Source organism: Sporosarcina sp. FA15 (genome assembly GCF_051550195.1).
Lineage (GTDB): Bacteria > Bacillota > Bacilli > Bacillales_A > Planococcaceae > Sporosarcina > Sporosarcina psychrophila.
Map to the genome: position 1 here is coordinate 2,712,549 of NZ_CP188818.1, position 57,671 is coordinate 2,770,219.

Consider the following 57,671-nt stretch of genomic DNA (forward strand, 5'->3'; position numbering starts at 1 on the left):
TGAAAAAATCTGCAACCTGGAGTGCGTCTTTCCTAAATATAGTTAGTATCACATAATAATCACCTTACAATCTCGCCATATACATCTCAAATTCACATTTCTCTCGATAATGAACACTCTAGCGCAGGCGCGACAAAGGGGTCGCCGAAGCTGTAAGACTGGATGCGAAGCGCTAATCCAGGCTTATGGCGAAAGGCATCCCAAAGCGCCAAGCGTTCTACAATCCACAACGAATTACAATTCTCTCCTTATTAAGCGCTACCGTAGATCCAATGGGATTCTTTAATTCAGCATATATATAGCTGTAAGTCCTACCAATTATGTATATGCGAGTAAAGGGAGTGATACGTATTGAATTTAAGAAAAGCACTGGAGTCTAGACAATGAAAAAAACGCAATACGCTTTGAAGTCTGCGCATTGCGTTTTATTTTTCAGTGTTGTTAAATCACATGAAAGTTTCTCCACTGTCGTAATTAAATTGCCAAATAATCCCGAACTTGTCCGTTAATTGGCCGTAGGATTTGCTCCAGGGTGTCTCTTGGAGTTCCATAACTACTTTGCCGCCTTCTTTCAGTTTACTAAATGCAGATGTAATCTCTTCTAAATCCTTACTAACGATTGCGAGGCTAATGTTATTGCCTTCAATAAATGGCATTCCAGGAAATACATCTGAAAACATAACATTGCTTCCGCTAATATTCAGACGGGAGTGCATAACAAGATCTTTCGCTTCTTCTGGAAGTGGATATTCCGGATTAGGTGGCATTTCTCCGAATGTCATTATTTTCGGGTTTTCTATTCCAAATACCTCTGCATAGAAATTCACTACTTCACGACAATTCCCATTAAAATTAAGATAAACATCAACAGCCATTTCCATCACTCCTTCGATTTATAACTAATCTTTATTGTTAAGTGTCTTGTCCCAATAGTGTAACACTTCTTTTGTTTCGGTGTCATGCGAGGTACTTTCACTCGGTCAAATCGAAAACCGCTCCGACAACTTGATTACCGAATAGTGTCACTATATATGTTTACCCAATGAATACGGCGTACGTGCTTTACAAGGGCTTTTGGGCGGCCGCTGAAAAAATCCCGATACTTGGAACGAATTAGGATTCCCACGAAATCGCGCCTGCGCTGGATGGTCTTATTTGAAAAAGCGCATTTCATTATCTGTGATGGAATCTGCAACCTAGAGTGCGGATTTCTTGAATATAATTTTATATGTTGAATCCGGTATATATACTGAGCGAAGGCGCCTTAACAGGGGTAGCCAACCGAACAACGAAGAGTTCGGTTTGTATAATTTCTGCGTTCTTTGCAGAAATTATACAGTTAATGCCAAGAGGTTATTCCAGATAGGTTAAAGAATACCTCATCTGGCTTATGGCGAGAGGCATCCCCTAGCGCCGTAGCGGTTCAATGGAATTCTTTATTTCAATTTATATAGTATCAACTAGTTGATTGTAGTGAAGAGCGGCGACTCCAGCGGGAACAGCGCGAGCTGAAGACCCCGCAGGAACGCAGTGACGAGGAGGCTGAAGCCGTGCCCGCGGAAAGCGTCCGCTCGGAACGGACATCAACGGGATTGAAGGAAATCGTACTTTTTCAGTGCCCTCCGAATTATAACTCTCTCCTTATTAAGCGCTACAGTAGATTCAATGGGATTCTTTAATTCAACATATATGGTTTTTTCTTTTTTTAATAAAGAAGTGTCACTTTCAATAAGACATCACATGAATTAGGTCCATAATCTTTACTAAAAGTATGAAAGGAACGCATTATACAACTTGCAAGAGTGCCCGAAATTGCATCTTCGGGCACTTACACACTACATAGAATGTCATCTATTTTTTCTTCCAAAACTACTGCATTTTTCACTTGAATAGTTAGCCGAAAATAGTCCAGTGAAAATCAAGGTCATCAAGCCCTTCTCACCAGAATTTTATGCAAATAAATGTTTAATCAACAGACCGGAATGAAACATTAAAAAGCAGCATCCCCGAACCTATAACTAGTTCTGAGATGCTACTTTTTATCCGTTCATCATTCACAGTTTGCCTACCATCCACCCATTCAACACATCAACAATTAAAGAACCTTCTAAAAGAAAAAGGTAGATCGAAAAAGCAATTCCAAAAATGACAATATAGGCGAGGACGCAGTACAGCGGATCAATCCCCTCTTCTGCTTTGGTCAGTAATTTTATCAGAATATACAGCGGTATGATAAAAAATGCAAATAGGAGTGCAAACGATAGAAGAAAGTTACTGTAGGTGTACGCTTTTAATAGGAGCAAAATAAAGGATATCAATACGAGGAATGTGGATGGGATAAGATGCGTTCCGTAAATGCCAGCGATACTTTTGAATGAGTGTTCAGAACCGAGAAACTTAATCGTTAGGAACAATGATGCGATAATAATTGCTGTGCTGATAAACACAAATAATAAAGAACTACCAATCACTGAGGTAAATGACAGTTCGTGCGAAGCTTCAAGAAATGACGATGCAACACGTTTCATGGAGGTAAATAAAAATAAACCAATAATAAATGCCATAGTTACTATATTTATTATGCCATTCAAAAACTCCTTTTCACCTTGTTTAAGCGCCAGAGAAGGTTGCCTCAAATAGTTCAGGAAATAGTTCCAGTACATTTTAGATGCATTTTTAACCTTTTCGATGTATTCATTTGATTGTTGGTTATATCTTGCAGATGACCGATTTCTTGTTTGCTCCCCTTCAATCAGAATGTCGCCCAAAACCACGCCACAAACCGCACAGAATTTACCTTCACTTTGTTCATGTCCGCAATTTATGCAGTGCAATCCATGCCCTCCCATTCTTAGTCATTAATAAAATTCACTTTTCACTAATTACCACACAGCAACTTGATTATTCTACTCTATTCCTTCAACCCGTACTTATATTCTTAAAAACCTATTTTTAATGCAATTACCGAAATAACTTAAAGGGATTCGCCTAATCAGGACAGATAGAATGCATATTACTCAAATATTCATGTTTATTCTGTTTGTTTTAGAATAGACATAATAACTATTTCACACCAAAATTCATCAGAAATCCAAAAAAATGTTTCGACAAAATCTGCGTTTTTAACATCTGTGGATAAAGTTGCTAACGTTATACCCACCACTCCCTATGTATCCGTAGCCATTACAAACATATTAACCACAGCTTATCCACCGTCAACTGTGGATAAAGGAACAGTTGTTCTTAATCCGAATCTTTGGTAGATTAAGAGTACAACCTTGTTACATATCATCTTATGCATACACATTTCAATATAGTACACATAATCTATAATCTATACGATTGGAGGTGGAACCCCAGATGAGTAAATTACCTGATGACTTGTTGATTGAATCCTATTTCAAGGCAAAAGACATCAAACTATGCCCTCACTTTATTCAATTGTTAGAAGCGGAAATTCGTCGACGCTCTTTACACTATGAAGTTCAAATTTCTTCTTGATTTTATAAATTTCTTAAAATGAATTTCATATTCCAAGAAAAAAAGCACCAGGTTTCACCCAACTTTATATTTCTTAAAGTCGACGAAAACCCGGTGCTTATTTATTTAGCCGATACTTCTAAGTATACGCCTTGTTTCATCGGTTTATTTTGCGTATTTTTATAAAGCGGATGAATCACAAGTACATATCTACTTCCCGCTATCAATGGTTTATTCGGAACAACAGTAACTGTAGTTGCATTCACAACCTTTATAGAAGCCCCGATCTCTTGTCCTCCCAATTGGATAAGTTGAACCGTTTTTTTATCGATGTTTTTCCAATTCATTGTTGTATTCATTTCAACCGTAAACTTCTTGCTGACGGGGACATTCACAAGTTCAGGAAGCTGTTTGTATCCCTTCAGCTTTTTAAGTAACTGATCATGATGGGACACTTCGAGCTCAGCCTCTTTTTTGGTTATGACATCCGGCTTAACACCCACTTTATCTACTGATTGCCCGCCCGGCGAATAAAATCTTGCAGTCGTCATTTTCAACACACTGCCATCATCAAATCCATACATCGCTTGCATCGTACCTTTACCGTAGCTCGTTTGACCGTATAAAGTAGCCGTCTTTTGCTCTTTCACTGTCGCAGAGACCATTTCCGAAGCACTCGCACTGTATTCATTAATCAAAACATGCGTTGGTCCGTTAAACTTTCTTGGTTGAATAGTCGACGGATAAGTCATCGGCTTACTGTTCTTTTCCCTTAATTGAAACGCGTTGACTGTATTTGGAAAGAATCCCGCAATGTCCTGTGCAGCTGTTATGTAACCTCCGCCGTTGTTACGCAAATCAACAATCCATCCATCTGCTCCGTTTAAAGATTGAATTGCTTTGTTCATTTCTCTCGAGGATTCCATTGCAAAACTGTTCAGTCGAATGTAGGCAATATTGCCGCCAAGCATTTCATATTCAACATTCGGCAGCGTAATCTCTTCCCGCGTAATTTTTTTGGTGATAGGGTCTCGTTGGCCAATCCGGTTAATCGTTACCGTAACCACTGTTTTTTCTTCTCCGCTAATTAACGATATCGCAGTCTGAATTGACTTCCCTACGATGCTTTTCCCATTTACATGTGTAATCACATCACCCGGTTGTATTTCCGCTCTCGCTGCAGGCCCTTCCGGAATAACCGAAATGACTTTAACACCTTTCAAATCCTCTTCTAGCACAACACCAATTCCAACTATCCGCTGCTCAATCCCATTAACGAATCCTTGGTACTCCTTCGCACTCATATAGACGGAATGGGGATCGAGATGCTTTGTAATCTCCTTAACTGTGCCCTTAGACAACACCGATTCCGGCACGTCATCGACATAGAAATCACGCACCAATTGCCGGATTTCATCAAGCGGCTCTGCTGACGCGGAAGTTACCTGTGGAAGTAATACGAATAGCATGGCAAATAACAACACAAATGATTTCAGGTTTATCTTCACGCTGATTAATCCCTCCTATTAATTTCAACTTTCTTCTATTATACGCTTTTCGTCGATGGGCTCCAAGTTAGATTAAAAGTATTCGGATAACTATACGAGTAATGTTCGAATTGAATCATATATGTTGAAATAAAGATACCCTTCAAATCCTCTACGGCGCTAGGGGATGCCTCCCGCCATAAACCCAGCAGCTTCGGTTATCCCTTATAAGGCGCCTTCGCTTGGGTTATACAGGTAATCATTTGTTCAACATATTTAGCAACACAAATAAACCCATAGAAAATTCCATGAGTTTATACTAATTCTGTGTAAAATCTACAACGATCTCCCCGCACAATCGAAATACAAAATTCTACTGGTTGCCCATTCGTATCATATGCTGTTCTTTCCAAAAGCAAAGCAGGTTTTCCAACGTCCGTCTCGAGAAGGTCACTTTCCTCTTCCCTTATTAAAACGGGTTCAAAGGTTTCTTTCGCACGGACAACTATCACGCCATAACGTTCATCCAACAAATCGTACAATGATGAGGTTCCGACTTCATACAAAACAGCCATATCTTGAATAACTGATTTCGGCATAAATGATGATTCAAGAATAATCGGTTCTCCATCCGCACAGCGTAGCCTTTTCATTTCAATTACATTTTCACCCGCTGGAAGCTGCAATCCCGCTCTCACAGTTGCAGAAGGGGCAACTTCCTTTACTTCAAGTACACGGTCAGTAGGATGCAGTCCCTTTTCACGTAAAACACGGCTAAAGCTATAAAATCCAGTTAATGATTGTTCAAATTTAGGTCTAGAAACAAAGGTGCCTTTTCCTTGTATCCGATAAAGTACGCCCTCCTGGACCAATTCTTCAATCGCTTTCTTCGCTGTATTCCGACTCACATGAAATATGTCCATCAAGATATTTTCCGAATCAATTTTATCGCCTGGCTTCCATTCCCCTGCTCGGATGCGTGTATCTAATCTTTGTTTCAATTGATGATATAATGGAATGATACTTCCTTGATCTAATGGTTTCATCACACTTCATCCTTTTTCATAGTTCTTACTCTTCAATCTACCATCATTTCAACAAGACTCGCAACAATTGAACACGCCATTATGCTAATCAGGAATAGAACCCTTACAAATTGTCCATTTCATGCCTGTGAAGGGTTGAAATATAGATTTTCTTCAAATCCGCTCCGGCGCTCGGGGATGCCTCCCGTCCTAAATATGACCACTGTGCTATCTGGCACCCAGTTACTGGTATCAAATGGCGCCTTCGCTCAGTTTATTATTGGTATTCATTTAACTTCTTCCACTTGAAATGAACCATCCGATTCACCTTTCAAACGGAAAATTTGCGAGGACATCCATGTTAAAAATAGAATCGATACACTGATTCCGAAAAACGGAAGCAACCCCGGAATAATCAGGAATCCTCGGTAAAACACATAAAGTCCCATAACAGATCCAATCACTTGAATCGGGTAGGAAATACTTAGTAACAGCGATGCAGAGAAATATCGTAAAAGTGGCAGTTCGTAGTTAGCAAACACTTGAAAAATATTCATCACCATCACAGCATAAAGAATCGAAATCATGACCATCAACGTTATCATCAACAATCCAAAGGTCCCATTAATCGTCAGCACAATACGCAAATTAAGAACGAGAAAATAGCCAATGACAATCAAAATAATACCAATCTTATTCGAATTAATGAACTCAGCTTTATACGTCGCCCAATAATTGCTTGTTAGCGATCGTAAACTGTCTTGACCTTGTAATCTTTTTCGCATGACAACGAATAACCCTACAGTAGCCGGTGATATGCCCAAAACTACTAGGCCAAGTAGTGTCAACCCAATCCACATGAGTTGCAACACCGCGAGCATTGTTACAACTTCCACGAACCAATAAAGTTTACCTTTCCATCCGTTTGCGCTCATGTAATGACCTCCATTAAAAGGTAAAACTCATATGAAGGTAACTCTTCATATGAGTTTTGATTTTTATTTTATTGTTCTTTTTGCATACGCTCGTATGCCTCTTGAGCAACTTCAAGATACGATTGTAATCCCATCTTATTAAGTGTTTTCTTGTATTCATCCCACTTGCTAAAGTCCTGTTTCCCCGTAATAAAGGCAGCAGTCATTTCATCCACATATGTTTGAACATCTGTCATAACTGCACTGACTTTATCATTCTCTTCTAGTGTATAGTTGAGTCCAGGAATAATATCTTCATCTTTTATGCGATAGGGTTTTGTTTGCGCAGCATTTGCAGCAGTAGCTTCTTTTCCTTCTGCTCCTTGGAAGTATTGCTGTCTAACGATTCCAGGATAATAGCCCCCTGGCCAAGTCAAGTATTCGCTAATCGCTTGGTCCATATTTAGGCCATTCGGATTGTCCGTGATTTCAGGTAGATACTTGAAGTTTCCTTCTGCATCTTCCTCATACGTCACACCCTCGAAGCCCATGAAGAACATTTTATTGCCTTCTTCCCCATAGAAGTGATCCATCCAGCGAACCATTGCTTCTGGATTTTTTGCTTTATCCGTCAAAACGAACATGCCAAGATTTCCAAGTCCAGTGGAAACTGTGTTATAAGCACGTTCCCCCGTAGGACCTTCAAGAACCGGTACACCAACATAACCGTCGAGTTTTAGTAATTCTTTCGGGTCAACCTCACTCAACATACCATAATTCCCTTTAGATGCTTCTGCAGAAAACGTCTGTGGTTCAGTCGTAAACACATCCTGGTTAACTAAACCTTCCTTATATAGCTTGTTCAAGAATGTTAGCATTTCCTTGTATTCATCTGTGGCCGGAACAAAACGGAACTCCTCCGTACCTTCTTTAAAGTCGAGGTTGATGTTCATAGACCCTTGTTTGTTCAAGCCATAGGTTCCGCGTAAATAGCTAGTGAATTCAGCAACGCCATAGCCGCTCCCCCATCCAAGCTCATCCGCTTTACCATTACCATTCGGATCTTGTTCTTTGAACGCTTTCAATACTACATACAATTCATCCGGTGTTTCAGGTGCTTTGAGTTCCAATTTTTCAAGCCAATCTTTATTTATCCACGGTGTACCTGCACGTAAAGCTTCGAATTCCGGGTCATAAATTGCAGGGAAACCATAAATATTTCCATCCGCCATCGTAACACCTTGTTTCACCGAAGGGTACTTATCAAGTAGCTGTTTGAAATTCGGTGCGTATTCATCTATATAGTCATTTAACGATATAAATACACCTTGTTCTCCGTATTTGATCAAATCTGTTTTGGATAAAGCTGAAGCGAAGTAAAAATCGGGATAATCCCCAGCTGCAAGCATCAAGTTGCGTTTCTCTGCTAATCCCTCAATTTGTACGGTTGTCCAATTCACTTCAACATTCGACATTTTCTCATACTCTTCCCAAAGCATAAGGCTGTCCCAGTCTTGTGAAGAGAAGAATTTCGCTGCAAATCCATCGACTTGAATCTTTTCTTCAACAATTGGCATACCCGTTGCGTTTACATTACCAGCATTTTCGCCTTTTTCAGCAGGTTCATCGTCTTTTGAACAAGCCCCCAAAATCCCCGCTGTTAACAATAAAGTTACTGCTACGCTTGAAAAATACCTTCTCTTCAAACCATTCTCCCCCTTATTAGCCTTTTAGTGAACCTATCATAACGCCTTTCACGAAGTACCTTTGTAAAAATGGATACAGCATGAGCATCGGTAAGTTGGCAACAATCAGTACTGCATATTTTAGCCCTTCAACACTGAGTTGTTGCGCTAAAAAGCTTTCCGACGTTGCTTGAATCATGTCATCAGTCTGACCTTGAATCAGAATTTGCCTAAGTATCAATTGCAGTGGAAACTTATTTTCATCCTGTAAATAAATCAATGCCTGGAAGTATGAATTCCAATGGCCGACTGAATAGAATAGCACCATGACGGCAATAACCGGAAATGATAATGGCAACACAATACTCCAAAGAATTCTGAAATTCCCACTGCCATCCATTTTGGCTGACTCTTCCAACTCTTGAGGAATAGCCTGGAAAAACGTTCTCATAATAATGATATTCCAAACCGCAACGGCATTCGGAATAATCATGACCCAAAAAGTATCTAGCATTCCAAGATCACGAATAAGTAGATATGTCGGGATAAGTCCCCCACTGAAAAATATCGTAAAGATGATAAACGCCATAATAACACCACGTCCCTTTAAATCTCTTCGTGACAATGGATACGCTGCTAAAATAGTCATAATGACATTCAAAATCGTTCCAAATACTGTATACTTCAACGTGTTGACAAACCCATTAATTATAGCCTGGTTTTTGAAGACCTTTTCATATGCCTCTAGCGTAAATTCCTTCGGCCATAACCACATCTCACCCGATATCACATATTGTGGGTTACTTAGAGATGCACTGACCACGAAAACTAATGGATAGATGACAAGTAAGGCAACAATGGTAAGGAACACATAGTTAAATATAGTAAACGTACGATCTGTTTTCGTCTCTCTCACTGCACCCACCCCCTACCATAGACTTGTCTCATTCACTTTTTTCGCAATCTGATTGACCATTATCAGCATACAGAAGTTAATGAGCGAGTTGAATAGTCCTACTGCTGCAGAGAAGCTATATTGCGCTTCCAATATTCCGCTTCGATACACAAATGTCGAGATGACATCTGATGTCACCATATTCAAGTCATTTTGCATAAGGTATACTTTTTCAAATCCAACAGCCATAACAGACCCTGCATTCAAAATGAAGAGAATGACGATTGTAGGCATGATCGCAGGAATATTAATGTTAATAATCCGTTGGAACCTTGATGCACCATCAATCATTGCTGCTTCATGTTGAGAAGGATCTACTGCAGCTAATGCCGCAATGTAAATAATTGAACTCCAACCCATCGTTTGCCAGACGTCTGACAATACATACAAACTTTTAAACCAAGCTGGCTCCGTTATAAAATCGATTGGTGTCCCACCGAAAATTCGAACCACCTGATTGACTAGCCCCTCTGTTTTCAAGAACAGTAGCATCATTCCCACAACAACGACTGTTGAAAGGAAATGCGGTGCGTAGATAACTGTCTGTACGAATTTTTTATAACGTAAACTTTTCACTTCATTTAATAGGAGCGCCAATATAATCGGAACTGGGAATGATACCAATAAAGTGAAAATACCAATTCCGACTGTATTTTTAATAAGTCTCCAGAAATAGTAACTATCAAAGAATCGCTCAAAGTGCTTAAATCCTACCCAAGGGCTGCCCGTAACCCCTTTATTCGCAATGAAATCTTTAAATGCAATTTGCAAACCGTAGAGCGGGAAGTAATGGAACACAAGAAAGTATAGAATGACTGGTGTTAGTAATACATAAAGTTCCCAGTTTTTCCGGATTTCCTTTTTCCATCCAATTCCCTTTTTTCTTTTCCTCGCGTTCTCGGGACCCTGATTATTTTGAGGACTTTTAAACATCCTCTTTCCCTCACTTAAGCCATTCTTCTCTGCAGACCCTACCCTCTCACTAATATTCGTCATGATCAGACCCCTTTTCCTCCAAACACATTCAGCTGTGTACGATGCTAGATTCTTGTGAAACCCTGACGACTTTACCACCTGCACGAATTGACTCTGTTGCTGCACATCCAACCGCTACACTCATTCTTCCAGCGAAAGGCGTAGTAAGAGGCTCTTTACCATGAAGGATTAAATCAATAAAGTCTTGCGTTATTTTCGGATCTGCCCCACCATGGCTACCTTCTTCTTGTTTCAAATCGTATGTGACATCACTTAGCTCTTTCCATGTGTTTGTTTTACGCGTTTTCAAGTGTATTTTTCCGTTAACATCATCATTCTCTATACGTCCTTCTGTTCCAATGAATGTGTAGTTACGATTATAATCTGGTGTGAAGTGACATTGAAGATACGATGCCTTAATGCCGCCCTCAAGTTCCATAATAAGCATGTTATTGTCTTCCACATCGATTTCTTCTCGGAATGCACATTGCGTAAATGTATGTGCTACATACTCAGGGCACGTATTCTTTAACTCACACTCGGGACATGTTAAGTCGTTCGGCATATCCCCTCCGTAGTAATCAAGGCTCCCAAATGCAGAAACCTTTGTCGTATACTTGCCTGAAATCCAATGGATAACGTCAAGGTCATGTGAACCTTTCTGTAACAGAAGTGACGTTGTATTTTCTGATTTCCCGTGCCAATCGTGGTAGTAGAAATAACCGCCAAAGCCGACGAAGTGACGAACCCAAATTGCTTTTAATTCCCCAATTGCACCTGAGTCAATTAATTCCTTCATCGTCTGGTACATGCTCATATAACGCATATTGAAACCGACCATCAAGTGCTTGCCTGATTTCTCCCACGCTTCAATAATTCGGTCACATCCCTCGACCGTAATAGCAAGTGGTTTTTCAGAATAGACATGTTTACCTGCTTCAAGAGCCGCGATAACATGTTCTTCATGCAAATAATCCGGCGACAATACGGCAACCGCATCGATATCATTACGCTTTAACAGTTCTTTATAGTCATTTGTTTGATATAACGGTGTCTCATATTTCTCTTGGAACTTGGCAATGCGTTCATTAGAAATATCTGCAATTGCAACAACTTCAGATTCCCCTTCCGACTTATGCCAGTAGTGTGCAAGTCCACCGCGTAAACCCGCTCCTATAATTCCCATTCTTACTTTCTTCATGTCCCCACCCCATCTATATCCAAATTTTTTCACTTTGGGTACTTATCCCCCGATTTCAGGAAAACGTTTTCCTTATGTACCTAATGAAATTAATTACCTGTTTTCATGTCGATTGACGTACTACTAATTTAAATGGTAATAACGTTTTTAAATCAATGTTCGGATGGTCTTCAATTTGGTTAATTAGCGTTTTTGCCGCGATTACACCCATTTCATATTGTGGAATCGATATTGTTGTCAATGAAGGATGGACATATTGAGCCATTTCATTATTATCGATCCCAATAAACCCGATATCATCAGGTATAGTAAGTCCAAGTTCATGTGCTGCCCGCATCGCCGCAATCGCCAACAAATCCCCCGCGCATAATAGAGCAGTTGGACGATTAGTTGATGGTTGACTCAATAAATCCATCGCCGACTTATAACTTTGCTCCAAACACCAACCTGTATTAATCACCCAACTTTTATCAATAGTCAATCCGAATTCATTCATCGCTTTTTTAAAGCCCTTGAAACGTTTTTCGCTGGCCATATCGGCTCCTATCTCACCGCCCATGAATCCAATACGCTGATGCCCTTTTGACACTAGATGTTCTACAGCCTTCCACGCTGCATCCTCCCGATCATAATCTACAGTTGAAATCGCATGATCACTGTAGTTAAAATCAACACCCACAACAGGAAGTAAATCTTTAATCTCAAGAAGAACTTTTTCATCCACTTTATCAATTAGTAATATCCCTTCAACTTCCTTTTCACGAATCATCTGATGGAAAAGTGCCTCATCTTCCAAATCCTCATTACTTAGCAGCAGCAACGTGTATCCAGCGCTATTCAATGTTTCGCTGATACCAGAATAGATTTTAGAAAAATACGGATTTGTTTCTGCAAGGCGTGGACTAGCTAGCCACGCAATTCTCTTCGTTCTTTTTTTCTGTTGCCTAGAAGATGCAACAAGATGCCGCGCATACTCATTTGGCGTATATCCTAACTCTTTTACTGCCTGCCAAACTTTTTTCTTTGTTTCAGGATTCACATTTCGAGAAGAATCATTTTTAATCACACGGGAAACAGTTGTAACTGAAACACCCACATACTCTGCAATATCTTTTAATCTCACCATTTTATTTACCTCTTTCTTTTGCAACCGTTTTCTTTTACATTATTGTACTACAAATTTCCATGTAGTTTAGTACAATAGTAAACTCACAGCAGTTCGTGGATGGGTTGTAGGTACAACTTTAGGTAAAAAATATGTGAGGTACTTCCCTATAGTTGGAAAATTGTTATTACAAATAATATATAGTCTATTTTTACGGGTGTCAACATGTTTTTTAAATAGTCTATCAAATAAGATTACTAACTCTAAGTTACATCACAATACAACTGTGTTACGCATCCCCTTATATTAATTGATGGTCCCTGGCATATAAAAGTTGGGACTTCAATTCGATACTGACCGTATATCTCCCGTCTTCTCATTATTAGTAAACCGTAGTATGCAAAAGTATCTTATATTCCCTATCAGCACTTTCCCACTCAATTTTCATCTTTTGCAAGCTTAAGCTCCGTCAAAAGTTTCGATTACATCAATAAACGGACAAGCAACTAATGCTCACCCTATCGATAAATCTCTTCACTTATTACCCCTCAGTATTTAAAAAGCCTTCCCCTGATTTTCTTCCAAGACGTCCGGTCCTTTCATCTGATTCTCTCCTTTTGAACGTCTTTTAGTTATCTGACTATTTAAACTTTACATCATTCTAGCAATCAGAAAATTAATTTGCAAGTCTTTTTTGAACACCGTTAAAATTTTAAACACGAGTTCAAACGTCAATTTTGATATTCTATGTTCAAAAGTTCTTCTTTAGAGCAATTAAACAAAACTCGTTCAAATATTATGTTTCATTTACTTTCAGGTCAACCACAATTTTTTGCTCGTTAGATATCGTGAACTATGTTTCCTTCAATACCAAAGACATATTATCTTGGTCCAATATAATTAAAAAACACCCAAGACGCATTAATAAATGCAGTTCGGATGTTTCATTGTAAAACAATCAACTTTCAGTGAATTAACGATTGAATCTTGTCGTTCTTTAGCGCATTAAAACCTTTTATGATGTCTTTTATCTTAAACTGTAAGTAATAACTTCTGTCTTTAAAAGCAAATGAATTTATTGTTTTTCGGATTACTTTATATTTAACTTTTCACAACTTCCAAAGTGTTCAATTTACCTATTGGTTTATCAAACACTACTTAGACAACTTAGAACTAGCCCACACTTATCTACCATGTAATTGTCATGTATCTCCTGTATAGTTGAATGCACAACAACCCAATAAATGGAGGTACCAATATGCAAAAGTGGATACCACGAACAGCCATCCTGCTTCTCGCAATCATTATAACGGGATGCAGCCCCGACAAAGATCAGAATCCCAGTGGCAAAACTGATCCAGTAGAAAATCCGACACCTACTAACGAAACCGTCTCCGAAAGCCCTTGGAATGGAGAATGGTTTTTCCTAAGTGACAACATACTTGGCACGCTGCACATTACGGAGAACGATGAATCTGAATTCGACTACAAATTAAGCGGCTTACAGCCAACTACTGAAGACTCTTCTCCGAAGTCACTTACCTTTGAAGGGAACGGAACAATTGATGGCCATCAAGCCGAAGCTACTTGCGAGGCTACCGCAAACTGCAAAATGATCATCAAGATGGACGGCTCAGCGCTTCAGCTCACCATCAATGATGAAATTACTGACGGATCTGAGTTGATACTCAGCGGTGAATACAAAAAATCTACTTCAATAGAAGAAACGCCTATGTTCCGTATGAAAAATGATCAATTCCTAATCTACGGCGTTCTACAAGGCGACAAACCGTCGGCAGTGAAAGCAAAGCTTGGCAATCCAGAATCTGAAGGCCCTGATGAAATGATACAAAATTACTGGATTCAACAATACCCTGCGAAAGAATTACTCGTAACGTATTACGACGATTGGGTAGAAACAATTTCTTTCACAACAACAAAAGAAGCTCTTGAGGCGGAAATTGCAGAGCACTTTGAAGGCGAACGATATCGCAATAAAGACGGTACCGACTATTTACTAGTACCGCAAAATCAAGATCTTTTACTGTATCGTCCAATCGAAGAGGACCCCTCCACAATCAATGTTCTCGTTACAGTAGCTGACGAAAACTTTTATTATAGTTTGGAGCACGGTGAAATTTCCGTGGTGGAGTAAACAACAAAAAAGTCAGCCAACTTTGAGAGTTGGCTGACTTTTTTTCATTTCAATTGATTGGATTTATTCCCTAAATTCGAGATCCACGATGACAATTGATTTTTTCAATTAAGATACTAATTTCCTTCTTCGCCAAGACTTCGATACATACTAAATCTACCTAGATGCAATGGTATTCATTCTTATTGAATACAACAAAGTTTTCAAATTCAATTCTAATTCGTGTGATTGCGAGGCATTATTATTGAATCTTTTCTTGTTTTTTCAATTTAACTGAAGACATATCGAAGCAACTTGCCCGACTATCGGGTGTCCCATATATCGGACCGGATATTGTGGTAACGTCACTCGTCACAATCTATGATGTATTGCTTACATTGAAGATGCAGTAATTTTAAAAAACAAACGCCGGTGCCTGTGTATGAAATTAGTTTCCGCCATCTTTCTAATGATGTCTAATCGCCTGATCTGAGGATATAACATTAACCTCCATTAGAATACGCCAATACTTGGTATACAAATAAGGAGCTGTTTGTCACACAGCCCCTTGTTTATTATTTCAAATGATATATTAACGGTATCCAGCTAATGATGGTAAGAATGATGAAAACCATGGGAAATAGGTTACCAGCATAAGAACAACAAAAATCGCTCCATAAAACCTTAAAAGATGTGGCATAACTTTTTCCAGTTTCCTATCGGCCACTTTAATACCGGCAAAAAGAATATTCCCTACTGGCGGGGTAATCGTTCCAATACAGAGATTAAACGTAAGCATAATTCCAAAATGTAAAGGTGTCATTCCTAATGCCAAGCAAACAGGAAGTAAAATAGGTGTGAAAATTAAAATCGCAGGTGTAAGATCCAAAAATGTACCTACAAATAGTAATAAAAGATTTATCGCCAACAAGATAATGATAGGATTATCAGAAATCCCCAATATGACATCAGCCATCATGTTAGGTATTCCAGTAAACGACATGACCCAGCCCATAATATTAGAAGCGCCGATTAAGAACATAATAATCGCTGACAACTTCGCGCTATCAACTAGAATTGTATATAATTCTTTAATTTTTAATGTTTTATAAAATATAGTGGATAAAAGCAAGGTGTAGACTACTGCGAATGCAGCACTTTCTGTAGCAGTGAATATACCACCAACAATCCCACCAATAACTATAATAATCAAAAACAGGCTGGGGATTGCATCTAGTGTAACTTTAATAAATTCCTTAAATGATATTGGTTTTGTATCGATATATCCTTTCTTCTTTGTATAAAAATAAGCCACAACCATACAACTTAAACCCCATAATATACCTGGAAGTATGCCTCCAAGAAAAAGAGCTGCAACTGAAGTTCCACCACTCACCAACGCGTAGGTTATTAAAGCAGTACTGGGTGGAATTAACAGTCCAGTAGGTGCGGTTGCGATGTTAATTGCTGCTGTAAAATCCTCATCATAGCCCTTCTCTTTTTGAATAGGACTCATGATTGTTCCCATTGCAGATACAGCCGCTGTTCCCGAGCCAGATACTGATCCAAATAGCATATTAGCTACTACATTAGTATGAGCTAATGAGCCCGGAATCCTCCCTGTCATTGCAGTTGCTAGATTGATTAAACGAAGGGCAATGCCCCCCTTATTCATTATATTTCCCGCCAGAATAAAGAAAGGTATTGCTAATAGTGTAAAGATATTAATCCCCTGAAACATTTTTAATGCAGAGGAAGGAACCGCTGCCGAAAAACCCAACGATTGTGTAATAGCTAATATTGATGCAACAATCAATGTGATGCCAATTGGAATACCAAGTAGTAGTAGAACAACAATCGTCACAAGGATCAATAAAGCTGCTGATACCGCTACGCTCATTGTAATTCCTCCTTTTCGCGATCGTTAAATTTCTGGATAGATTGAATGATATTTAATAAATTGTAGATTATTATCAAAATACCACTGAGTGGAAGAATTGCATAAACAAAGTCCATAGTAATATTTAAAGTAGGTGAAGTCTGTAGTGCACCTACTCCGACAAAATCTATTCCTCCGACTAAAAAGACAATTACTGCAATCGCTATAATCAGCAATTCAGTAAAAATTGATAAGACAAGCCCAGCTGATCCTTTAAATTTATCTGAAAGTAGGGACAGTCTCATATGGTCTTTTTGTCCAAAGACGAGTGCAGCGCCTAGCAAGGAAACCCAAACAAATGAATAACTCAGCATATCTTCTGACATTGTACTCGGAGCTTTGAAGACGTACCGCGTAATTACCTGGTACGTCGCAAGTAAAGTCATAAAAGCTAATAATAGTGCACATATCGCAGCAAGGACTTTATCCATAATGCTTCTTATATTTTCCATTATCATCCTCTCCTTTCATTTAGTTCTGGATGTTTTGGACTATGTCATACAGGGTTTGCAATTCCGGATTTCCATTCAATAACTTTTCTTTTACCGGCTTTTGTAGTTCTTCAAATGGTTCTTTATCCACTGTAATAAACTCTACTCCCATCAGTGTTGCCTCCTGGATTGCTTCTGTAATCTGATTGTCCCATTCTCCATTTGCAACTTCGGTACTCAATTTAAAAGCATTTTGGAAAACTTCTTCTTCTTCATCCGTCAATGAATCCAAAAACTTTGTACTTGCCACAAACATATCTGTAAAAATCTGATGTTCTGTCCGAGAATAGTATTTTGCAACCTCTCCATGCTTCATATTAACTAGTGCCATCTCAGGATTCACTCCAGCATCAATCACCTTATTTTGTAATGCAGTATAGACTTCACCGTATGCTAAAACAACTGCCGCTGCATCAAAGCCTTGTACCATCTTTACGTTCGCCTCACTTGACTGCACACGAACCTTCAAGCCTTTCAGGTCTTTCGGTGTTTCAATTTTCTTCGATGAATAGAAATTATTAACACCATTAGCAAACCAAGTGACTCCCTGAATTCCCTTATCAGCTGTAGACTCGTAAATCTTGTCTATAAATTCTTCTTCGTCCATAACTTTGCGAAAACTTGCTTCATCTTTAAATAAATAAGGTAAACTGAAAATCTTATATTCATCAGCAAATGCTTCTAAATTGCTTCCACTTGTAACAACCATGTCCAAGGATCCCATCTGTAGTAATTCAAGCGCCTCTGAATTTCCACCAATTACACCATTGGTAAATATTTTTATTTCAATTCTGTCGCCCAGTTTTTCCTCTACATACTCTTTAAATGCATTTAAACCTAGAACGATGGAATGGTTTTCCGGCTGAACTGTAGCTATGCTGATAATTCGTTTTCTGCCTATTTCTTCACCACTAACCGAAGAAGAACATCCAGCTACTACTAGCATCAAAAACAAGCATAGAATGACAGCTGTAAATTTTTTAATCTTTTTCATATAATCATCCTCCTATACAATATTTCGTTACCTCTCACTATTCTTCCTTTACAACAAGAGAGCTTAATAGATTAAATAAGAAGTAGTTGCTAAATGTTTCATCTTAGCCACACATTGTAAGCGCTTACTTTATATGACGGTTTATTATTCTGTGTAGACATTTTTGTAATTTAAGTGCTTTCACAAGTTACAAACCATATAGAAACCTCTTGGTACATAGAGTTGTTCTTTTCGCCATCAAACGGGAACAACTTATGATATCAAGAGGTTTTTTATTAATATTTCTTTGTGAATGATTTACCTAGTTATACTAGCAATTCGCCATCTTTCATAATGAAGCGATCGTCAATCTCGCAGGTCACGGTCTTAATTACCAAATCCAAATGCAATGGGGAGTTTACATGACCACCAAAGTTCAAATTCTTTCCAATACCAATATGGATATTTCCAAAAGAACCTTCATCCGGCGCCATATGCCCACAGAGGAAATTCTCTTTATTTAATCCGAGACCGAGTTCTGCAATATTATAAACTGTCGGATCATTGAAATCAGCTAAGAGTTTACGTAATATATCTGCTTCACGCCCACCCAATATTTCTGTAATAAACCCGTCCTTCACAATACATTTGACTGGCTCATCAATTAAGTTTAATAAAGGATGTGGAATACTTCCGTCAAATACTAATACACCATTAGCTGTCCCTTCAACCGGTCCCAACGCAACTTCTGCATTCGGAGGAAATGAAGCAGCTCCAGGCACAATTGCCGTTCCATGATCCAAAACAGGCTCACGTCCTTCTATACTACAAACCATATTGGTTCCACCAGGTGCAGTAAGTGTAAACGTTTTCCCTTTATAAAAAGGAGCCACACGATTAACTACCCTTGTAACCTCGTCAAAATCCGCCGTTAATCCTCCTGACTCAAACATATGAAGGGCATAATCCTGAAGTCCAATCCAGCGTAATCGTCCATTTTTACTTGCATCTAAACGGGCTTTTGAATGATATAGAGACATCGTGGTTGCACCAAACGCAACATCGCAATTATTTAATGCTGCTGTGACAGCTTCCGTAGGTTCAGCACCGTGCCCTTCCCTTGGCGTCATTACAATCATAGTTGTTTCAAAAAACATTTTAGCATATTTATATACGAACTCACCGATTTCTTTTTTATTATCATCAGTGATGACAAGTACCTTTTCTCCTTCTTTTAAATGTGTAATACTAGTAAACAATTGTCTGATACCCAATGGCACTTCTTTTAGCATTTCTTTCATAGCTCTTTTCTCCTTTTGGTGTCAATTTTTAATTTACGACTTCATCATTTTACTTCAACAACAATTTCAACTTCTACAGGTGTTCCTCCTGGAAGTGAAGCTGTTCCCATAGAAACCCTACTGTGTTTCCCCGCTTCACCAAATACTTCATTCACCAAAGCAGACACTGCATCCATAACTTCCGGCTGCTCAATGAAATCTGCTGTACTTGCCACATAACCTTTTATATTGACAATTTTCTTAATACCATCAAGGCTTCCCATCATATTCCTTACTGTTGCTAAACAGTTTACGAAGGCAATCTTAGCTGCGTCTTGGGCCTCTTCAATAGCAATTGTGTCACCAACAATTCCTTGATACTTCAAAATGCCATCCACCTTCGCAGCATTTCCTGATACAAAAATCAAATTACCTGTTCTAACTCCGCCCTCAAATAATCGCTTATTTTGTTTTACTTGTTCAGGAAGTTTATATCCTTCGTTCTCTAATCTTTCTTCATAACCCATAATTATTTCTCCCTTCCACCCAATAACAATAAGAATACTCCGAGTAATTTTCTTTTGAACCAATCTGCTTTCTGCTGTGATATTGCATTATTTCGAGCGCTGTACAGCATCGTAAGCCTCGTATTATACTAAGATATTCTTTTATTAATTCATCCGCGGGTTTCAACATTATCGTATCTTCCCTTCTTCATTTATAATACTACGAATTATCACATAACTACCAATACTTATTTCTACCTGAATACATAGCTTTTATCTATGGTTGTTGGTATAGTTTTAGAAATCATTCGAAAGTAAAGACAATAAAACTGACTTTTTCTTTCGTAAATGACATTTCATTTTTTCATCAATTTTAGAAGATGGAAAAATCGCAATAAGCAGTTGATTGCTACCTAGCGAGGAATAAAACATTTTAGGCTTAAAAACATGAGGAGGACAGATAGACATGAACTTTAATAATCTTTACTATTTTAAGATAATGGCAGAATTCCAGCATTATACACAAGCGGCCAAATTCCTTTGCATTACGCAGCCTAGTTTAAGTCGTGCCATGTCAATACTGGAAGAAGATTTAGGGGTTGCGCTGTTTGAAAAAGAGGGCCGCAATGTTCGTCTGACAAAGTATGGTAGATTGTTAAGCTCTTATGTTTCAAAGGGATTTCATGAAATTGAACTCGGTTATGATTTGCTACATCAATTTAAGAAAAAGGATTCTGGGATCATCGATTTTAGTTTCTTATTTGTACTGGGATATCATTTTGTACCTATACTAATTAAAAACTTTCTTGCCGATATAAATCACAAAAATATCACAATAAATTTCCATCAATGCGATACCGCGACCAGTATAAAAAAGATAAAAGACGGTTCCGTGGATCTTGGATTTTGCACCTATATGCCTAATGAACCCGATATAAATTTCACACCCGTTCTCAAGCAAAATTTGGTTTGTATCACATCTTTAAATCATCCATTGGCAAATCAAACTTCATTATCTATGGAAGAATTATTGCCTTACCCAATTATCAGTTATACTGAGTCAGCGGGAGAAATTCAAAGTTTCATCAATCGACTTTTTTCCGGTTGTTCTAAAAAACCTAATCATTTTTGTACTATGGCGGAAGAAATCACTATGGCTGGATTAGTTTCTACTAATCATAATAATTGTATTGCAATCGTACCCGATCTGGATGTTCTTGATAGTTTCTCCATTAAAAAGATTCCTATTGATCACCCTAATGCATTTAGAAATATTTATCTCGCTACTTCTAAAATTCATCCCACGTTACCATGCATAGAGGTTTTTTTCAATTTCATTCTCCAGTACGCAAATTTCTTAAATGAAAAACATGAAGATCTTTCACTCTGAAGGAAATTTAATGGGTAACGGTAAACCCATTCATTTGAATTTGGTATGAACATAAATAAACGTCAACTAATGCCCATCTAAACTTGCAGGCATTAGTTGACGTTTACTATTAGTATAATTACTTCTTTTCGTAATCCTTCAAAATTTTATTTCTCACATAGCTAAGATGCTTATACATTTGTGTAAAGGATTCAAAAGGATCTCTTCTTTTTAATGCTTCATAGATTGCGATATGATGCTCAATTGTAATTTCCGGTTCCCGATAGCTAATTAAGCTATCCGTTTTTTCATGTGTTACAAGCAGGGAATCAATCATTCCCTCAACCACAGGATTATCTGCACTTTGTGCAATAATCCTGTGGAACTCTTTATCTAAACGACCATAATCACCGTCCGCATTCTCTTGTATGGAATCAATGGTCTCCCTTAACCTTTCAAGTTGGTCATCCGTTATTTTTTCAGCTGCAATCGTGACCAAACCCAATTCCAAGGCCATACGCGCTTCGATGATGGCAGGTACATTATTAATAGATAATGCAAGCATAACATTGAATGGATTACTGCCGACCTTGTTATTTATAAATGTACCTCCACGTGGTCTCCTCGTAATGATCTCCAATGTCTCCAATGAACTCAGTGCTTCGCGTAATACAGGTCGGCTTACATCAAACTGCTTCATTAATGACATTTCTGCCGGCAACTTATCCCCCGGTTTCAATTGTCCACTCATCAACAGGTGTACAATTTGTTCTAGCACCTGTTGTGACAATGTACTTCTACGGATAGTATCCATTTTATATTCCTGCATACCACCCCTCCTCTCAAAACTATCCTATTCTTTCTTCATGTTTTCATTATTACCACATTGGACTAAACTTCTCAATTCGGGAACCATGTTCTCATTATAGCCAAATGTTTTTGACTGGATCATTTCAGCGCATTCAGAAATTGCAGCATGCGAATCGACAAATAAATAATCCGCCTCATTAATAATTGTATCAGGAAATCCCTGCATAAATGACTTAAAGGAACCTGAAGCTGCGAAATGCTTTCCAGTTAAATCAATCTGCCCGTCAAAGGGGATAACAGGCTCCACGGAAGTCGTTGTTGTAATAATCAATTGAGCCTCTTTCAAAATTGTTTCGGGTTCAGCAACTTCAAATTGGACGGATGGAAATTCACCCTTGGCTTCCTCTAAAAAAGAATCTAGTCATTCCTTACTACGATTATACACTAAGCGCGCTGTATCGGCCGAACTACACAAGCGGTCTGCAAATGGCTAAACCCCTGATCTCATGTGCCAATGACGCCAATTGTATCAGTTTAATCGGAGGCCAAGTATTTCATACCTAAACCACTTACAGCGTCGGTTCGCATTGCTGTAATCGCTCTGGTATCCATAAGAACAAGTGGTTTCATCGTTTCTATGTCACTTAATAGAAAAATCCCCCTCAATCTAGCTTCATTATCAGAGGTGATTTCAATTAGTTTTGTCCATTATAGTTCTCATAAAATGAAGGCATTTACAAAGCCGAATTTTTACCTTCATTTATAAATAATCGCTCTGGGAGCAATGAACGTTTTTCCCCTTCCTGTAAGTAATACGCTTAGATTGTTTCAATAATGCCGCTCACCGAAATGAGTCTCCTAATTTCTTGGTCATTAATGTAATGCACGTTATCCCTTCTCATCATTACTCGAGACCATACATCCACTTCAGCAAAAAATCAAACGACTAAAAAAAGGCATGTAAAAATGAGGAGTTAGCTTTTCATCGCATAACTCCTCTGCTTGGATCTTATTTAATAAATACAGTTTTAATAGAAGTGAAAAATTCAATTGCAGCTCTACCCTGTTCCCGGGAATGAGAACTGGATTGCTTCATACCACCGAACGGAGCTTGTAATTCAACGCCCGCACTTTCTGCATTGATCCGCACTAAGCCAGCATCCATTTCGTTAATGAAGGACAACATATTCCCTATGTTTGTTGTAAAAATAGAAGCACTTAGTCCATATTCCGAGTCATTTGCCAGTTCCAGAGCTTCCTCCAGTGTATCCACTTTCAAGAGTGCAAGAACGGGACCGAAGATTTCTTCTCTGACAATCGTCAAATCGGGCGAAGTACTTTCAAAAACGGTAGGTTCCACGTAATATCCTTTATTTTCAAGTACTCGATTTCCACCGAATAACAATGTCGCCCCTTCTTCTTTTCCTTTTTCAATATAGGAAAGAACGGTATTCAACTGGCCTTCGCTGGCACAAGGTCCCATCCACGTACCTGATTCAAGACCGTCTCCGACATTAATTTCCGCCACTTTTTCAAGCAACTTTTCTTTAAATCTATCGTATACCTCTTTTTGAACGATAACACGGCTTGTTGCTGTACATTTTTGGCCAGTAGATTTTAGTCCACCACTGATTGTAGCATCGACTGCCAAATCCAAATCCGCATCACTTGCAACAATAACTGGGTTTTTTCCACCCATCTCAAGTTGATATTTAATTCCCCTTGTAACAGCGCTATGGGCCAGTTGTTTACCGACTGTGTTCGACCCTGTAAACGTAATGGCATCGATTTCACGATGATTTACCATCTCTGTACCAATTTTAGCACCTGAGCCTGTCACCATGTTGATAACACCCGCCGGAAAACCTGCATCGTGCAGGCAGTTAATCACTTTAGCACATGTAATGGCCGTTTCACTTGCAGGTTTAATAACAACTGTATTCCCATAAATAAGTGCTGGGGCCATTTTCCAGAGTGGAATAGCGACCGGGAAATTCCACGGCGTAATAACTCCAACAACCCCTACAGGAACGCGTGTTGTAAACAAAAGTGCTTCGCTATCTGTTGAAGGGATGACGTCCCCGATCGACCGCATTCCCTCGCCAGCATAATATCGTAGGATAGCTACACCACGTGCAGTTTCTCCCTTCGCCTCAGCAAATGTTTTCCCCATTTCTCGGGTCATTGTAGCCGCAATGTCATCGATACGCTCCTCTAATATAGAAGCAGCTTTCAATAAATAATCTCCGCGAACACTTCCTGCTAGTTTACGCCAAGCTTTTTGCGCTATTCGAGCAGAGGTTGCCGCATCATTAAAATCATTGCTTGAGGATAGTTGATACGAACCGACCACTTCACCTTTTATTGCAGGATTTTTACTGACCTCCGTCTGACCTGTATCGGAAGCCACCCATTCGCCGTTAATATAATTTAAGAATGTCGTAGTTTTAGATTCAGTTGTTGTATTCATAATTACCTCCTAGTTTATAGCCTTGGCATGAGTAGGGTATTTCGCCAATGCATTATTAATAATCGATTTTAACTCCTCATAATGCCCCTCTTCCACAGGGGCGATAGGCGCTCGGACATTTGTAGTGACAGGAAGGCCTACGATTTGCATCCCCGCTTTAATAAGTGAAACAGCATACCCTTTTTTCTGTTTCCGAATACGATGAATTGGAAAGATTACTTCTTCATACAATTCATGAACTACTTCGTCATTTCCTTTTAGCAGTGCATCATAATACTTCGCGGAAATGTGAGGGATATAGTTGGAAATAGCCGATGAATAAGAAGTGAATCCAAGGTTTACATACGACGCCATCGTCACTTCTGCTAACGGCATTCCATTGATCCACTCCAGGCGGTCACCAATCAAATGAGTGAGCTCAACATTTAGCTCCATATCACCTAATCCATCTTTATAGCCTACGAGCTGTGGTATTTCACATAGTTTTTGCAAGGTTTTAGGTTCTAAAACACAGTTATCACGTTGATAAACAATTGCATTCAAATTTGTACTTTCTATGATCTTACTCAAGTAATTATAGATTCCGTCTTGAGAAGGATCTATCAAATACGGAGGTAAGATCAGGTAACCTTCAGCCCCAAGTTCTTTAGATATTTGAGCTTGTTCAAGAGCATAAGTAATGTTCCCACCAACACCCGTATAGAGTTGTACTTTCCCCTTAGTCTTTTCTGCTGCAACTTCAACCATTGCTCTATATTCTTCATTGCTTATTGCATGTAATTCCCCTGCACCACACGCGACAAAAACCGATTTCAACCCATTATCAATTAAAAACTCAATGTTTTCACCTAACGCATGTAAATCCAATTTACCTTCTGCATCCATTGGAGCAACTGGGAACCCTAAAATTCCTTTTGGTGCTCTCCTACTAAATGTACTCATGTTAATTCCACCCCTCAAAATTGTATTTATTCTATATGTCATATTGTAAGACAATAATAATTATCTGTCAACTCTTTTAAAAATACGCTTGAAAAAAAGCTCCACATTTAAATTGTTATACCAAACGTATAAGTAGAATTCGGACTGAATTATGTAGTTTTACTATCATTAGTGATACAGTGATTTTGGGCTAAGGTTGTTTCATGTACATCTGGCTGAGAATAGAATCCTGTTTCCTGTAATCCACCAATCTATAAATGCATTCCCAATGTATCGCGTGAATCATGCTCAGCAACACATTGTCGCATTGTAAAACATAAAATAAAGTGTGATTATGGAATTGATAACACCATATGTCTAGCATACGAAGCTGGCCAACTGGAACTGAATGTCATGGAACCTTTACTCGTTTTTAACCTACCGTAGTCCATTAACATCATGAATAATGGATTCCTGATATTTACCGGTTATTATGTTTTAGGAATAAAAGCAAATGAAACACTATGTTTAAAAGAGTGGGGCAGTTATTACAGCCATTACTTCTCATATTGGCTATGAAGCTGCTGCAAAATAGTACGTGAAGCTATTGTAGAGAATAAATTCATCTGTGAACTTTGTAATCAGTACGGGATTTTATCTGAAGAGGAACTAAACCTAATCTTAGATCTTTATTAAATGACCAACCCAGGAATTTCTGGAGGACTGTTATTGAAATAAATAAACAATCCCCCACTTTTCTAAACTGTGGGGGATTGTTTATTATCAATTATAACTACAACTTTTTCAGAACTATATGTAATTTAAACGTGTGTCAGCGGACAGCTATCCCAAATAAGCGAAATCGCAACTGCCTATTCTGTCTGACGAAATTTCGGATAACCAATTAAAATGGCAACAACACCGCAAATTCCGATTAAGACAGGATAAAAAGAATAAGGGATAATACTAACCGGTGATATTGCTGCTAATCCAGCAGCCGCAAGCATTTGCCCTCCATAAGGCAAAATCCCCTGCCAGCTACTTGCGAACATATCAAGTAAACTAGCTGACTTCCTTGGGTCGATCTCATATTCATCCGCGATACTTTTTGCTAATGGCCCAGTAATAATAATCGATATCGTATTATTCGCGGTGGCGATATTAGCCATACTAACTAAACCAGCAATCCCAAACTCAGCCCCTTTTTTCGATTTAATTTTGCTCGTAATGACATATAAAAGATAATCAATACCGCCGTTATATTTGATAATCTCAACGACGCCACCGATTAAGATTGCAATGATTGCTAAATCCTCCATACTAATAATCCCTTCAGCAACTAGTTGTAAAAAACCACCGAAACTGTAAGACCCATCAATCATCCCGATAATTCCAGCAAATAGCGTTCCACCAAGCAAAACAACCAGCACATGTGCACCTAATAACGCCGCTACAAATACCACGATATAAGGGAGTATTTTAAACAACTCATACTGATAGTCCCCACTCAAATCTGCTACATTACCGCGTGTGATTATACCTAGAATAAGCGCTGTAGCAATTGCCCCAGGCAAAACAATCAAGAAGTTTACTTTAAACTTGTCTTTCATTTTTATATTTTGTGTCCTAACCGCCGCAATTGTCGTGTCTGAAATCATCGACAAGTTATCACCAAACATTGCACCCCCGATTACCGTCGCCATCGCCATTGCAAGCGGGATACCCGTTTGACTCGCAATCCCTATTCCAATCGGAGCCAATGCAACAACGGTCCCCATTGACGTTCCCATTGAAATCGAAATAAAGCAGCCAATAACGAACAATCCAACCATCAACAAATTCGTTGGTAATAGGGATAAGCCAAGGTTAACAGTGGATTCGACCGCTCCCATTCCGCTAGCAACTGCAGAAAATGCACCCGCTAAAATAAAGATGACAGCCATTAATATAATATTCGGATGGCCAGCGCCCTTAGTAAATGTCTCCACTTTACTGGACAACTTTTCTTTTCTATTCATCATCAAAGCGATAGCGGCTGCGATTAGTATCGCTACATTCAATGGCATATTTGAAAAGTCTTTTGTGAAAATCCCCGTGCCGATAAATAGCAACACAAAAACAAGTAATGGAAAAAGCGCAAAGGGATTTCCCTTTTTCACTTTAAGTTTTGTCATAAATATTCCTCCTAGTAGTCTGTCGAAATCCCAGAACTTACTGAAAACATAGTATTTCTATATGAATTACAATAACTAATCGTATCCTGCTTTCTTACTGCTGTCAACAGGGCTATTTATAATTATCAGAATTAACGTATAAATTAGTTTACATAGCTAGTTAAAGTGTGATAGGTTAGATGACAAACCTGAGAGGATGATTAAAATGGCAGTAGTGGAAAGCTTTTTATTAGATCACATGATAGTAAAAGCCCCTTATGTACGCTTGGCGGGTACGGAACAACACGAGAAAGGCAGTACTCTTCAAAAATATGATTTACGATTTTTACAACCCAACCAGGACGCAATGCCAACTTCAGCTGTTCATACGCTAGAACATTTACTTGCGACGTATTTACGCGACGAACTGACAGGGATTGTCGACGTTTCACCAATGGGATGTAGAACAGGATTTTACATGATTATTTGGAATGAACATGAGCCTAAAGAAGTTGCCGCCGCTTTAACAACAGTGCTCGAAAAAGTAGTAACAACCGAACACATTCCCGCCGTTTCTGCACTTGAATGTGGCAATTATAAAGATCATTCGCTAATTGCAGCACAAGAGTATGCAAAGTTAGTCCTTGAAGCGGGACTAAGTGACGATCCGTTCCGCGATTAAGCATATTAAATTACGTACAATTATGATTGTCATTCTATAATTTAGCACCTGAAAACAACAGTAGAGGTCGCCCCAACGTTGAATTTGAGGCAACCTCTTTTTTGTTTGCAATCCTTGATTTCTTGTACTATATGAGTTGTAGACTAATGTTCTGCCAACTAATTTGGTGAGCAGTGAGTTTGTTGGAGATTTTTCTATTTTTGTTGGACACTCCAATGATTTGATTGCACAATTCTCATAGTTGGTTGGACACTTCTCCGTTCGTTGCACACTTCACTTGTTTCGTTGGACACTCAGATGATTTGGTTGCACACTCAGATGATTTGGTTGGACACTCCGCCGACTTTGTTGGACACTTCTCATAGTTAGTTGGACACTTCGCCGTTCGTTGCACACTTCACTTGTTTTGTTGGACACTCAGATGATTTGGTTGGACACTCAGATGATTTGGTTGGACACTTCGCCGACTTCGTTGCACACTCCGGTGATTTGGTTGCACACTCTTACCGACTTCGTTGGACACCCAGATAATCTACTTAAACACTCCACTGATTTCCTCTCACAATCCAAAAACGTCAAACAAAAAAGATCTGCCTCCTGCTTAGATGGCTGATCTTCACATTATTTATATAAGAATGCAGTCATTTCTCTAAATACGATCCTACACGGGTACTTGAAACAAGTTCTTTTATTTTTGCTGAGTGATAATCTCTTTTTACTTTAATTTTAGTTTTCATATCGTGACATAAACAATCCTTCATAATTATTTCATTATAATTATAGCTTAAGGAATGCCAAAAAAGCGCTACTTTTTTACGCATGTTTACATTACCGCCCCTGTTTATATTCGTACGGAGGTCCGTTCTGGCAACTGGCTGGCATAGTCAAAAACATTAGCCCCTTTAGTTTTGCGTCACTACTTTTCACTAGTTTTGCCCTCATACGTTCTGCCTAATTAGTATAGCCTATATAACAGTCTTAATACACAGTCAATTAATTGGTTAATTCACTCCAGAACTACCGTTACATCTCAATCTGTTCCAACTATCGAATAGCATCCACTTCCCAATTGGGTATATTATTCACCCCTTCAATATAGTTCTTAGGTGCAAGATATATTAGAATTTTTCTTGTTCTAAGGAGCCGTTTCTATATAAAAAACCACCACTAAATCATTGTTTTGATTCAGTAAATGTGTTGGGTATAGCATTTTGAATACATGTAAATTTTTATGGCAGCCTTTAATTATGCAGTTTTACGAACAATGGAATTAAGGTAAACTCAATATCCCATCACATTTCTTTTTTATGTTTTCGTTAATATATGCTAGATATCGTTAGGTTATTCCATTTATAACTTTACGGTTCAATAGGAGGAAACCTAACAAACAAGTCCCAGTTCTCGCTTCAATAAACATGCTCCAACATAAAAACCAGACAATTAGGTACATGTCTGGTCTTTATTTTAATCAGTATGCAAATTCCAGTGTATTTTCTAGCTATTCTGGTGTACAGGTATCTAAAAGCTCTTATAACCCCTTGAAGTAAGTTGCCACATTTTCTGTTACAAATGAATGTCCGATTAAGAGAGGATCCTTTTTTAACTGCAATTGAAATTGGTTGAAATTCTTAATCAAGTAGTCTCTTTGCTTCTCATCGACTATGAATTTAACGCCGTATCGGTAGAGATCTCCTTGTTCCTCATCAAATACAATTGTCCCATAAAGCGTCATTTCCTCGTCAATTATTGTTGTTTGAAACTTCAATACAATGTCCGATCTTGTAGGAAGTTTAATGTTGGATACGAAACGTAATCCACCCGGTCCTATGTTTTCAACTAACACTTTTGTATTTCCTAATTGTACCTTCTTTCCATTTAATTCTGCCACCGTCATAAATGCTTCGAGCGGATATTGGAGATCAATTCTAAAATATTTTCTTTTTTCTTTTATAGGCACAGATTCAATTTCAGAATTCGATTTTCCGGCTAATAACTTTAGAATGTTTTCTTCTGAAACAGGTCTGCTAAATAAATACCCCTGAATCCAATCGCATTGTAAATTAGATACAAACTCTCGCTGTTCTATCGTTTCGACACCTTCCGCTACGACTTCTATTGATAGTCTATGTGCTAATTGAATAATTGAGGTTACTATTTCGGCGCTATCCTTATCAGATGGAATGTCCTTTATTAAACTCCTATCTATTTTCAATATATCCGGTTTTATGTCTCTTAAACTTTTAAAGGATGCATAGCCTGTCCCAAAATCGTCAAGTGAGATTTGTATACCCAACCCACGCAACTTCTCTATTTTCCCTAATACTTTTTCTTCCTGCTCCATCATCGTACTTTCCGTGATTTCAATGTTAAGCCATTTTGGATCAAGTTCATTTTCTTGTAAGATGCTAGAAATCATAGCGACTAAACCTGTTTGTAAAAACTGCACAAGTGACAAATTGACTGATGCCTGAATAAAGTACCCAGCATTATGCCATAAACGCACATTTTTGCAAACTGTCCGCAATACCCATTCACCAATTGGAGTGATCAATCCCGACTCCTCAGCCAGCGGAATAAATTCATCCGGTGAAACAATTCCCCAAACTGGATGATTCCAACGTAGTAGCGCTTCTACACTAACAATTTGATTCGTCCCCGTATGAACAATCGGTTGGTAATAGACAAGAAATTGATTGTCATGCAACGCTTGCTTGAGCTCATTTCTTAAAGAAAAAACCTTATATGTAGCGACATTGGCCGTTGGTGAATAAATTTGATAATTATTATTTCCCGCTTTTTCTGCAAGGTACAATGCTAAGCCTGTATTTTTCATGAGTGAAGCAGTATCATCTCCCGATTCAGGATAAATACTAATACCAATACTCGTCGTAATGAAAAGATTATACCCTTTAATGTCAATTGATTGTTCAAAAACTTGCAATGCATCCTTCGCGATTTGTTCAATTGAATGAATGTCTTGAAGGTTTGTAGTTAAAATTGCGAATTCATCTCCACTTATTCTGGCCATCATTTTTATATTTTTATTAAGTGTATTTTTTAACTTCCTCGCAATTTCAATTAATAACAGATCACCGACCTCATGACCTAATGAATCATTTAAAAACTTAAATCCGTCTAGATTAAGGAACAAAACGGCGAACTTTCTCTTATCAATATTCGCTAGTCTTATTTCAAGATCCACTCCATTTTCAAATGCTCGTCGATTTGGTAACTCAGTTAAATAGTCATGGTAAGCCATATATTGAATTTCGCGCTGTTGCTTTTTTAATTCAGAAATGTCATGTAAGTTACAAATAACCCCATTCACACTTGGGGCATGGAGTAGATTCGTATAGATAACTTCAAAGTCACGCCATTCTCCATTTTTATGCTTTAATCGCAGCTCTACTGTGAACGGAGTATTAGGCCGCTTGAGAATCTCTTTGAATTTACTCTTCTTCAGTTGATGGTCATCTGGATGTATCAGGTCAAAAAAGTTTGTCCCAGTAATCTCCTCCACTTTATACCCAAGAACAGCCTCAATTGCTGGGCTTTCAAAGACAATTGTTCCTTTTGAATCGAGGATGCCAATAATTTCATGAGAATAATGAATTAATGATTGAAGTTTTTCGCGCATTTCTTGAATATCCTGCTTCAATTCTTGTGCAACAGTAATATTACTTGTTAATCCATAAAGACCTAAGACTTCGTTATTCTCCATTTGAATAGGTGTCAGCGTTACATCAATATGACTGACTCCACCATGTTCATTAATGACTCGATATTTTACATATTGAGCTTCTCCGTTTAAAACTCTGGCGAAGTAGCCTTTTACCCTTTCTAAATCTTCTTCATAAACAAAGTTACTATACTTTTCCCCTATGCATTCTTCTACTTTAGTTCCAGTTATCAGTTCACTCCCTCCACGTATACTGACGATGACCCCTTTTCGATCAACAACGAAGAGAAGTATATCAGGTGAATTTTCAAATATTTGCGGATAAGAGTTTTTTTCCTCGTTCAGATAAGCCATTAATCTTTTCCTTTTATTAATTCTTGTTAGCAATTATACTCCCCCTTTATAAAAAACGATTAGATAATACCGCGGTAATCGTTTCAGAGTCGAACTGGTGACTGTTCATTTCACCGATCAACTTATTGAATAAAAATACAAAAAAAAGACCAGACATTCACCAAGTGTCTAATCTTCATTCTATTATTATACAAGCGTAGTGTATTTTCTGAAAATTGTCACGTAGAGACACTTTTCATGCACTGTCTATTCTTGATCAAACAATCCGCTATGTGGATAGAAAAAGGTATTGAAACTCCCTTCTTCAGTTTCCACTTGCATTCGGTACACAAGGCGACGATAATCCTGGTCCGTGTATGGATCATATACATCGGCATACTTGGTGTTAAGAAAAGTCACTCGTACCGGCGACGATGCATAGCTAGCATACTCATTTCCCACAATTTGAAGCGCTTCCTCTTTGGTAAGGTCAAAGCTTCCTGCCCCGACGTGATCCCAGTCGAATATTGACAGTTTCCACTTGCCCGATTGTTTTTCAAACCCATACTCCAAATAAACAGCGTCTTCAAGCGGAGCGTCAAAGGAAACCGTACGAATCCTAACTAAATTTGGCGTGTTTTCAAGAATTTCAAATCGGTAATCTGTTTCATCCGCTAGAGATGGAAAAAGACCCATATCACAATACGTACACATATTTGCATAGTAATTCTTCAAGTCTGAGTCCACTAACGGTTGCGTTGCAGTTTCCAATAGTTCCGTACGAACCGCGCTAAACGGGGACGACTGTAACTTAGAATTATTAATAGTAGTTTCAACTGTAACAGGCAATCTATAGACTAAATTTAGTATTTCCTCTTTCGTCGGCGGGAGGTTCGGATTAGGGATTGGAACCTTAGGCATTTTTAACGCACGGTGCAGAAATGCCGCATAATGGGCACGTGTCACGGGCTCATTCGGTTTAAAATAGCCCTTATTTCCAACTGTAATCCCATTTGAATTGAGGGCCTGTATGTGCAGAAACCCCCAATTATTTTTACCTACATCTCGATAATGGCTGAAGGATTTAATATTTAATTCAAACGCCAGATCCAGTACTTTAGCCATCTGTACCCGTGTGATGGGTGCGTTAGGATTAAAGTTCCCATTAACGTCTCCGCTGAAAATTCCTGCTTGTGAAACTTTTAAAATCGCATTTGAGTAAGGATGATTCGTAGGCACATCCTTGTAACGAATAACGGCGACTGTCTTCGCTTCTAACGCTAATGCTTTATCCAATAAATGAGCAACATGCTGACGTGAAATTGTTTCGTCTGGTCTGAACGAGCCATCCGGATAGCCATTAATCAGCCCCCTTACTTGCATGTTCTGAATTATTTCTCGAAAAGGGTGGTTTTGTGAGACATCTTTAAACGATTGAGATAAAGCTTTTGTTTGTCCACTGAGAGACACAACTGCCACAACAACAATGCAGCTAAGCCATTGCCATATCCAACGGTTTTTCATCTAATACCATCTCCTTTTTGCTTCGTAATTCGATGCAGCTATAACCCAATTATCATTACTTGAACAACATTACTTTATAAACTATCAAGCTGAATATTCATTATTTCCACCTTCTTATCTCTGTCCATAATTAATTTCTCCTACTTTTAACGACTTGGTTATTTCCCATACACTTTTCTGGATAAAAATATCCTTTTTATATAGTATTTACCCGTACCACTAAAAACAACACATTTAAATAAACTTTCCCGAGTTGGTTGGACGCTTTCATGGGTTCGTTGTAAACTTCTTGGGATTCGTTGGACATTCTCTCGGCTTGGTTGGACGCTTCGAGAGTTTCGTTGGAGACTTCCCCATTGATTGGACGCTTTCATAGATTGATAGGAGGCTTCTCGGGATTGGTTGGACATTTTCTAGGATTGGTTGAACACTTCGGGAATTTCGTTGGAGACTTCCCCGTTGGTTGAACGCTTTCTGGGATTGGTTGGACACTTTCTGAGCTTTGTTGGACGCTTCGAGAGTTTCGTTGGAAACCTCCCTGTTCGTTGGACACTTTCATAGATTCGTTGTAAACTTCATGGGTTTCGTTGGACATTTTCTCGGCTCGGTTGGACTCTTTATCGATGGTTAGATCAGACTGCAACAGTTACTTCAACAGGCAACTAACCACTGACATGAACTTATAACCTTTAAGGGCTAAATAGTCGCAGACATGTTTAAAATCTGCCTCCATTTGACAAAGAGATAAACCATCCCTATGACTAAATGAGTATATAAAAAATAAATAATAGATAATTCGTCTGATTTACATTCTATTTTTATACAACTTTAGCATATTTTAATAGTAGCGTGGCATAGCTAACTGCTATGCCAATACTCAGATTGATATTAAGCTGAAATTGCGGTAAAATTGGTATTATAAGAATCCTTTCTACTGGTTATTTTATTGATTTAACCTCGGCAGAAAAGGATTTTTTTTACTTATTCATTAATAATCCAGCTACTAATTGAGGCAAGGAAATATATAATTCTTACAAGGATATTGGAAGGGGGACTTAAATATGACGGAACCATACTATATTACTGAGTCTAAAAGAATGTGCAAAGCGTCCGGAATGGATCCGAATGAGGTATCGAGGCCAAAGAACTTTTTGAGCGAAGTGGAGTTTGCCGAGAAAAGAAAATCATATAGTGAAATCTTGTCAGTTGTGAGTTTTTTCTCGAATAAGCTACTGAACTCCTTAAAGGGCACGCCGATACTCGTTGTTGTTTCGGATGCAAACGGTTATCTTCTTGAAATTGAAGGAGATGAAACTATAAAGTCTACCATCGAACAATTTGGGATCAGACTAAGTAGCCTGTTCACCCAGGAAGATACAGGCACGAGTGTCGTCAGTCTTTCATTGCAACAAAAACACCCAATCAGTCTAATTGGCGAGCAACATTATCATACGTTTCTTCATAACATTGCGTGTTATGGGGCTGCATTTCACTATACTGATGACAATAACCTACTTGGTAGTGTGTCCATCATGATGCCCATCTCATTTCAAAACCCGCTTTTTCTTACGATGTTAACCCAGGCGGTTGATTCGATTGAAAGGGAACTTTTATTAAGAAAACAAAATAAAAAACTTAATATTATGAATCAAATCATGTTAAGCAGAACAAGAAATGGGATTGTTGTTACAGATGAGTTTGGAATCACTACTGAGTTTAATGATTTTGCCCAAAAAATATCGAATAACAGCAGAGAATCGGTTGTAGGAAGAAATATTTGCGAATCGTCAATAACGGGAGACTATTTTAAAGAAGTACTGGAACAAGGAAAAATATTCGAAAACGAAGAAATCAAATTTATAGATAACGCGGGTAACCTAGTTGTCTGCCTGTTCGATGCCCAGCCCATTTATGAAGAAGATAAAATGATTGGTGCCTTTGGCCAGTTCAGGGATATTTCAGACCGTTACCGACTGCAGGAAAAATATAACTACTTAGCCTATCATGATGATTTAACAAATCTACCAAACAGACGATATATTAATAAGGAACTAGCAATCATCATCCAGGGACTAAAAGCAGGCCAAAATCGGACGATGGCTCTTTTGTACATGGATCTGGACCGCTTTAAAGTCATTAACGATAACTTTGGTCATTCATATGGGGATGAACTCATTATCAAGGTAAGCGAGCGTTTATCTGGTTGTCTTGGGGAACAGGATGTACTTGCCCGAATGGGTGGTGATGAATTTATCTTCCTGCTTACAGATTTTAGTAGTCCTGATTATCCGACGAAAAAGGCCGAAGAGATACTCAATCTGTTTCATGAACCTTTTCAAGTCGGCAAGAAAGAGTTGCATACGACAGCGAGTATCGGAGTTGCAATTTATCCCGCCTATCCCGTTTCAATGGAAAGGTTCATGGTATACGCAGATAATGCGATGTATCAGGCAAAATCACGGGGTAAAAATCGTTATGTCGTTCATACCTCCGAATTACTAGAAGATATGATGGATGAATATAGTCTCGAGATCGATTTAAGGAAAGCACTTGATAATAATGAATTTGTACTTCATTATCAGCCGCAAATTCATAACCAGACCGGTAAATTGATTGGGTTTGAAGCATTAATTCGCTGGCAGCATCCAAGGTTAGGTCTGCTCCCTCCAGGTAAATTTATCAAACTGGCTGAAGAAAATGGATTGATCACCCAAATTGGAGAGTGGGTCATCAATGAGGCATGTTCCCAAAACAAAAAATGGCAGGATGCTGGAATGGTACCTGTAAAAGTTGCAGTTAACCTATCTACACAGCAATTTCTTACTAGAAATCTCATTACATTTGTGGAGGAAGTTCTGGAACGTACAGCACTCGACCCGCACTATTTCGTAGTCGAGATCACCGAATATATGGCTATGGAGTACGAATACTCTATTCTCGTATTGAATAAGCTGAAATCGCTCGGCATCGGCATCAGTATTGATGATTTCGGGACTGGTTATAGCTCGCTGAACTATCTTAAAAACTTCCCGATTGATTATATTAAGATCGACAAATCCTTCATTAGTGAATTAATGAACGATCCGAATGATGCCATTATTGTAAACGCAATTATCACGTTAGCACACAACCTTCATAAGGAAGTGATTGCAGAAGGTGTTGAAACAAAGGAACAGCTCGACTTCCTGACAAATCACCAATGTGATATAACGCAAGGCTATTTCTTCAGCAAGCCACTTCCAATTGAGGAAATCGAGGAAATTTATTTAGTATGATAAGGATAATAGGGGGAGCAAACAGCATGACAACGACTGCATCCGTATTAGTAGCGAATTTCAAATATTGGGGTATTAATCATATTTTCGGCATTCCGGGAAAGGCAATATCCCCTATATTATTCGAGATATTGAAACATGATCTGGAATTTGTATTAAGTAAACACGAAGCAGCCGCTGGGTTTGAAGCTTCCGGCTATGCCTTAATGAATCAGAAGATCGGGGTCGCAGTTGGTACGTCTGGGCCTGGTGGGACCAACCTACTGACAGCCGCCGGTCAGGCGAAAGCCTCCAATCTTCCCTTATTAATTATCACAGGGCACCCTTCACTGAAAGATACTGGAAAAGCAATGGGTCAGGACTCCAGCATATTCGGTACCGATCTTGTGGATATGTTTAAATCTGTCACTAAATTCAGTGCACGGGTAGAGCGCGGTGATATGCTACAGCCGTTCCTGCAGCACGCCCTTGAAAAAGCATTATCAGGTGTAAAAGGACCTGTGCATCTGTCTATTCCGTTTGATATTTTACTTCAAGAGATCGAACCATTTCAATTAGAATTTCCAGTGTCCCATGAAATGATTTCACCCAATACCTGTGATGTAATCGAAAAACTACATGCGGCCAAGCGTCCCCTCCTATTTCTGGGAAAAGGCGTTCATTCCAGCAAGGCCTACGAAGAAGTGCAGCATATTGCTGAGCATTGGAACATTCCTGTCATCACCACACCAGGTGGAAAAGGTACATTTCCATCCAATCATAAGCTCTCTTTAGGAGCATTCGGATTGGGCGGTACCGTGGAAGCAGCAGAATACTTTAATGAGCAGGTTGACCTACTTATTATCATCGGATCAAGATTAAGTGACATGTCGATCGCTGGATTATCCGAAGCGATGTATCCAGAGCATATCATCCACTTTGATTATGACCCAACCTTTATCGGGAAATCAATTCAAGCACCAACTACTCCCGTGCTTGGCGACATTAAATCTAATCTAACAGCGATTTTAAAGGATATACCAGAAACAAACAGCGAAGCCTTTTTATTACCAATTAAGTTGAGCCCACTTCAGGATAATCAGCCCGGTGAGCGAATGTCTGCAGTCCAAGTATTACGGGTGATGCGTAACACGCTTCCAGATGACGCAATTATTTTTGGAGATGATGGGAGCCATTCATTCTACGGCATTAAATACTTTGATATTTACAAACCAGGAACTTTCTTCTTTGATGATATATTCGGTGCGATGGGTAACGGAATCGGCTATTCCATAGGTGCAAAACTAGCAGCCCCCGAAAAAACAATTATTTGTTTAGTTGGTGATGGATGTATGTTCATGCATGGTACGGAACTTTCGACAGCTTACAATTATAACTCCCCTGTCCTGTTCATCGTTTTGAATAATGGACGATTGGACATGGTGGAAAAAGGAATGCAAAAAATGATCGGCACGTCCATCGGTGGTATTTATGAAACTCCACTCGACGTAGCTAAATTTGCCGAATCAATGGGATTAACAGCAACTACATGCCATACCCCTTATGATTTAACCGACGCTATAAAAGAAGCGTTACATATGATTAAAGAAACCAACAAACCGATTGTAATTGAAGCATTAGTTCTTGAAAATGAAATTCCACCAACAATGGGGAGGCAATAATATGGAAAATAACAAGCGGTATGAGTACGGTTTAAATGCAATGGAAGAATTATTCTCGCAAGAAGTACGGACGGGCATGGAAGGCATAAAAAAAATCTCACCTGACTTTTGGGAGATGATTGTATCCTTCGGCTTTGGTGATCTTTACACTAGAGAAGGTCTTACCCTTAAAGAACGGGAATTCATAACACTCACTTCCCTCATCACACAGGGAGCTTTTGAACAATTTAAAGTTCACCTGCAGGCAGCCTTAAACGTCGGCCTCACAAAAGATGAAATTATCGAAATCATAATCCAGTGTGCCGGATATGTCGGTTTCCCTAAAGCCGTTCAAGCAATGGGAATCGCCGGAGAGATTTTCGCTAAGAATGAGTAGGGATTATTGGCGCCTGAAGGATTGATAGGCTTGATATGAAGGCATATAGTTCACACATTTAAATAAACATGGAAAAGACCAGACATTTGTAAATATGTTTGGTCTTTTCTATTTTTGTGGGGTTGGTTGGAGAGTTTATGTGGTTTGTTGGACAGTTCCATAGTTTAGTTGGAGACTTTCTACGCTTGGTTGCAAAATTCCATAGTTTCGTTGGAGCCTTCCCTGTTGGTTGGACACTTTCATGAATTGGTTGTAGACTTCTTGGGGTTCGTTGGACGCTTTCTGCGCTTGGTTGCACAATTCCATAGTTTCGTTGGAGACTTCCATGTTGGTTGGACGCTTTCATGAATTGGTTGCAGACTTTTTGGGATTCGTTGGACGCTTTCTACGCTTGGTTGCACACTTCCATAGTTTTGTTGGACACTTCCCTGTTGGTTGGACGCTTTCATAAATTGGTTGTAGACTTCTTGGGGTTCGTTGGACACTTTCTACGTTTGGTTGCACAATTCCATAGTTTCGTTGGAGACTTTCCTGTTGGTTGGACACTTTCATGAATTGGTTGTAGTCTTCTTGGGGTTCGTTGGACACTTTCTGTGCTTGGTTGTAGACTTCAATAGTTTTGTTGGAGGCTTCCCTCATTTCCTTGGAAAACCATTCATTGGTTGAGTACCACTTTTTCGGGATAGGAAGTTTCTTTTTCCGTGAAAAAAAGACGTAGATGCAACTTTATCACTGCCTTTATTTTATGGAATTTAGCCCATTGGTGATTGGTTAAATTATGTGCAATGTACTCAATTTAATACTTTTTAGCGGCATCGTGATTTTACATAGTTCCTTTTCGATGAATTTATTCGATTATATCTAGAAATATCCTTTATTTTTTCATACAGATAAACAATAGTTTTAGAGCGCTTGATACTTCATCAAGCGCTCTTTTTCATGTTATTTTGATAGGTCTTCAGCATCTGAGAAAGGATCGTGAAGTGGTTGCACTTCTTTAGTATCATTTGGTACTTCATGTTTTGCCCAGTAGGAAGCGAGAATAGTTCCGGTTATTACTTGCCATGCGGAAGCGAATGCACTTGGTAATGCAGCTAGTGGCGTGAAATATGCAGCAGCTAAAGCTACACCAAGACCGGAGTTCTGCATTCCTACTTCAATCGATATTGCACGTTGGTCTTGACGAGATAGTCTTAAAGCTTTCGCTGCATAGTATCCTAATAAAAGTCCAAATCCATTATGCAGTAAGACTGCAACGAACACTAGTATTCCTGCAGTTGCAATATTTTCTTTATTGTTTGCAACAATTGCAGAGACAATAATCGTAATCGCAACAATAGAGATTAGAGGTAAAACAGATTCACTTTTACTGGTAACAGTAGGTAGGAATTTATTAACTAATAAACCCAATATAATCGGAATAATGATCACCTGTACAATAGATATAAACATAGACATTGGATCGACTGGCAACCATTGCCCTGCAAAAATTAACAACAGAAATGGTGTCATAATTGGAGCAAGTAATGTAGAGACAGTTGTCATTGTGATGGATAGAGGAACATTTCCTTTAGCTAAATATACCATTACGTTAGAAGAAGTACCCCCAGGAACACTTCCAAGTAAAACCAAACCAGCGGCAAGTTCAGCCGGTAATTTTAATGAATAAGCGATAATAAATGCAATAGTTGGCATAATAGAAAATTGTGCAACCACTCCTATTAGAACAGGGATTGGATTCGTAAAAACTAATTTAAAGTCGGATGCTTTCAACGTAAGTCCCATGCCGAACATTACGACCCCAAGTAAGATAGTGATATACGCACCAAATGAAGAGAACAAACTTGGAACCATAAAAGCTAGGACAGAAAACACTATTACTATAAGGGCAAAATGTTTACCAGCTAAACTACTAATTTTGTTAAGTGCTTTCATTTCAAACCTCCTTTTTAGAGCCTATTCTTATATTCTCCAAACGGTATTTGAACACCGCCTATCGCTACATAATGTACTATATCAATATCTTTAGTCCAAACACCAGCAACCAGTCCATAATCAGTGGCATTTGCTAATTCAATTGCTTCTTCCACTTTACCAAATGTACCACACTATGCACAGGTCCAAATATTTTTCCCTGTACAATTGACTTACTATGGTTAGATACTTCCCCGAACGAGTGAAAGATACCGTGCTTGACAAAAAGACAAAAATATCACTTATGCGAAAACAAATATAAAAAAACAGACATTCACCAATTTGTCTGTTTTTCATTGTATTATTATAAAATTGTAGTGTATATCTAAAATAGTATCTCACAGTTTTGAAATTATCATTTTCAACTTAGAGCATCCATCCAAATCTTGTACCCTTCCCCATTTAAGTGGATTCCATCTATTGTGAATTTCTCATCCAATTGCCCGTTCTTGTCCACGAAACTAGAATGTAAATCAATGTATTCGATTCCGTTTTCTTCAGCAATCCTTTGTAATACTTCATTAAATTGTTTTACTTTTTTATTAGATACTTCATTACCAAACAGCTCGTTATTTACTGGAAGTACGGATTGTATAATGAGTTTACTGCTTTCACCTTCGAAAGACTTCACAATCGCAGTTATGTGTTTTTCGAAATTCTTACTACCTTTGGAGTATCGAATATCGTTAACGCCAATCATAAGGTATGCCTCTTTAGGGTTCCGATTAACCACTTCCTGTATTCGATTCAATACTCCTTTTGACACGTCGTTTCTAATTCCTCTATTTAGTACAACCTCGTTAGGGAAGTATTCCTGAAACTCTCCATAATCTGTAATGCTGTCCCCAATGAATATTTTATGTACATCTTTAACATCGGACTGATCGAAGATACTTTTTTTCGTGAAGTAATAATCTGAAGTTCCTTTTCCGGAAGGTGCCGGTTGCATTTGTTTTTTAATGAATTCAATGCCGCCTATTTTAGACACTCCAACACTTCCCACTCCAATCAAAATGATATTTAAAAGTAATGATATAACCAATAAAGACTTAATCTTTTTCAAATTTGACACTTCCTATTCTTAAATCTATTCCTTATGTATGGAGCTTACTACAATATATCTATACCCAGATTTCCAACAAATAATGTTTTATTTCATCTCATATTTCAGGTTCAATTCCTTATGTAGTCAGGCAGTCATCCATAAACCTAATTTTGATTGTATTATCATAAAATCACAGTGTATATTCTTAATTTTTTCACGCATAGGGACTTGAATTTAGGTTTGACACTTTCTCGGATTTGTTGGAGATTTCTATTAGTTTGTTGGACACTTCCCTGTTGGTTGGACGCTTTCCTCAATTGGTTGTAGACTTCTTGGGATTGGTTGGACACTCTCCGGGCTTTGTTGGACACTTCAATTGGTTCGTTGGAGACTTCCCTGTTGGTTGGACACTTTCCCGAATTGGTTGCAGACTTCTTGGGATTGATTGCAGACTTCTCGAGATTGCTTGGACGCTTTCTGGGCTTGGTTGCACACTTCGAGAGTTTCGTTGGACACCTCCCCGTTTGTTGGTCGCTTCATCGGATTTGTTGTAGACTTCCCGAGATTGGTTGCACACATTCCGGGCTTTGTTGCACACTACAATTGCACAAAAAAACACAAAAGAAAAAATAGTTAATTTCTTGTTTAATATAGTGCTATAATTAGCTAGTTATTTTATTTTCATGGGAGATGTACAGATGAATCATTCATTACCTTCTCAATCGTCCCGTTCCAAAAGGACGATTGTTTATATTTTGATATTTTTGTTGATTGCCGTTGTGGGATTGGCCTATTTGAAATGGATTCCGTATTATAGCAAAAGCATCTTGGCCATTAATTCTCATTCAATCGGGAATTCCATTTTGGGGGATCCGTCTACATCAGAATCTTTCTCTTGGGAAGGCGCTTGGTCCTATGCCTTGATCTATTTCAATTCTGTTTGGAAAGCGGCTGTTTTAGGTATTCTATTTGGATCTTTAGTGCAGGTATTGTTGCCGGCAAACTGGTTGCTCAGAGTACTTGGAAAAACTTCATTTGGCAGCACGGCAATTGGAGGCCTTTCTTCACTTCCAGGCATGATGTGTACCTGTTGTGCTGCACCGATTGCTGTCGGACTACGCAAGAAAAATGTCTCTGTAGGGGCTAGCCTTGCTTTTTGGCTCGGCAATCCGACCTTAAACCCTGCCACGATGATTTCCATGACATTTGTTTTATCTTGGTAATTCACTTTACTCCGACTGGTGTTCGGTGTGATTTTGACTTTTGGCGTCAGCTATCTGGCCAATCGTTTTGTGCTTGCTGTAAAACAAGTAGATATCGATAAAATCATGAAAGAAGCGGATGTCGAGGAGACAGGTTCCTTCATTTCGAGATGGATGAAGAGCTTAGGAAGAATGACTTTGTATATTCTTCCGGCCTATATCCTATCCGTTCTATTGATGGGGGCAGTTCGTGTATGGTTATTCCCGCATGTGAGCGAAGCCTCTGCCAATACCATTTTTACAATTATCATTTTTGCAATTGCAGGTATGTTATTTGTGATTCCGACAGCTGCGGAAATACCTATTATCCAAACGTTCATGTCCTTTGGGCTTGGTGGTGGTCCGGCTGCAGCACTCCTAATCACATTACCCTCTATCAGTCTGCCATCCCTGTTGTTAGTTGCAAAATCGTTCCCTACAAGAGTCTTGTTTTTTGTAGCAGGATCCGTCGTATTGCTAGGTATACTATGCGGTTTGATTGGTATGTATATTTTATAAGAGATAGTTACTGAATATACCTGAGCAGGAGATGAAATATGTCTCTTGCTCAGGTAATTTTTCATCTGAATACAAGACACACTGGTAAACAATTCATATATACAAATTAACGTACAAAAAAATCAGACAGTCGCCAATTTGTCTGATTTTAATTGTTTTATTATAAAATTGAAGTGTATTTTCAAAATAGGTACCTGTAATTTGTTTACTTCACAAGTTTATGTTCTTGGATAAAACCTTTTAAAATATCGCTTAAATTCGGACTACCCACTTCATCTAAATCGTAGTGTACACGCGTGCAAGGTTTATTAATCGAAATAATTCGAGTTAAATCCATCGGTGTTCCAATGATCACGGCATCACAGTCAGCATTATTGATGGTTTCTTCAAGATCTTTCAATTGTTGTTCGCCGTATCCCATCGCTGGAAGGACGTTTTGGATATGTTGATATTTGTTGAACGTTTCTGCTATTGTACCAACTGCAAATGGACGTGCGTCAATGATTTCCTTCGCACCTAAACGTTCGGCTGCAACTGTTCCCGCACCAATTTTCATCTCTCCGTGTGTCAATGTCGGGCCATCTTCAACGACTAATACACGTTTACCGATAATAAGTTCTGGGTGATCGACTGTAATCTTTGATTCAGCTTTAATAATGCTACTTTTAGGACTTACGAGTTTAATATTATTTTCCACGATTTGAATGGATTCTGCTGTTGCGCTATCAACTTTATTAATGATGGCAACATCGGCTGTTCTCAAACTAACTTCGCCAGGATAGTATTTCAACTCATGACCTGGGCGATGTGGATCCAAGACAGTAACGGCTAAATCAGGCTTAAAGAACGAGAAATCATTATTTCCCCCGTCCCATAAAATAACGTCACAACCAGCTGGATCATTTTCAGCTGCTGCTAAAATATCTGCATAATCTACACCAGCATAAACAATATTCCCACGTTCCACATGTGGTTCATACTCTTCCATTTCTTCGATCGTACAATTATGTTTCTTTAAGTCCTCCACTGTTGCAAAGCGCTGAACACGCTGTGCATTTAAATCGCCGTAAGGCATAGGATGTCTAACTGCAATGACTTTTAAATCATGCTCAAGTAACGTTTCAATAATCTTCCGTGACGTTTGACTTTTCCCGGTTCCAGTTCGTACAGCACAAACAGAAATGACAGGTTTATTACTTTTTAACTGCGTGCCTTTTGGTCCTAGCAGTGTGAAGTTAGCACCCGCTGCATTCACAATCGCGCCTATGCCCATTACATATTCATAACTAACGTCACTATATGCAAACACGCATTCGTCAACTTCCAACTCTTCAATTAACGATGGCAATTGGTCTTCTGAATAAATAGAAATACCTTCTGGATATAGTTCACCAGCTAATTCACTAGGATATTTACGTCCATCGATATCAGGAATTTGTGTTGCCGTAAAAGCAACAACACGATATTCTTCGTTATTACGATAAAACGTATTGAAATTGTGGAAATCCCTTCCTGCAGCGCCTATAATAATTATATTTTTTCTGTTCATAGCATTCACTCCTATAATTACAATGATTTATCTATAATTATATACCTTTATGAATTTTTATACAAACATAATTTTCAAAACTAGTATATTAAGTTTTGTGGGTGGTACTTATGGAATTCAATTTTCCCTCCTATGGCTAAACGATTCACTTAATGATTCCATCGATTAACTCCTCTGCGCTTTGGGGATACCCCCCCCCGCCATAAGCCTAACTGCCGCGCTGTCATTCTAAAACTTAATGCCTGTTCATCAAAAAATACAAACAATTCACACGGTTTAATAAAAATACAAGAAAGTCAGACAGACACTCATAAACCTTATTTTGATTGTATTATTATAAAATCGTATAGAATTGACAGTCTAGCGCTAGCAATACGCATTTCATACGTTATCTCAGATAGCAAAGATTCGGACACTAAGCTACATAAGGGTCTGAAATCAATAGAAATTTCCCACACATTAATAAAAAGTCTGCGTGTAAATCAGAACTTTTCTCGGGGGCCATATCGAACGTATTAAGCTAGATTCTTTAAATCTGAAATAACCGTCACATCACTATAACCAATTTGAAAGGTGCAGTTGAATCATAAAAATTTATATTTCTTTACCAAAAATGTATCCTAAACCCTATTTTTTTCTATCTAAAGAATAAAGGGGATACATGCAATGATTACATACCTAACTGAGTACGCATAATTCACAAACAAAAATGATTTAGACGCAGCAACCAGGCAACTTGTATTGACGCACTGGAACACTATGAACCAAACTGAGCGGGATGTTCTCGATACGATCCGCCGCTACTCCGTAAAATACGGTGCTGCACACTTGAAACACGAAACAATTGAAAAGACCATTAAGAAATATAACGCAATCGTTCGACGTGCAATTCGCAAGTTAGAAAAGCTTGAAATTATCGAACGCATTCACTACATTCGTCCCGTAATGAGCGGTCTAGGCGCTAATATTTACGTCAATAATCTACTAATGACCAGTCGAAATTGAACAGTCCGGAAATAGCCGAGAAGCCCACTGACAGTAAGCCTCAACCCACGAATTCGCAGACCGAAGCCTTTCTTCCTAATGCTATAAGTTCTAAAGATTTTAAGAGAACGTCTCCTCCGGAAGTGTTACCTACAACATTTTTCGGGAAGATGAAATCTTTCCTTTCTTCAACAATCTGAGAATGCAAATTTACCCGTAATTTTCACGGCGTCTACCGTCACCAGTCTATGCAAATGCTCAAGTTTAGTATTCATGAGGATAAGGAGAGCTATTCGAAACACTAGCACTACAAGCACTACGTATTTCAGTCCAAACAACGAAATACAAAAAAATCCTGAAACTTTCTGGTTAATATTCAGGTGTTTTGCGAGGACTCATCGACAAGGTATTATTTAGCGATGCTTTTATGGATTATGATGTAGCGGTTAAAGGATTTTACTTTCGATAGAAAGCAAGTAGAAACAGTTTTCTAACAGACCCATCAACACTACAAAATAGACTTATAACCTTTAAGGACTAAATAAACATACAAAAAGACCAGACATTCGCCGATTTGTCTGATCTTCCTTCTATTTTTATATAATTGTAGTGTAGTGAATAGGTACCTGAAATTAATAAAATAGAAGTTGAAACAATTAGCCTTAGTTTAAGGGCCTTTTGAATAAACTTCTATCCTGGATTATTATTATTTTAATCGCTCTACTACATCATCTAGTAATAAGTTTGCTGCTTTAATACCACCTGCTGTGTTCCAAATTGTTTCATTTACTTCAAATACTTGATTTGTTTTTGAGACATTTAAGCTTTTAAATACTGGATTTTCCAACCATTGGTTAGCCTTTTCATATACATCTGCTTCCGTAACCCAGTAAAACAGTATATCTCCATCCATCGTTTCCATTGCCTCTTCGGAAACAGTTTCCATAAAATTATCTACATCCTGAGATTCTGGGCGACCCACACCCATTTGTTCAAGTAGTACCCCACTAAATGTGTCCTTCTGGTATATGCGGACATCTTTAGCAGAGAATCTTACGACGGATACTTTAATTTCTTCCTTATCGCCTAATGTTTCTTTTGCCTCAGCAACACGATCATCGAATGCTTTCATGACCAGCTCACCTTCAGCTTTTTTATTTAATGTGTCTGCATACAATTCAAAGTTGATCTTCCACTGACCTGATAAATCTTCAGAAAACACAGTTGGTGCAATTTTGCTTAGTTGTTCGTATGCTTCTTCATGCCTTACTTTATTGCCAATAATTAAGTCTGGGTCTAATTCAAGAATGGCTTCAAAATTAGGCTCGTTTTCAAAACCAAGCTCCTGGACACCAGTCATCTCGTCTTTAATATGATCATACCAAGGTTCTCCAGTCCATGACCTCACAGCACCAACTGGTTTAATTCCTAATGCTAGTAATGCTTCTGTTCCTTCATTCGTTAAGATTACAACACGTTGCGGTGTCCCCTTTACTTCTGTAACACCCATTGCATGCTGAATCTCTCGAACTTCTTCAACTTCTTCAGCTTCTACAGTTTCTACATCAGCACTTACCGCTGAAGTATCCTTGGCACTATCCGTATTATTCTCCTTAGCTCCACAGCCACTAAGTACGAGCATGATTATGGCTAAAATCGAGAATATAAAAATCCTCTTTTCAAATTTACTCTTTATTTCTTTTAGCAAATTGATAACCTCCCTATAAATATAATTGATAATGATAATCAATCTCATTTATAATACTATCAATTTGCCCTTTACTTATCTATAGACAAATTTGCCTTATGGATATAGACAAGTTTGTCCTCACAAATAACGTGCCTGAAAATACTTCACACATTCATTTATTATATATCTCCTACCAGATGGTCCCCACGGATCCCAAGCAAAACTCTCTGGTATGTAAATATGGTTTTTCTTAACGGCTTGTAATTCCAGCCATAATGGATTTTCAAATAAATCATTTAGTGACTCTTGCTCACTCCAAAGAATAATTATTCTTTCGGGATTAAGCTCAACCATTTCATCTACTGAATAATTTCTACAACTCGAATAGTGTAACCTGTCATCACATTGGAATCCCAAACCTTCATAAATTAAATCACTTATGGGATGGCCCGTCACACCATGGATCAGTATACGATCCTTCAAGATGCGCATAATTGTCCATTTACCATTTCTCGTTATTTTCTTTATTTTATCTTTGGCCATCTGCTCCACTTTACCAATATCCTTTATAACATTTTCCGCTAGTACTTCTCTCCCCACTACTTTCGCAATAAACCTTTGATAATCTTTCCAGTTAAGAAATCTATCAAAATGGATAATTTTCGTATCTGTATGGATAAGAACTTCATTATTATTATCGTTATTATTCCTATCATTTAGTTTCAGAAGAAAATGAGGTTCCATAGTCAATCCATCTTGTAAATCTAATGGAATCTCAGCATTTAATCTTTTGGTCCCCTGCAATTGATTCTCTAAGTATTTGGGAAATCCAGTTTCAGTTGGACATTCTGTTGGAAAACAAGGAGCTGCTACAGGTTTAATCCCAAGAGCAAGTAAGTGATCTTGTAGAAAAAGATCACTAAAAATGGCAATTCTCGGTTCATACTTCTTGCGGTAAATAGTAGGTGATATGCCTTCCGAATTTTTAAATAAACGACTAAAATATAACTCGTCTGCAATTCCAACAGTGCGTGCAACATCTTTAATCGAATAACTGGACGTTTTTAGCATATCTTTTGCTTGTGCTACTCGTAAGTTCCGTAAGTATCCACTTGGCGTTAATCCAGTTTCACGTTTAAAAGCACGGCAAAAGGAACTCTGTGTCATAAATGCTAAACGAGCGAGATCACTAATCGCTAACTGTTCTTCAGAATGCTTAATCATATAATCAATTGTGAGCTTAATTGGGGAATTTTTATTCTTTTCTTGTATTGCTTTGTTTTTAGAAATCACATACAGCAATTCATAAAGCAATGACTGTTTCCTTAACCATGATATGTATGGGTCATCGCTAACTTTTTCACTAATTTTTTCTAACAAAGATATCACTCTTGCTTGCGCGATAATTTGTAAGCTTATCATGTTAAAAGAGCTGGTTTCATCTAGGTTAGATGCAGGTATATTCCTATACTTCAAATAATAAAAGTGGATTTCGTTCATTATCGTAGCGCCAATTTCTATTGTTGCGTTAGAATCCAGCAAAATGCTAGTACCTGGTTCAATATGATGTTTTACCCCGTTAATGCTGACTACCGCGCTACCGCGAGTAATATAAAATAATCCATTCGTTTGTACAGTTATCTTCTTTAATGAAAATCCAATTTTAAATGTATGTTTCTTGCATGACACAAAAGATAATGCATGATCATATGTTGTTTTCAAAACCCAGCTCCCCCTTATCTCCGCTGTGTAAGTGATTCATTTTAAAAAGACTATCAGTCAATAATCGATTAGCAATACCTTTTTCGGAACTTCCACTCTACTAGTTTACCTTTGCATACATCATCATTATCCCATAAACTATCATTTACCGTCTAAGCGCATGAGCACTATGCAGGAATCCATAAGGAACCATTTATTCGATTAGCTCATTAAGATGTCACATGGATGTTTCTATGATTGTCTTTCTTCAAGCAACAAAAAACGTTTATACCAAACCGGTTGTATATACATCACTGAAATAAGCGCTTTCACCGCCAAGTATGATTCTTACTATCCAGCGTTCAATACTTTCCTTTTCCTATTTCCATTTCCATTTCCATTTCCACAACGTTTTCTTAGCTACATTGACATTGATTTCCGGGTAGATAGTCAGCTTGTTTCTACGGGTTATTATTTTGAAAAACAGTTTTGATTTCCCTCTTCCGTAATTAGACAATAAAAATAACACGCTTCATTCAATAACTGAATGGAACGTGTTTTGTTGGCTATATATGTTGAATAAATGAATACGGCGTATGCGCTTTACGAGGACTTTTGGAAGGCCACTGAAAAAGCCCTAGTACTTGGAAGGGTTTAGGATTCCCATTAATCCCGCTTCGACGCTTTGTGGATGCCTCCCCCCCGAATTAAGAAGCCACTGAAAGTGTTGTATTTGTATTCCCAGAAAGCAAAACTATAATTAAACTCCAGAATTAATAATCTTCATTAGTCAACCTAACCGATATAAACACTTTCACATGTTCCAGCTACTGGTTCATAAAAACAATGTTCTTTAAACTGACCAGTAAAAGGTTGACCGTACCATGTTGGAGGGCATGGACCAGACGGATTAAAATACCAAAGGGCATATTTCCCTGGGTGGTCTCTCCAGTAATCCAATGTCTGTCTTGCTAATCTCTTTTCAACTGGTCTCGCTCTTTCATAAAATAAATTACCTTTTTGAACAGCCTCAAAAGAATAATTTCCTCCTTGCACATGAAAAATGACATCATCAATTGATCTTAAATCTGTAAAGTCCAAGCAATCTGCCACGAGACGATTAACAATTACATTGCCAACGTATAGCATTCCTTGTTTACCTTCACCTTCAGCTTCCGCTCTCATCATCCTTGCCAGTAAGTCGATGTCTGAATCTCGGTATTTCACTCTTGGCATTTTTTCACCCCAAAATATAGTATGAATAAAAGCATACAATGATGTCAGTGTTTATAAATTAAGGATGGCTAAATTGACCAAAATTATAAATATGTAATTTCAGTGAATTGCCGAAATAGTATCATGTACAGCATACCTAAAGTTAATAGCGAAAGGTTCATGGTTGATTTATGACAATTCAATAGTCAAAAAAACTCAAAAAAAAGGCAACCAAATGTTGTCGCGGTTGCCTTTCACTTTATGCATGGGTGCCTAAATTTCCATATAATTATCGAGAACCTTTTGCATATCCAATTCTTCAAAAGTGGAAATTTGCGGTTTAGCTAAAAGTAACAATTCATTTATTATTTCTTCTATCTTTTCAATCTCCAACATAACTACATCAAAATTTTTAGTTGGTGCTTCCTGCTTTCCTAATTGCGTGTACCCTTTAATAGTTGTTAATGAATTTCGTATTTCATGGGCAATACTTGCTGCAAGTTGTCCAACAACATAATGTTGGTCTGTACTTTGTATCATATCTTTAATCTTTGTTCTCTCCGATAAATCCCTAATTTCCACGATGTTATTCATTTGTTTTCATCCCCTTTATAATGTTTATCACACATTTTAAAAAGGAGATTGTTGTGGCGGTTTCCCGGGAGGAGCATGTGCCCATTTAACCATTGCAACCTCATTCAAATGTATCCACTTTCCGCCGCCTGAAGATTTTAGCGTGAACACATCAACGATTCCATAAAAACTTAAATCGCTTTGTCCGCCCATTTCTAAAGTTAAGGAGGCTGTAGGCGAAGGTGCTCCTATAATGATAGGTGGCGGTAGACTCCCCTCCTCTTGGCTTGATTTAGTTGAATGATTAGGATTATCAACATCTTTCTTTTCTAACACGTCAGTTTTAGAATTAATAATTGGTTCAATCAAACCATTCCCCTGTTCATGCACTTTTACTTTCTTACCAATCGACTGCTCATTCACATAATTTCCCACTAAAATAGAATCTACTTCTAGGTAAACCTCGTCATTCATACTACTTTCACTCTTATTATCCAAGCCGATGTCACTATGTTTCTCTAGTTCACTAGTACCAACTTGTTTACTCAATACATCTGTCTCAATTTCAGGCGCTAAAGGCGTAATAGGTTCCCGTTTCGGCACTTGCCTAACATCACGACTACACTCTTTTAACTTAGTGAAGATATTTACATTCCCACTACTGATTTTTTTATCTTCCTCAAAGATTTCAAGAGGAAGTTCTATAACTTTAGGAACGGTATCCACTGTTTCAACAGGTTCAATAACCTCATCTTCAGAAACATCGATTGTAGATTTCAGAGTTTCATTAACAAATTCCCCTGTGGTTTCTACGATTGTTTGAATAGAAGAAGTTGACTCCTTAACTGTTTCACTTACATCCTTAACGACCGGGGTGACGACAGGAACAGTTGGTAATCCATATACGACCGAATTCACTGTGTCATTGACCACATTTGTTACTTCAGAGGTTGTTTTCCCCACAGTATCGGTAACTGTCTTATTTAGTAAATCCCCTGTATTCTTAATTCCAGAAGTAACAGAATTAATTTCTGTTTTTTGCATACCATTCACTGTTTCTTGAAGAACTGTATCAATAGACTCCGTTTTATCTTTCAATACATTATCTACCTTCTTTACGTTGCCAAACAAAATGATTCGTGATTTTCCAACATCCTCACTAATGGAAGCATTCAGATTTTCGCCATGAACAATAGTAGGTACGATTAGGAATAAACTAAAGCAAGTCACACATAAAAGGAATATCTTCCTCAATTGATTCACCCCCCATTCTTGTTAATTATTAGAAGTATTATAACATTCACCCATTTTTAGTGCTAGGTATTAATTCAATTTGAATACGAAGGTGGGTTATCTTAATGATGGAAGTGAATATTACTGCGCGTTGTCCACTAGCGATGTGAAGTAACGACAAACAAATCAAACGCCTGAATAAACATACAAAAAAAACCAAACAGTCGTAACTTGTCTGGTCTTCCTTCTCTTACTATGCAATTGAATTAAATTAGTAGAGTAGTTTTTACCTGAATTAAGACACCAGTTTTAAAAATAAGTCTGAAGTATTTTCAAAACTGGCAGCTTTCATATCTTATTTAAACAAGTCTGGATAAATTTCTTTTGCTAATAGTTCCATTCCATCGATCGTGTTATAACCATAGCCAAACATATAATTGTAATCCACTACATAAATCTGCTTATTTTTGATGGCCGTCATACTTGATAATTTCGGGTTTGCATAGATCCCTTCTTTCACTTTTTCAAGGTCTGCGTCATCCCATTCCGGTAAGATTAATACATCTGGATCAGCCTCAATAAGCGTTTCAATACTTACATCAGCAGTCTCCTTCTTAAATATGTTATCTAGCTTGACCATATTAAAGGCATCGTTGAAGAATGTTTCATCGCCTGCTGGATAGACATAAATCTCATTTGGGTCATTTGTATGCAAATAAGCAAAAGTTTTATGGTCTTGAATACTTTCTAATTTTGATGTTATCGATGTTTGTTTGTCTTTAAGCTCTTTTATAAAACTGTCCGCTTTGTCTTGGACACTAAAAATATTACCGATGTTTTCAATATCATTATAAATAGAATCATATGTTCCACCTGTAACAGATGACTCTATTACGTACGTTTTAATATCCATATCATTGAGTGTATCTACTGTACCTACACCCCAATCTGCATTATCAAATAAGCCGCCTCGACCAAAAACTAAATCTGGATTGGTTCCTAATGTCACCTCTTTGCCGACATATTCATCACTTAGAATAGTTAATTTCGAGTATTCTTCCTCTACTGATTTGTCAGGAGCTCCGAAGTTTGCACCTACCCCAACGATTTTATCGCCTAAGCCTAAATGCAATAATAATTCCGCTGCTGGACGCGTATTAGCCATGATTCTTTCAGGTGCAGCATCAAATACTTGGTCTTTCTTATCCCAAGTTGTTCCGCCTTCCGCTTTCGTATAGTTTTGAATCGTTAACGGGTAGTGCCCTTTCGCTTCGGCTTCCTTTGAAGTACCCTTACTCGAATCTCCACAAGCCGTTAATGTTAGAAGTGCAGCTAAACCGATACCAAGCAATAATTTTCTTTTCATGGTGCTCCTCCTATATGCCATATGCAAAACCTAATCCATTTGTAACAGGATTGGTATATGTTTGACATTTAATTTGATATAATGCTTCAACTGTAGTTGGCGTTAAAACCTCTTCTGGTGTTCCATGTGCATAGATTTCTCCATCTTTTATGGCATACAAGTAGTCGCAGTAATGTGCTGCCATTTCTAAATCATGGAGAGCTGCTAATACACCAATGTTCAAATTTTTAACACATGATAAAATTTCAAGCTGATAGCGTATATCTAAGTGGTTTGTCGGTTCATCTAAAACCATGATTTTTGGCTGTTGCGCAATGGTTCTCGCTAAGATAACCCTTTGCTTTTCTCCACCAGACAACGATAAGAAACCACGCTGTTTGTAATCGAGTAAATTTGTTGTTTTCAAAGCTTCCTCCACAATCACATAATCTTCTTGTTTGTCTGACTCCAACATTCTTTTATGTGGTGTTCTGCCTAACATCACCATTTGCTGAACGGACAAATCAAAACTCATTTCATTAAATTGCCCCACTACACCTAATCGCTGTGAAATTTTTTTCTCTGAACTTTTCAATACATCCACATCATCTAAAAAAACCATTCCTTTTTGAGGAACAAGACTCTTATAGATAGCCTTTAACAGCGTTGATTTTCCACAACCATTTGGTCCAATCAGCCCTACAAATTGTTGTTTTTTCACAAGGATTGAAATGTTTTTCACAATCTCTTTTTTCCCGATAGTAATATCTATTCCCTTTGCAATCAATTCCATTTTCTACCCTCCAAAGTTGTAGCCTCTTTTTACAATCATGTAGATAAATAATGGAGATCCAATAACAGAGGTAATGATTCCGATGGGCAATTCAACATTATGTATTAAAGTTCGTGACAAAATATCGGCCCAAATCATGAAAAGTCCTCCTAAAAGCAGCGTTCCAAGCATTAAACGCTTATGATCTGCTCCGAAAATCCCCCTAGTGATATGCGGAATAATTAAACCAACAAAGCCAATCATTCCTGAATAGGCGACCATTGTTCCCGTAACAAGAGCAGTGATGATCATATAAAGTTTTCGGAATGCACTTAAGTTAATGCCTAGTGTAATAGCAGATTCGTCACCTAGAAGCATCGTGTTTAACACGCGATGTTGGAAAAGAAATAGGGCTGATCCAAGCAGAACAACAATGGCTAAAATCGGTGTTTTATCCCAACTTGCTGAAGCTAGACTTCCCATTGACCAAAAAGTAACGGTCTTAATCCCTTCTGCATTATTGGCAAAATAGATAATTAAGCTAGCAAAGGAGCTACACAATGCACCGATTACAACTCCAGATAAAACGAGTTTCACAGATGTTGCTTTACCGCCGATGCTCGATAAAATAAGAACTGCCATTGATGTTATCATCGCACCAACAAAGGCTCCGAATGCCACGCCAAACTGAGACAAAAATGCGCTACTTCCAAATCCAACGAGAATGGCAAAAGTTGCACCTAATGATGCGCCCGATGAAATACCAAGTATGTATGGGTCAGCAAGTGGATTTTGCACGACTGCTTGCATAACCGTTCCACATAAAGCAAGCCCTATGCCGATAAGCAGTGCGAAAATAACACGTGGCATCCTCACCTGTAAAATAATATTTAAATAGGATTCGCTTTGGACATGATCGAGTGATCCAAGCCTTCCATTTGTTAATGCATGCAATAATATGTCCATAGCCTGCGTGAAAGGAATATTAACTTGTCCAATTGATACTGAAAAGACAGCCGATAGCAAAATGATGCCTACGAGAAGAAAAATAAATACATAATAACTTTTGCCCATCCCTATCTTGCTTATATCCTTTTTCTTCAATATTTCACCTCCGTTACAATCACCCGCTTAACTGATAACGATTATCATTATCAACTGCTTCTGTATTGTAGAACATATTCTGAAGAAAAACAACAACAATTTTATTGAATAACTTGTTAATCTGATTGTTTCGTTGGAGACTCGCCTGTTGGTTGGACGCTTTATTTGATTGGTTGGAGGCTATTCGGGGTTTGTTGGAGACTTCGATTGGTTTGTTGGAGGCTTCCTCGTTCGTTGGACACTTTCCTGAATTGGTTGGACACTTCGATTGGTTCGTTGGAGACTCTCCCGTTCGTTGGACACTTTCCGGGATTGGTTGCAGACTCTTTGGGGTTGGTTGGACACTTACTGGGATTTGTTGGACTCTTTCCATGATTTGTTGATGGCCTAGTTGAAGGGTAACTGACGCATGACTGCATTCCGTCAACTCAACGCTCCGAATAAAAAATAAAAGAGGAATGCAACCATTTGTAGATGGTTACATTCCTCTTTTACTTTATGGAAATTATGTGCCTGTGCATCAAGAGAAGATAAGAAATCACTTAATACTGCTGGATATAAACATTGAGGCATCTTGATTCATAAAAATACGATTTCCATGATGAAATGTCTTAATTTCAATTGATTTAAATCCAACTTCGGATAATCTATTTTTCAATTCTTCATGCGAAAAACCGTTATGAACTTTCGGATGATATATTTCATCGTTTTTGTCAAAATCAATAATAATTAGCTTGCCATCATTATTTAAAATGTTGAACAATCCTTGTAGAATTTTTTTAGTATCCGGAATATGAAGAAGGACTAGTGACATTAAAACGATGTCTGCCTTAAGTTCAGTAGTTTCTTGAGTGAAATCTGAATAAAGAACTTTTGAATTGAGGATTCCTTTGTGAGAAATTTTAGCTTTTGCAACCTCCAACATTTGTTTTGATGAATCTACCAGCAAAATAGAATCTACTAAATCTGATAGTTCTAAACTAACTAGACCAGTACCACTCCCATAGTCTATTAAAGATTTCGATTTACTATTTCGTAATTCTGGTCTTACTTCCTTAACTAGTATTTTAGCTAATTCAATTCTTTCCTCTGTGTCGTATCTTTTTGCCATCTGTTCAAAAACGTTATTTTCCATATTCCGCTCCCCTATTTAGTACATAATTTAAGCTACATATTCGTCATTATAACAAACATCAAAATCTAAAGGGACAATTCCCCCTTTCAATGCTCTGAATCATGTTGAAGTAAATACCTAGTCCATGCCTTATATATTAGAGTACAAAAATTCACTTCCTACTAACTAAAGAATCCTCTATTGCGAAA

Annotated in this window: 46 protein-coding genes, 2 pseudogenes and 1 riboswitch; of the genes and pseudogenes, 10 read left to right on the plus strand and 38 right to left on the minus strand. The window is 38.2% G+C overall.

Annotated features, from left to right (window positions below; translation table 11 throughout):
• Positions 1–446 precede the first annotated feature (446 nt).
• Complete coding sequence (locus tag ACP8HG_RS12835) at positions 447–875, minus strand: VOC family protein (RefSeq protein ID WP_338655333.1); 429 nt, start codon at positions 873–875, stop codon at positions 447–449.
• Positions 876–2,054: 1,179 nt separating this feature from the next.
• Positions 2,055–2,834 carry a hypothetical protein gene (locus ACP8HG_RS12840; protein WP_187045718.1) on the minus strand — a complete coding sequence of 260 codons (780 nt, stop codon included), beginning with the start codon at positions 2,832–2,834 and terminating at the stop codon, positions 2,055–2,057.
• Positions 2,835–3,360: 526 nt separating this feature from the next.
• Between ACP8HG_RS12840 and ACP8HG_RS12845 the strand changes: the two genes are divergently transcribed.
• The gene (locus ACP8HG_RS12845) at positions 3,361–3,501 is read left to right on the plus strand and encodes a sporulation histidine kinase inhibitor Sda (RefSeq protein WP_342538976.1); all 141 of its coding nucleotides are present in this window, start codon (positions 3,361–3,363) and stop codon (positions 3,499–3,501) included.
• A 101-nt stretch (positions 3,502–3,602) separates the two neighbouring features.
• Here the strand turns inward: ACP8HG_RS12845 and ACP8HG_RS12850 are convergent, their stop codons facing one another.
• From ACP8HG_RS12850 to ACP8HG_RS12885, 8 genes are all read right to left on the minus strand, one after another.
• Positions 3,603–4,988, minus strand: a complete 1,386-nt coding sequence (locus tag ACP8HG_RS12850; protein WP_438296582.1) for a S41 family peptidase — start codon at positions 4,986–4,988, stop codon at positions 3,603–3,605.
• A 293-nt stretch (positions 4,989–5,281) separates the two neighbouring features.
• On the minus strand, positions 5,282–6,013 hold the full coding sequence (locus ACP8HG_RS12855; RefSeq protein WP_342538979.1) for a GntR family transcriptional regulator: 732 nt from the start codon (positions 6,011–6,013) through the stop codon (positions 5,282–5,284).
• Positions 6,014–6,279: 266 nt separating this feature from the next.
• On the minus strand, positions 6,280–6,927 hold the full coding sequence (locus tag ACP8HG_RS12860) for a YesL family protein (protein ID WP_187045720.1): 648 nt from the start codon (positions 6,925–6,927) through the stop codon (positions 6,280–6,282).
• Between the two features lie 68 nt (positions 6,928–6,995).
• Entirely contained in the window at positions 6,996–8,612 is a 1,617-nt protein-coding gene (locus tag ACP8HG_RS12865; RefSeq protein WP_187045721.1) for an extracellular solute-binding protein, read from the minus strand.
• A 16-nt stretch (positions 8,613–8,628) separates the two neighbouring features.
• Positions 8,629–9,507: a carbohydrate ABC transporter permease gene (locus ACP8HG_RS12870; RefSeq protein ID WP_354312163.1), complete on the minus strand. Its 879-nt coding sequence runs from the start codon at positions 9,505–9,507 to the stop codon at positions 8,629–8,631.
• Between the two features lie 12 nt (positions 9,508–9,519).
• Positions 9,520–10,479 (minus strand): ABC transporter permease, encoded by a 960-nt coding sequence (locus ACP8HG_RS12875; RefSeq protein ID WP_187047979.1) that lies wholly within the window; start codon positions 10,477–10,479, stop codon positions 9,520–9,522.
• 91 nt (positions 10,480–10,570) lie between these two features.
• Entirely contained in the window at positions 10,571–11,722 is a 1,152-nt protein-coding gene (locus ACP8HG_RS12880) for a Gfo/Idh/MocA family protein (protein WP_187045723.1), read from the minus strand.
• Between the two features lie 103 nt (positions 11,723–11,825).
• Positions 11,826–12,848, minus strand: coding sequence for a LacI family DNA-binding transcriptional regulator (locus tag ACP8HG_RS12885; RefSeq protein WP_342538982.1), 1,023 nt, complete (start codon positions 12,846–12,848; stop codon positions 11,826–11,828).
• A 1,237-nt stretch (positions 12,849–14,085) separates the two neighbouring features.
• On the opposite strand from ACP8HG_RS12885, the gene ACP8HG_RS12890 reads away from it, so the two are divergent.
• Complete coding sequence (locus tag ACP8HG_RS12890) at positions 14,086–14,982, plus strand: hypothetical protein (protein WP_438296586.1); 897 nt, start codon at positions 14,086–14,088, stop codon at positions 14,980–14,982.
• Between the two features lie 571 nt (positions 14,983–15,553).
• On the opposite strand, the gene ACP8HG_RS12895 is transcribed toward ACP8HG_RS12890, so the two are convergent.
• The 5 genes from ACP8HG_RS12895 to ACP8HG_RS12915 form a co-directional block, all read right to left on the minus strand.
• Positions 15,554–16,861: a TRAP transporter large permease gene (locus tag ACP8HG_RS12895; RefSeq protein WP_438296588.1), complete on the minus strand. Its 1,308-nt coding sequence runs from the start codon at positions 16,859–16,861 to the stop codon at positions 15,554–15,556.
• Positions 16,858–17,352 (minus strand): TRAP transporter small permease, encoded by a 495-nt coding sequence (locus tag ACP8HG_RS12900; RefSeq protein WP_438296590.1) that lies wholly within the window; start codon positions 17,350–17,352, stop codon positions 16,858–16,860. The genes ACP8HG_RS12895 and ACP8HG_RS12900 overlap by 4 nt, the downstream gene beginning before the upstream one ends.
• A gap of 19 nt (positions 17,353–17,371) precedes the next feature.
• Complete coding sequence (locus tag ACP8HG_RS12905) at positions 17,372–18,385, minus strand: TRAP transporter substrate-binding protein (protein WP_438296592.1); 1,014 nt, start codon at positions 18,383–18,385, stop codon at positions 17,372–17,374.
• A 305-nt stretch (positions 18,386–18,690) separates the two neighbouring features.
• Entirely contained in the window at positions 18,691–19,665 is a 975-nt protein-coding gene (locus tag ACP8HG_RS12910) for an aminopeptidase (protein ID WP_187045733.1), read from the minus strand.
• Positions 19,666–19,709: 44 nt separating this feature from the next.
• The gene (locus ACP8HG_RS12915; RefSeq protein WP_438296594.1) at positions 19,710–20,171 is read right to left on the minus strand and encodes a RidA family protein; all 462 of its coding nucleotides are present in this window, start codon (positions 20,169–20,171) and stop codon (positions 19,710–19,712) included.
• Between the two features lie 445 nt (positions 20,172–20,616).
• Here ACP8HG_RS12915 and ACP8HG_RS12920 point away from each other — a divergent pair, with 445 nt between their 5' ends.
• Entirely contained in the window at positions 20,617–21,540 is a 924-nt protein-coding gene (locus ACP8HG_RS12920) for a LysR family transcriptional regulator (RefSeq protein WP_187045735.1), read from the plus strand.
• A gap of 118 nt (positions 21,541–21,658) precedes the next feature.
• Here ACP8HG_RS12920 and ACP8HG_RS12925 read toward each other — a convergent pair whose 3' ends face one another.
• From ACP8HG_RS12925 to kdgD, 5 genes are all read right to left on the minus strand, one after another.
• Positions 21,659–22,348: a FadR/GntR family transcriptional regulator gene (locus ACP8HG_RS12925; RefSeq protein ID WP_187045736.1), complete on the minus strand. Its 690-nt coding sequence runs from the start codon at positions 22,346–22,348 to the stop codon at positions 21,659–21,661.
• Positions 22,349–22,372: 24 nt separating this feature from the next.
• Positions 22,373–22,660 carry a hypothetical protein gene (locus ACP8HG_RS12930; RefSeq protein WP_399628889.1) on the minus strand — a complete coding sequence of 96 codons (288 nt, stop codon included), beginning with the start codon at positions 22,658–22,660 and terminating at the stop codon, positions 22,373–22,375.
• 203 nt (positions 22,661–22,863) lie between these two features.
• The gene (locus ACP8HG_RS12935) at positions 22,864–22,995 is read right to left on the minus strand and encodes a hypothetical protein (protein WP_438296597.1); all 132 of its coding nucleotides are present in this window, start codon (positions 22,993–22,995) and stop codon (positions 22,864–22,866) included.
• A 343-nt stretch (positions 22,996–23,338) separates the two neighbouring features.
• On the minus strand, positions 23,339–24,799 hold the full coding sequence (gucD, locus tag ACP8HG_RS12940; RefSeq protein WP_342538990.1) for an alpha-ketoglutaric semialdehyde dehydrogenase GucD: 1,461 nt from the start codon (positions 24,797–24,799) through the stop codon (positions 23,339–23,341).
• Between the two features lie 9 nt (positions 24,800–24,808).
• Positions 24,809–25,741 carry a 5-dehydro-4-deoxyglucarate dehydratase gene (gene kdgD, locus ACP8HG_RS12945; protein ID WP_342538991.1) on the minus strand — a complete coding sequence of 311 codons (933 nt, stop codon included), beginning with the start codon at positions 25,739–25,741 and terminating at the stop codon, positions 24,809–24,811.
• A 336-nt stretch (positions 25,742–26,077) separates the two neighbouring features.
• On the opposite strand from kdgD, the pseudogene aspA reads away from it, so the two are divergent.
• Positions 26,078–26,416: pseudogene (aspA, locus tag ACP8HG_RS12950) on the plus strand (aspartate ammonia-lyase); the annotation flags it as partial.
• Between the two features lie 176 nt (positions 26,417–26,592).
• Here aspA and ACP8HG_RS12955 read toward each other — a convergent pair.
• Positions 26,593–27,894: a Na+/H+ antiporter NhaC family protein gene (locus tag ACP8HG_RS12955; RefSeq protein ID WP_438296600.1), complete on the minus strand. Its 1,302-nt coding sequence runs from the start codon at positions 27,892–27,894 to the stop codon at positions 26,593–26,595.
• A gap of 205 nt (positions 27,895–28,099) precedes the next feature.
• Between ACP8HG_RS12955 and ACP8HG_RS12960 the strand changes: the two genes are divergently transcribed.
• Positions 28,100–28,555, plus strand: coding sequence for an S-ribosylhomocysteine lyase (locus tag ACP8HG_RS12960; RefSeq protein WP_342538993.1), 456 nt, complete (start codon positions 28,100–28,102; stop codon positions 28,553–28,555).
• A 641-nt stretch (positions 28,556–29,196) separates the two neighbouring features.
• Here ACP8HG_RS12960 and ACP8HG_RS12965 read toward each other — a convergent pair.
• The 3 genes from ACP8HG_RS12965 to ACP8HG_RS12975 form a co-directional block, all read right to left on the minus strand.
• A complete protein-coding gene (locus ACP8HG_RS12965; protein WP_438296602.1) occupies positions 29,197–29,376 on the minus strand; it encodes a hypothetical protein in 180 nt (59 codons plus the stop codon).
• 42 nt (positions 29,377–29,418) lie between these two features.
• Positions 29,419–29,502: riboswitch (cyclic di-GMP riboswitch) on the minus strand.
• 581 nt (positions 29,503–30,083) lie between these two features.
• The gene (locus ACP8HG_RS12970) at positions 30,084–32,621 is read right to left on the minus strand and encodes an EAL domain-containing protein (protein ID WP_438296604.1); all 2,538 of its coding nucleotides are present in this window, start codon (positions 32,619–32,621) and stop codon (positions 30,084–30,086) included.
• 213 nt (positions 32,622–32,834) lie between these two features.
• Positions 32,835–34,091, minus strand: a complete 1,257-nt coding sequence (locus tag ACP8HG_RS12975; protein ID WP_438296606.1) for an S-layer homology domain-containing protein — start codon at positions 34,089–34,091, stop codon at positions 32,835–32,837.
• A gap of 1,061 nt (positions 34,092–35,152) precedes the next feature.
• Here ACP8HG_RS12975 and ACP8HG_RS12980 point away from each other — a divergent pair.
• The 3 genes from ACP8HG_RS12980 to ACP8HG_RS12990 are packed head-to-tail and all read left to right on the plus strand — an operon-like array spanning position 35,153 to position 39,403.
• On the plus strand, positions 35,153–37,366 hold the full coding sequence (locus ACP8HG_RS12980) for an EAL domain-containing protein (protein WP_438296608.1): 2,214 nt from the start codon (positions 35,153–35,155) through the stop codon (positions 37,364–37,366).
• A gap of 26 nt (positions 37,367–37,392) precedes the next feature.
• A complete protein-coding gene (locus tag ACP8HG_RS12985; RefSeq protein WP_438296610.1) occupies positions 37,393–39,027 on the plus strand; it encodes a thiamine pyrophosphate-binding protein in 1,635 nt (544 codons plus the stop codon).
• A gap of 1 nt (position 39,028) precedes the next feature.
• A complete protein-coding gene (locus ACP8HG_RS12990) occupies positions 39,029–39,403 on the plus strand; it encodes a carboxymuconolactone decarboxylase family protein (RefSeq protein WP_342539000.1) in 375 nt (124 codons plus the stop codon).
• A gap of 942 nt (positions 39,404–40,345) precedes the next feature.
• On the opposite strand, the gene ACP8HG_RS12995 is transcribed toward ACP8HG_RS12990, so the two are convergent.
• The 3 genes from ACP8HG_RS12995 to ACP8HG_RS13005 form a co-directional block, all read right to left on the minus strand.
• The gene (locus tag ACP8HG_RS12995; RefSeq protein ID WP_399628916.1) at positions 40,346–41,338 is read right to left on the minus strand and encodes a bile acid:sodium symporter family protein; all 993 of its coding nucleotides are present in this window, start codon (positions 41,336–41,338) and stop codon (positions 40,346–40,348) included.
• Between the two features lie 14 nt (positions 41,339–41,352).
• Positions 41,353–41,493: an aldehyde dehydrogenase family protein gene (locus tag ACP8HG_RS13000; protein ID WP_338655293.1), complete on the minus strand. Its 141-nt coding sequence runs from the start codon at positions 41,491–41,493 to the stop codon at positions 41,353–41,355.
• Between the two features lie 245 nt (positions 41,494–41,738).
• Entirely contained in the window at positions 41,739–42,449 is a 711-nt protein-coding gene (locus tag ACP8HG_RS13005; protein WP_438296613.1) for a GDSL-type esterase/lipase family protein, read from the minus strand.
• A 671-nt stretch (positions 42,450–43,120) separates the two neighbouring features.
• Here ACP8HG_RS13005 and ACP8HG_RS13010 point away from each other — a divergent pair.
• Positions 43,121–44,182: pseudogene (locus ACP8HG_RS13010) on the plus strand (permease).
• A 205-nt stretch (positions 44,183–44,387) separates the two neighbouring features.
• Here ACP8HG_RS13010 and ACP8HG_RS13015 read toward each other — a convergent pair.
• Positions 44,388–45,731, minus strand: a complete 1,344-nt coding sequence (locus ACP8HG_RS13015; RefSeq protein WP_438296615.1) for a cyclic 2,3-diphosphoglycerate synthase — start codon at positions 45,729–45,731, stop codon at positions 44,388–44,390.
• Between the two features lie 759 nt (positions 45,732–46,490).
• Here ACP8HG_RS13015 and ACP8HG_RS13020 point away from each other — a divergent pair.
• Positions 46,491–46,736 carry a hypothetical protein gene (locus ACP8HG_RS13020; RefSeq protein ID WP_438296617.1) on the plus strand — a complete coding sequence of 82 codons (246 nt, stop codon included), beginning with the start codon at positions 46,491–46,493 and terminating at the stop codon, positions 46,734–46,736.
• Between the two features lie 685 nt (positions 46,737–47,421).
• Here the strand turns inward: ACP8HG_RS13020 and ACP8HG_RS13025 are convergent.
• The 10 genes from ACP8HG_RS13025 to ACP8HG_RS13070 all read right to left on the minus strand — a co-directional run bounded on the left by ACP8HG_RS13025 (position 47,422) and on the right by ACP8HG_RS13070 (position 57,483).
• Complete coding sequence (locus ACP8HG_RS13025) at positions 47,422–48,357, minus strand: ABC transporter substrate-binding protein (protein WP_340742539.1); 936 nt, start codon at positions 48,355–48,357, stop codon at positions 47,422–47,424.
• A gap of 186 nt (positions 48,358–48,543) precedes the next feature.
• On the minus strand, positions 48,544–50,127 hold the full coding sequence (locus tag ACP8HG_RS13030; protein ID WP_438296619.1) for an AraC family transcriptional regulator: 1,584 nt from the start codon (positions 50,125–50,127) through the stop codon (positions 48,544–48,546).
• 774 nt (positions 50,128–50,901) lie between these two features.
• Positions 50,902–51,342, minus strand: coding sequence for a cell wall hydrolase (locus ACP8HG_RS13035; protein WP_067212729.1), 441 nt, complete (start codon positions 51,340–51,342; stop codon positions 50,902–50,904).
• Between the two features lie 252 nt (positions 51,343–51,594).
• The gene (locus tag ACP8HG_RS13040; RefSeq protein ID WP_067212732.1) at positions 51,595–51,915 is read right to left on the minus strand and encodes a histidine kinase dimerization/phospho-acceptor domain-containing protein; all 321 of its coding nucleotides are present in this window, start codon (positions 51,913–51,915) and stop codon (positions 51,595–51,597) included.
• A 36-nt stretch (positions 51,916–51,951) separates the two neighbouring features.
• Positions 51,952–53,148: a hypothetical protein gene (locus tag ACP8HG_RS13045; protein ID WP_438296622.1), complete on the minus strand. Its 1,197-nt coding sequence runs from the start codon at positions 53,146–53,148 to the stop codon at positions 51,952–51,954.
• A gap of 334 nt (positions 53,149–53,482) precedes the next feature.
• Positions 53,483–54,493, minus strand: a complete 1,011-nt coding sequence (locus ACP8HG_RS13050) for an ABC transporter substrate-binding protein (protein ID WP_438296624.1) — start codon at positions 54,491–54,493, stop codon at positions 53,483–53,485.
• Positions 54,494–54,503: 10 nt separating this feature from the next.
• A complete protein-coding gene (locus ACP8HG_RS13055; RefSeq protein WP_067212740.1) occupies positions 54,504–55,265 on the minus strand; it encodes an ABC transporter ATP-binding protein in 762 nt (253 codons plus the stop codon).
• Positions 55,266–55,268: 3 nt separating this feature from the next.
• Positions 55,269–56,318, minus strand: a complete 1,050-nt coding sequence (locus tag ACP8HG_RS13060; RefSeq protein ID WP_187047982.1) for a FecCD family ABC transporter permease — start codon at positions 56,316–56,318, stop codon at positions 55,269–55,271.
• A gap of 49 nt (positions 56,319–56,367) precedes the next feature.
• Positions 56,368–56,721, minus strand: coding sequence for a hypothetical protein (locus tag ACP8HG_RS13065; protein WP_438296626.1), 354 nt, complete (start codon positions 56,719–56,721; stop codon positions 56,368–56,370).
• 165 nt (positions 56,722–56,886) lie between these two features.
• A complete protein-coding gene (locus ACP8HG_RS13070; RefSeq protein WP_067212747.1) occupies positions 56,887–57,483 on the minus strand; it encodes a class I SAM-dependent DNA methyltransferase in 597 nt (198 codons plus the stop codon).
• Between the last annotated feature and the right edge of the window lie 188 nt (positions 57,484–57,671).

What these genes read in the sequence shown, in the direction of transcription:
- kdgD (WP_342538991.1), bottom strand. Translation starts at nt 25,741, where the DNA reads ATGAGTACATTTAGTAGGAGAGCACCAAAAGGAATTTTAGGGTTCCCA.
- ACP8HG_RS12855 (WP_342538979.1), bottom strand. Translation starts at nt 6,013, where the DNA reads ATGAAACCATTAGATCAAGGAAGTATCATTCCATTATATCATCAATTG.
- ACP8HG_RS12905 (WP_438296592.1), bottom strand. Translation starts at nt 18,385, where the DNA reads ATGAAAAAGATTAAAAAATTTACAGCTGTCATTCTATGCTTGTTTTTG.
- ACP8HG_RS12875 (WP_187047979.1), bottom strand. Translation starts at nt 10,479, where the DNA reads ATGTTTAAAAGTCCTCAAAATAATCAGGGTCCCGAGAACGCGAGGAAA.
- ACP8HG_RS12860 (WP_187045720.1), bottom strand. Translation starts at nt 6,927, where the DNA reads ATGAGCGCAAACGGATGGAAAGGTAAACTTTATTGGTTCGTGGAAGTT.
- ACP8HG_RS13070 (WP_067212747.1), bottom strand. Translation starts at nt 57,483, where the DNA reads ATGGAAAATAACGTTTTTGAACAGATGGCAAAAAGATACGACACAGAG.
- ACP8HG_RS12985 (WP_438296610.1), top strand. Translation starts at nt 37,393, where the DNA reads ATGACAACGACTGCATCCGTATTAGTAGCGAATTTCAAATATTGGGGT.
- ACP8HG_RS13020 (WP_438296617.1), top strand. Translation starts at nt 46,491, where the DNA reads ATGAACCAAACTGAGCGGGATGTTCTCGATACGATCCGCCGCTACTCC.
- ACP8HG_RS12955 (WP_438296600.1), bottom strand. Translation starts at nt 27,894, where the DNA reads ATGACAAAACTTAAAGTGAAAAAGGGAAATCCCTTTGCGCTTTTTCCA.
- ACP8HG_RS12885 (WP_342538982.1), bottom strand. Translation starts at nt 12,848, where the DNA reads ATGGTGAGATTAAAAGATATTGCAGAGTATGTGGGTGTTTCAGTTACA.
- ACP8HG_RS12845 (WP_342538976.1), top strand. Translation starts at nt 3,361, where the DNA reads ATGAGTAAATTACCTGATGACTTGTTGATTGAATCCTATTTCAAGGCA.
- ACP8HG_RS13040 (WP_067212732.1), bottom strand. Translation starts at nt 51,915, where the DNA reads ATGAATAACATCGTGGAAATTAGGGATTTATCGGAGAGAACAAAGATT.
- ACP8HG_RS12990 (WP_342539000.1), top strand. Translation starts at nt 39,029, where the DNA reads ATGGAAAATAACAAGCGGTATGAGTACGGTTTAAATGCAATGGAAGAA.
- ACP8HG_RS13035 (WP_067212729.1), bottom strand. Translation starts at nt 51,342, where the DNA reads ATGCCAAGAGTGAAATACCGAGATTCAGACATCGACTTACTGGCAAGG.
- ACP8HG_RS12995 (WP_399628916.1), bottom strand. Translation starts at nt 41,338, where the DNA reads ATGAAAGCACTTAACAAAATTAGTAGTTTAGCTGGTAAACATTTTGCC.
- ACP8HG_RS13055 (WP_067212740.1), bottom strand. Translation starts at nt 55,265, where the DNA reads ATGGAATTGATTGCAAAGGGAATAGATATTACTATCGGGAAAAAAGAG.
- ACP8HG_RS12925 (WP_187045736.1), bottom strand. Translation starts at nt 22,348, where the DNA reads ATGCAGGAATATAAAATGGATACTATCCGTAGAAGTACATTGTCACAA.
- ACP8HG_RS12915 (WP_438296594.1), bottom strand. Translation starts at nt 20,171, where the DNA reads ATGGGTTATGAAGAAAGATTAGAGAACGAAGGATATAAACTTCCTGAA.
- ACP8HG_RS12835 (WP_338655333.1), bottom strand. Translation starts at nt 875, where the DNA reads ATGGCTGTTGATGTTTATCTTAATTTTAATGGGAATTGTCGTGAAGTA.
- ACP8HG_RS12975 (WP_438296606.1), bottom strand. Translation starts at nt 34,091, where the DNA reads ATGAAAAACCGTTGGATATGGCAATGGCTTAGCTGCATTGTTGTTGTG.
- ACP8HG_RS12880 (WP_187045723.1), bottom strand. Translation starts at nt 11,722, where the DNA reads ATGAAGAAAGTAAGAATGGGAATTATAGGAGCGGGTTTACGCGGTGGA.
- ACP8HG_RS13060 (WP_187047982.1), bottom strand. Translation starts at nt 56,318, where the DNA reads ATGGGCAAAAGTTATTATGTATTTATTTTTCTTCTCGTAGGCATCATT.
- ACP8HG_RS12890 (WP_438296586.1), top strand. Translation starts at nt 14,086, where the DNA reads ATGCAAAAGTGGATACCACGAACAGCCATCCTGCTTCTCGCAATCATT.
- ACP8HG_RS12980 (WP_438296608.1), top strand. Translation starts at nt 35,153, where the DNA reads ATGACGGAACCATACTATATTACTGAGTCTAAAAGAATGTGCAAAGCG.
- ACP8HG_RS13025 (WP_340742539.1), bottom strand. Translation starts at nt 48,357, where the DNA reads ATGCTCGTACTTAGTGGCTGTGGAGCTAAGGAGAATAATACGGATAGT.
- ACP8HG_RS12895 (WP_438296588.1), bottom strand. Translation starts at nt 16,861, where the DNA reads ATGAGCGTAGCGGTATCAGCAGCTTTATTGATCCTTGTGACGATTGTT.
- ACP8HG_RS12910 (WP_187045733.1), bottom strand. Translation starts at nt 19,665, where the DNA reads ATGAAAGAAATGCTAAAAGAAGTGCCATTGGGTATCAGACAATTGTTT.
- ACP8HG_RS13065 (WP_438296626.1), bottom strand. Translation starts at nt 56,721, where the DNA reads ATGGAAAGAGTCCAACAAATCCCAGTAAGTGTCCAACCAACCCCAAAG.
- ACP8HG_RS13050 (WP_438296624.1), bottom strand. Translation starts at nt 54,493, where the DNA reads ATGAAAAGAAAATTATTGCTTGGTATCGGTTTAGCTGCACTTCTAACA.
- ACP8HG_RS12960 (WP_342538993.1), top strand. Translation starts at nt 28,100, where the DNA reads ATGGCAGTAGTGGAAAGCTTTTTATTAGATCACATGATAGTAAAAGCC.
- gucD (WP_342538990.1), bottom strand. Translation starts at nt 24,799, where the DNA reads ATGAATACAACAACTGAATCTAAAACTACGACATTCTTAAATTATATT.
- ACP8HG_RS12965 (WP_438296602.1), bottom strand. Translation starts at nt 29,376, where the DNA reads ATGCGTAAAAAAGTAGCGCTTTTTTGGCATTCCTTAAGCTATAATTAT.
- ACP8HG_RS13015 (WP_438296615.1), bottom strand. Translation starts at nt 45,731, where the DNA reads ATGAACAGAAAAAATATAATTATTATAGGCGCTGCAGGAAGGGATTTC.
- ACP8HG_RS12920 (WP_187045735.1), top strand. Translation starts at nt 20,617, where the DNA reads ATGAACTTTAATAATCTTTACTATTTTAAGATAATGGCAGAATTCCAG.
- ACP8HG_RS12900 (WP_438296590.1), bottom strand. Translation starts at nt 17,352, where the DNA reads ATGGAAAATATAAGAAGCATTATGGATAAAGTCCTTGCTGCGATATGT.